This is a genomic window from Nocardia sp. NBC_00416 (assembly GCF_036032445.1).
In the GTDB taxonomy this organism is placed as follows: domain Bacteria; phylum Actinomycetota; class Actinomycetes; order Mycobacteriales; family Mycobacteriaceae; genus Nocardia.
Genome location: NZ_CP107932.1, coordinates 3,456,637 through 3,514,307, shown reverse-complemented (window position 1 = coordinate 3,514,307; position 57,671 = coordinate 3,456,637). Strand labels below are relative to the sequence as shown.

Annotated in this window: 43 protein-coding genes and 2 CRISPR repeat arrays (2 of these 45 only partly in view); of the genes, 32 read left to right on the top strand and 11 right to left on the bottom strand. The window is 68.3% G+C overall.

Features of this window, described 5'->3' with window-relative positions; translation table 11 throughout:
- From OG804_RS14770 to OG804_RS14695, 16 genes are all read left to right on the top strand, one after another.
- Positions 1–1,322, top strand: the end of a protein-coding gene (locus tag OG804_RS14770; protein WP_328397861.1) for a TraG/VirB4 family ATPase. The gene continues 1,642 nt to the left of window position 1, outside the view; only the last 1,322 of its 2,964 coding nucleotides appear in the window; the start codon falls outside the window, past its left edge; the stop codon is at positions 1,320–1,322.
- Positions 1,323–1,793: 471 nt separating this feature from the next.
- The gene (locus OG804_RS14765; RefSeq protein ID WP_328397859.1) at positions 1,794–2,033 is read left to right on the top strand and encodes a helix-turn-helix domain-containing protein; all 240 of its coding nucleotides are present in this window, start codon (positions 1,794–1,796) and stop codon (positions 2,031–2,033) included.
- A 94-nt stretch (positions 2,034–2,127) separates the two neighbouring features.
- Entirely contained in the window at positions 2,128–3,408 is a 1,281-nt protein-coding gene (locus tag OG804_RS14760) for a tyrosine-type recombinase/integrase (protein WP_328397857.1), read from the top strand.
- A 1,928-nt stretch (positions 3,409–5,336) separates the two neighbouring features.
- Positions 5,337–8,156: a CRISPR-associated helicase Cas3' gene (gene cas3, locus OG804_RS14755; RefSeq protein WP_328397855.1), complete on the top strand. Its 2,820-nt coding sequence runs from the start codon at positions 5,337–5,339 to the stop codon at positions 8,154–8,156.
- Positions 8,157–8,353: 197 nt separating this feature from the next.
- Complete coding sequence (gene casA, locus OG804_RS14750; protein WP_328397853.1) at positions 8,354–9,991, top strand: type I-E CRISPR-associated protein Cse1/CasA; 1,638 nt, start codon at positions 8,354–8,356, stop codon at positions 9,989–9,991.
- 4 nt (positions 9,992–9,995) lie between these two features.
- On the top strand, positions 9,996–10,559 hold the full coding sequence (gene casB, locus OG804_RS14745; RefSeq protein WP_328397850.1) for a type I-E CRISPR-associated protein Cse2/CasB: 564 nt from the start codon (positions 9,996–9,998) through the stop codon (positions 10,557–10,559).
- A gap of 49 nt (positions 10,560–10,608) precedes the next feature.
- Positions 10,609–11,742 (top strand): type I-E CRISPR-associated protein Cas7/Cse4/CasC, encoded by a 1,134-nt coding sequence (gene cas7e, locus OG804_RS14740; RefSeq protein WP_328397848.1) that lies wholly within the window; start codon positions 10,609–10,611, stop codon positions 11,740–11,742.
- Positions 11,739–12,545 (top strand): type I-E CRISPR-associated protein Cas5/CasD, encoded by an 807-nt coding sequence (gene cas5e / locus OG804_RS14735; RefSeq protein WP_328397846.1) that lies wholly within the window; start codon positions 11,739–11,741, stop codon positions 12,543–12,545. The genes cas7e and cas5e overlap by 4 nt, the downstream gene beginning before the upstream one ends.
- 10 nt (positions 12,546–12,555) lie before the next feature.
- Positions 12,556–13,338, top strand: a complete 783-nt coding sequence (cas6e, locus tag OG804_RS14730) for a type I-E CRISPR-associated protein Cas6/Cse3/CasE (protein WP_328397844.1) — start codon at positions 12,556–12,558, stop codon at positions 13,336–13,338.
- Between the two features lies 1 nt (position 13,339).
- Entirely contained in the window at positions 13,340–14,344 is a 1,005-nt protein-coding gene (gene cas1e / locus OG804_RS14725; RefSeq protein WP_328397842.1) for a type I-E CRISPR-associated endonuclease Cas1e, read from the top strand.
- A gap of 4 nt (positions 14,345–14,348) precedes the next feature.
- Positions 14,349–14,756, top strand: coding sequence for a type I-E CRISPR-associated endoribonuclease Cas2e (gene cas2e, locus OG804_RS14720; protein ID WP_328397840.1), 408 nt, complete (start codon positions 14,349–14,351; stop codon positions 14,754–14,756).
- A 6-nt stretch (positions 14,757–14,762) separates the two neighbouring features.
- A CRISPR array of direct repeats spans positions 14,763–18,029; the repeat unit is 28 nt; unit sequence GTCGGCCCCGCACGCGCGGGGATGGTCC.
- A gap of 154 nt (positions 18,030–18,183) precedes the next feature.
- Positions 18,184–18,653: a CRISPR direct-repeat array (repeat unit 28 nt; unit sequence GTCGGCCCCGCACGCGCGGGGATGGTCC).
- A gap of 565 nt (positions 18,654–19,218) precedes the next feature.
- Positions 19,219–20,445, top strand: a complete 1,227-nt coding sequence (locus OG804_RS14715) for a cysteine desulfurase family protein (RefSeq protein WP_328397838.1) — start codon at positions 19,219–19,221, stop codon at positions 20,443–20,445.
- Between the two features lie 3 nt (positions 20,446–20,448).
- Positions 20,449–21,549 (top strand): tRNA 2-thiouridine(34) synthase MnmA, encoded by a 1,101-nt coding sequence (gene mnmA / locus OG804_RS14710; protein WP_328397836.1) that lies wholly within the window; start codon positions 20,449–20,451, stop codon positions 21,547–21,549.
- A complete protein-coding gene (locus OG804_RS14705; RefSeq protein WP_328397834.1) occupies positions 21,546–22,580 on the top strand; it encodes a methionine synthase in 1,035 nt (344 codons plus the stop codon). The genes mnmA and OG804_RS14705 overlap by 4 nt, the downstream gene beginning before the upstream one ends.
- 241 nt (positions 22,581–22,821) lie before the next feature.
- The gene (ligA, locus tag OG804_RS14700; RefSeq protein ID WP_442941878.1) at positions 22,822–24,891 is read left to right on the top strand and encodes an NAD-dependent DNA ligase LigA; all 2,070 of its coding nucleotides are present in this window, start codon (positions 22,822–22,824) and stop codon (positions 24,889–24,891) included.
- Positions 24,892–24,997: 106 nt separating this feature from the next.
- Complete coding sequence (locus OG804_RS14695; protein WP_328397830.1) at positions 24,998–26,245, top strand: AAA family ATPase; 1,248 nt, start codon at positions 24,998–25,000, stop codon at positions 26,243–26,245.
- Positions 26,246–26,279: 34 nt separating this feature from the next.
- On the opposite strand, the gene OG804_RS14690 is transcribed toward OG804_RS14695, so the two are convergent.
- Positions 26,280–26,483: a hypothetical protein gene (locus tag OG804_RS14690; protein ID WP_328397828.1), complete on the bottom strand. Its 204-nt coding sequence runs from the start codon at positions 26,481–26,483 to the stop codon at positions 26,280–26,282.
- A gap of 321 nt (positions 26,484–26,804) precedes the next feature.
- Between OG804_RS14690 and OG804_RS14685 the strand changes: the two genes are divergently transcribed.
- Positions 26,805–27,143: a hypothetical protein gene (locus OG804_RS14685; protein WP_328397826.1), complete on the top strand. Its 339-nt coding sequence runs from the start codon at positions 26,805–26,807 to the stop codon at positions 27,141–27,143.
- A 40-nt stretch (positions 27,144–27,183) separates the two neighbouring features.
- Here the strand turns inward: OG804_RS14685 and OG804_RS14680 are convergent, their stop codons facing one another.
- On the bottom strand, positions 27,184–27,834 hold the full coding sequence (locus OG804_RS14680) for an amino acid-binding protein (RefSeq protein WP_328397824.1): 651 nt from the start codon (positions 27,832–27,834) through the stop codon (positions 27,184–27,186).
- Between the two features lie 347 nt (positions 27,835–28,181).
- On the opposite strand from OG804_RS14680, the gene gatC reads away from it, so the two are divergent.
- Positions 28,182–28,481, top strand: coding sequence for an Asp-tRNA(Asn)/Glu-tRNA(Gln) amidotransferase subunit GatC (gene gatC, locus OG804_RS14675; protein ID WP_328397822.1), 300 nt, complete (start codon positions 28,182–28,184; stop codon positions 28,479–28,481).
- Positions 28,478–29,956 carry an Asp-tRNA(Asn)/Glu-tRNA(Gln) amidotransferase subunit GatA gene (gatA, locus tag OG804_RS14670; protein ID WP_328397820.1) on the top strand — a complete coding sequence of 493 codons (1,479 nt, stop codon included), beginning with the start codon at positions 28,478–28,480 and terminating at the stop codon, positions 29,954–29,956. The genes gatC and gatA overlap by 4 nt, the downstream gene beginning before the upstream one ends.
- 75 nt (positions 29,957–30,031) lie before the next feature.
- Here the strand turns inward: gatA and OG804_RS14665 are convergent, their stop codons facing one another.
- From OG804_RS14665 to OG804_RS14650, 4 genes are all read right to left on the bottom strand, one after another.
- The gene (locus OG804_RS14665) at positions 30,032–30,475 is read right to left on the bottom strand and encodes an SRPBCC domain-containing protein (RefSeq protein ID WP_328397818.1); all 444 of its coding nucleotides are present in this window, start codon (positions 30,473–30,475) and stop codon (positions 30,032–30,034) included.
- A gap of 31 nt (positions 30,476–30,506) precedes the next feature.
- Entirely contained in the window at positions 30,507–31,436 is a 930-nt protein-coding gene (locus OG804_RS14660; RefSeq protein ID WP_328397816.1) for a hypothetical protein, read from the bottom strand.
- A gap of 126 nt (positions 31,437–31,562) precedes the next feature.
- A complete protein-coding gene (locus tag OG804_RS14655; RefSeq protein WP_328397814.1) occupies positions 31,563–32,996 on the bottom strand; it encodes an alpha/beta-hydrolase family protein in 1,434 nt (477 codons plus the stop codon).
- Positions 32,989–33,735 carry a hypothetical protein gene (locus tag OG804_RS14650; protein ID WP_328397812.1) on the bottom strand — a complete coding sequence of 249 codons (747 nt, stop codon included), beginning with the start codon at positions 33,733–33,735 and terminating at the stop codon, positions 32,989–32,991. The genes OG804_RS14655 and OG804_RS14650 overlap by 8 nt, the downstream gene beginning before the upstream one ends.
- Positions 33,736–33,901: 166 nt before the next feature.
- Between OG804_RS14650 and OG804_RS14645 the strand changes: the two genes are divergently transcribed.
- From OG804_RS14645 to OG804_RS14635, 3 genes are all read left to right on the top strand, one after another.
- Complete coding sequence (locus tag OG804_RS14645; RefSeq protein WP_328397810.1) at positions 33,902–35,140, top strand: sensor histidine kinase; 1,239 nt, start codon at positions 33,902–33,904, stop codon at positions 35,138–35,140.
- A gap of 130 nt (positions 35,141–35,270) precedes the next feature.
- Positions 35,271–35,933: a response regulator transcription factor gene (locus OG804_RS14640; RefSeq protein ID WP_328397808.1), complete on the top strand. Its 663-nt coding sequence runs from the start codon at positions 35,271–35,273 to the stop codon at positions 35,931–35,933.
- 109 nt (positions 35,934–36,042) lie between these two features.
- A complete protein-coding gene (locus OG804_RS14635) occupies positions 36,043–38,112 on the top strand; it encodes a serine/threonine-protein kinase (RefSeq protein WP_328397806.1) in 2,070 nt (689 codons plus the stop codon).
- 15 nt (positions 38,113–38,127) lie between these two features.
- Here OG804_RS14635 and OG804_RS14630 read toward each other — a convergent pair whose 3' ends face one another.
- Entirely contained in the window at positions 38,128–38,841 is a 714-nt protein-coding gene (locus tag OG804_RS14630; RefSeq protein ID WP_328397804.1) for an ABC transporter ATP-binding protein, read from the bottom strand.
- A gap of 43 nt (positions 38,842–38,884) precedes the next feature.
- Positions 38,885–39,190: a hypothetical protein gene (locus OG804_RS14625; protein WP_328397802.1), complete on the bottom strand. Its 306-nt coding sequence runs from the start codon at positions 39,188–39,190 to the stop codon at positions 38,885–38,887.
- A gap of 194 nt (positions 39,191–39,384) precedes the next feature.
- On the opposite strand from OG804_RS14625, the gene OG804_RS14620 reads away from it, so the two are divergent.
- The 8 genes from OG804_RS14620 to OG804_RS14585 all read left to right on the top strand — a co-directional run bounded on the left by OG804_RS14620 (position 39,385) and on the right by OG804_RS14585 (position 50,892).
- Entirely contained in the window at positions 39,385–40,881 is a 1,497-nt protein-coding gene (locus OG804_RS14620; RefSeq protein ID WP_328397800.1) for a sensor histidine kinase, read from the top strand.
- Positions 40,882–41,007: 126 nt separating this feature from the next.
- On the top strand, positions 41,008–41,697 hold the full coding sequence (locus OG804_RS14615) for a response regulator transcription factor (RefSeq protein ID WP_328397798.1): 690 nt from the start codon (positions 41,008–41,010) through the stop codon (positions 41,695–41,697).
- Positions 41,698–41,762: 65 nt separating this feature from the next.
- On the top strand, positions 41,763–43,880 hold the full coding sequence (locus tag OG804_RS32345) for a protein kinase domain-containing protein (protein ID WP_442941834.1): 2,118 nt from the start codon (positions 41,763–41,765) through the stop codon (positions 43,878–43,880).
- A gap of 145 nt (positions 43,881–44,025) precedes the next feature.
- Positions 44,026–44,925, top strand: coding sequence for a hypothetical protein (locus OG804_RS14605; RefSeq protein ID WP_328397796.1), 900 nt, complete (start codon positions 44,026–44,028; stop codon positions 44,923–44,925).
- 90 nt (positions 44,926–45,015) lie between these two features.
- Complete coding sequence (locus OG804_RS14600; RefSeq protein WP_328397794.1) at positions 45,016–46,050, top strand: ATP-dependent 6-phosphofructokinase; 1,035 nt, start codon at positions 45,016–45,018, stop codon at positions 46,048–46,050.
- 821 nt (positions 46,051–46,871) lie between these two features.
- The gene (locus OG804_RS14595; RefSeq protein WP_328397792.1) at positions 46,872–48,257 is read left to right on the top strand and encodes an alpha/beta hydrolase family protein; all 1,386 of its coding nucleotides are present in this window, start codon (positions 46,872–46,874) and stop codon (positions 48,255–48,257) included.
- A 43-nt stretch (positions 48,258–48,300) separates the two neighbouring features.
- Positions 48,301–49,806, top strand: coding sequence for an Asp-tRNA(Asn)/Glu-tRNA(Gln) amidotransferase subunit GatB (gene gatB, locus OG804_RS14590; RefSeq protein WP_328397790.1), 1,506 nt, complete (start codon positions 48,301–48,303; stop codon positions 49,804–49,806).
- Positions 49,807–50,265: 459 nt separating this feature from the next.
- Positions 50,266–50,892: a GyrI-like domain-containing protein gene (locus tag OG804_RS14585; RefSeq protein WP_328397788.1), complete on the top strand. Its 627-nt coding sequence runs from the start codon at positions 50,266–50,268 to the stop codon at positions 50,890–50,892.
- Positions 50,893–50,978: 86 nt separating this feature from the next.
- Here OG804_RS14585 and OG804_RS14580 read toward each other — a convergent pair whose 3' ends face one another.
- On the bottom strand, positions 50,979–52,085 hold the full coding sequence (locus OG804_RS14580) for a PQQ-dependent sugar dehydrogenase (RefSeq protein WP_328397786.1): 1,107 nt from the start codon (positions 52,083–52,085) through the stop codon (positions 50,979–50,981).
- 172 nt (positions 52,086–52,257) lie between these two features.
- On the opposite strand from OG804_RS14580, the gene OG804_RS14575 reads away from it, so the two are divergent.
- Positions 52,258–53,124, top strand: a complete 867-nt coding sequence (locus OG804_RS14575; protein ID WP_328397784.1) for a DoxX family protein — start codon at positions 52,258–52,260, stop codon at positions 53,122–53,124.
- An 84-nt stretch (positions 53,125–53,208) separates the two neighbouring features.
- On the opposite strand, the gene ilvD is transcribed toward OG804_RS14575, so the two are convergent.
- Positions 53,209–55,050, bottom strand: coding sequence for a dihydroxy-acid dehydratase (gene ilvD, locus OG804_RS14570; RefSeq protein ID WP_328397782.1), 1,842 nt, complete (start codon positions 55,048–55,050; stop codon positions 53,209–53,211).
- Between the two features lie 102 nt (positions 55,051–55,152).
- Positions 55,153–55,737 carry a PH domain-containing protein gene (locus OG804_RS14565; RefSeq protein ID WP_328397780.1) on the bottom strand — a complete coding sequence of 195 codons (585 nt, stop codon included), beginning with the start codon at positions 55,735–55,737 and terminating at the stop codon, positions 55,153–55,155.
- A 400-nt stretch (positions 55,738–56,137) separates the two neighbouring features.
- On the opposite strand from OG804_RS14565, the gene OG804_RS14560 reads away from it, so the two are divergent.
- A protein-coding gene (locus tag OG804_RS14560; protein ID WP_328397778.1) for an acetolactate synthase large subunit crosses the window boundary here: on the top strand, positions 56,138–57,671 show its 5' portion. 392 nt of this gene lie beyond the right edge of the window; only the first 1,534 of its 1,926 coding nucleotides appear in the window; it begins with the start codon at positions 56,138–56,140; the stop codon falls past the right edge of the window.

The following is a 57,671-nucleotide window of genomic DNA, read 5'->3' as shown; positions in this document are numbered from 1 at the left end:
CGCAACTGCCCGCCGCCGACCCGGCACAGGCCGAGCGGCCCCAGGGTGTGTTCTACGGCCGCGACGCTGCCTCGGGACTGCTGTTCGTGGACCGCTTCGGCCCCGAGGCCCACAACCACAACCTGGTCGTCCTGGGCCGCAGCGGCGCAGGCAAGTCGTATCTGGTCAAGACCGAGATCCTGCGCTCGCTCTACCGCGGGATCGAACAAATCGTCATCGACCCCGAAGACGAATACCGCCGCCTCGCCCACGCCGTCGGCGGCACCCACCTGCGCCTCGGCGCGGAAGGGCAGCGACTCAACCCCTTCGACCTGGAAATCCACACCCGCCCCGACGGCAGCCGCAGCGCCCCCGCCGACGCTCTCACCCGCCGCAAACTCTTCCTGCACACCCTCATCACGGTCCTGCTCGGCAACCAGAACCCCGCCCAGCGAGCCGCCCTCGACACCGCCCTGACCGCCACCTACGCCGATGCCGGAATCACCGACGACCCCGCCACCTGGACCCACCCCGCCCCGACCCTGAGCGGCCTACGCGAGCACCTGGCCCGACTCGCCACACCAGCGGCCAGCGAGATCGCCGACGGACTCGCGCCTTACGTCGGCGCCGGCGCCTATGCCGGGATGCTCGACGGGCCCACCACCACTGACCCCGAAGGCGGGCTGGTGGTGTTCTCACTGCGGGAGCTGCCCGAGGAACTCAAGACCATAGGCACCCTGTTGGTCCTGGACGTGACCTGGCGACAAGTCTCCAACCCGGCCGACCGGCGGCCCCGCATGATCACCGTGGACGAAGCATGGCTGCTCATGCGCCAACCCGCCGGAGCCCAGTTCCTGTTCAAGGCGGCGAAGAGCTTCCGCAAACACTGGGCCGGGCTCACCATCGCCACCCAGGACAGCACCGATGTCCTGTCCACCGAACTCGGGCGCGCGATCGTCTCCAACGCCGCCACCCAGATCCTGCTCCGCCAAGCACCTCAAGCCATCGACGAGGTCACCGCGGCGTTCCGGCTCTCCGAAGGCGAGCAACAGTTCCTGCTCTCCGCCGCACGCGGCAGCGGACTGCTCACGGTCGGCGGCACCGACCGTGCGGTGTTCGCATCGCTGGCCTCACCCACCGAGAACGCTCTCATCACCACCGACCCCGGCGAACTCGCTGCCAGCAACGACGAAGCCGACCCCGATATCGAGATCGACGCTACGGCACCGCTGCCCGCTCCCACCGAACCCACCGGTCCCGAGATCACAGCGCCCGCTCGCGGCGCTGGCGACATCGATGCTCACGAGAAGGAAGAGGTGATCCTCGACAACCGCTCGGTCTGAACCGGATTCGTCCCTATGTGGCAACGAAACACCCACCCGCTGCGCCCCGGCACCGCCTACCCGACCACCGCACCCCACCACGGCGGGTCACCCAGCCGGGGCCGTAGTCCGCCCCGAAACGGCGGACGGGCGTGATCACGGGTGGGGCTAACCGGGGCGGCCTGTACCGGTCGATACGGCGGCGGAGGCGTTGGAGGAGAGGGAAACGCTAGCCGCTGAGTAATCGCATTGTGGCAATCCAGCTGCCGACAACAGCCCGCACAGTAGGTGGTGCCAGAGAGTGAGAGGTATCTGTGAGTGAGAAATTTCAGACGCGACGGCCCTCTTTCGATGGCAACCAGCGAAACGTTAGCACCAACTCGCCAGTAGTGCTTGACAATTCGATACATATCGAGCGTTGATTGTCTGGCAATCCAATATTCGGACTATGTCGAAATCGGTTGATGAAATCATTTCAATTCGAAATGGGGAGTGAGCGACGTGGAAGATAGGTTTTCCGGCTGGCTGACGACTGATGATGTGGCGGATCGGTTGAAGATACCGCCAAAGACACTGGCCAACTGGGCCTCCCTTGGTAAGGGGCCCCGCTTCGCTCGCATCGGCCGCCATCGGAGATATCGGTTGGACGAATTGATGGACTGGGAAGAGATGATGCTCGCGCGGGGCGGCGGCCACACCATCGACGAGACCGAGCATCGAGATGCCGCGTAACAGCGGCGGAACGGCGAGCGCCTTGCCTTGCCCGTCTTTACTCTGGACATTCTCGTCGGTTCGGGTCGACCACCACCCGGCGAGGAAATAGCCATTGGCACAGCGAAAGCGTGTCCCTGCCGTGCGGGCTAGGAAACCGTATGACACCTGGCATCGCCGCGAACGCGACACAAACGGGCACCGGTTGAAATCGTCCAGTTACGGCAAAGGAAGGCGATGGAGAGGCGCATACCAGGACGGAATTCGCCACGCTGCCCACACGTGCGGGTTCGACACCGCCAAAGCAGCCGAACAATGGGCGCAGGACCAAGTATCGGCGATCAAAGCCGGACAGCACATAACGAAAGATGCGTCACGCGTCATGATGACCGAGTGGTGCTGGGAATGGCTCGATCTCCAGGCGATAGATCCGGGAACCTTCGGTGGCTACCGGAGCAAGATCAAGCTCATCCTCCAGTATCTCGACAGACTCGCAGTCCACGAAGTGCGTGAGCCGCATGTCCTGAAACTGATGACCGGCCTGCATCGCACCGGCTATGCCTTCGACTACCGAGTCGATATCCACCGCTTGCTCACCAGGATCATGGCCGCAGCAAAACGAGCCGAGCTCACCATGGTGATGCCCTGCTCGATCGAGACCTACGCCAAACCGAACCGGGAACGCCCGAAGATCGCCGCCTACTGCCCGACGATGTCGGAGTTCTGGGCCTTCTTCCACCTGATGCCCGAAGAGACACACATCGCGGTAGCACTCGGTGTCGGTGTCGGACTGCGCCTCAGCGAGGTACTCGGCGCGAACATCGAGGACCTCAACATCGAAGCATGCACTTACCGGCCCGTGACCCAGTACAAGCCATCTCGACGAGTCTACGGAAAGAGGATCGATACCCACGACGGCCCACTGAAGACCGAAACATCGGGGACGAAGATCCCGGTCGATCCATGGGTCGTGGACTGGCTGGTAGACCTGCTGCGTGGACGCACTACCGGCAAATTCATCGAGTTCGAAGGGAGTCGTTCAGGCGGGCGCATGTCTCAAAAGGCCCTGCGGAACCGTGTCTACGCCGCGGTGTCCGAGCTCGGCGGAGAACCAGCGAAATTGGTGCCCTGGGGACCCGACGGAAAGATGCGCCAACAGATGGGATTCCACTCGCTCCGTCACCTGTACGGGTCGCTGTTGGCGGATGGGGCATACAGCCTGGCGGACGTGACCCGGCGCATGCGGCACAAGAACAACACGACCACCCTCGACATCTACACCCACCTGGTGGATGGACAGCGGGACACGGCACGGACCATCGGACAAGCACTTCGGCGTGGGCTGCGGGACTACCGGAAGGCAGCAACTGGAATGCGGGTCGTCGGCGAATCCTAGAAGCTCCTGCCGGAATGAACCATCGACTTATCTGGCGGCCGCGGTTCCGTAGTCGGGGTCGGATCGTGGTCGTCTGTGGCGGACCGGAGCCGTTGATCGCGATCGGTGCCTCCCCCGGCCCAGAAGGGGCAGCGGCAAGAGGCTTTTGCCTCACGCGCCCCAGTTCGCTGGTTCGATCTCAGCTGGGACAACCATAGAATGGCCAGGTCAAGGCGATATTTCGTCTTGACCTGGCTTTTTCGTGCAGAATGCGTGAGCGCATGGGTTTGGGTACCTCCTCACTCGATCGGGCTCATGTCCGTGTTGACGTCTTCGTCCGTGATTCGGATCTCGCCGCGGAACCGGTACGCGCGGAGTGTGTCCTCGTTGGTCATTCGCCGGATTGTGTCTTTGCTCAGCCTGTGCGCTCCGGGCGGCGCCTTATCGAAGGCACGACCGAAGTTCAGACACGGCTGCTCAGTGGATTGCGCGTGGCCGCTGGTGGCATCGAGCGCTCGCTGTAGTGCAGGGGCCGCAGCGCCTGCTCGCCGACGGGAATTCGACTGACAAGAACCGTCGAGACGTCGGCGCCCGGACTATCCCCGCAGGCGCGGGGCCGACTGGCCCGGATCGAAAATGTTGTCCGGGATGGCAGCACCATCCCCGCGGGCGCGGGGCCGATCCGATCCTCGGCGACCTGCTCACCATGAACCCCGGACCATCCCTGCGTGTGCGGGGCCGACCGGGGTAAAACCTGGGGTTCGACTCCTCAACCGGACGATCCCCGCGCGTGCGGGGCCGACGGCTACACCCTCGCCCGGGATGACGTCGACACCGGACCATCCCCGCGCGTGCGGGGCCGACTCAGCGGCCCGGGTGTAGGTCACCTTGAAGTCCGGACCATCCCCGCGCGTGCGGGGCCGACGGCCGCGGGTTCACCGAGATCGACGTGATCGTGGGACCATCCCCGCGCGTGCGGGGCCGACGAAGAAATGAACGCTGTGATCTCGTCGGCCATCGGACCATCCCCGCGCGTGCGGGGCCGGCCTCGCGCCGGACGCTGGCGAGTTCGTCCTGCAAGGACCATCCCCGCGCGTGCGGGGCCGGCTCCCAGCCCGGGCGCCTCGGGCTCATCGACCGAGGACCATCCCCGCGCGTGCGGGGCCGGCGGGCTTCGGCGGTGTCGGGGTCGTCGTGGTCGCGGACCATCCCCGCGCGTGCGGGGCCGGCACGAGCAGGCGGGTCTTCGCTTCGCCCGCGTGCGGACCATCCCCGCGCGTGCGGGGCCGGCTCGCGTATCTGTCAGGGGAAGTGGCAGACATGAGGACCATCCCCGCGCGTGCGGGGCCGGCTCGCAGAACTCAGCGGAGTCGCTGCAAAAACGAGGACCATCCCCGCGCGTGCGAGGCCGGCGCCCCAAAGGGGCGGTTCCGTTTCCACCCCCAGGGACCATCCCCGCGCGTGCGGGGCCGGCCATCCGCCAGTAGTTGGCCAGGTGATCGGTGGCGGACCATCCCCGCGCGTGCGGGGCCGGCTGGACGGGTCACCCGTTCGTGCTGCTGATCGACGGACCATCCCCGCGCGTGCGGGGCCGGCTGCCGATCAAGTCGACCCCGGCCGCGACCGGGCGGACCATCCCCGCGCGTGCGGGGCCGGCACTTCCTGAACTGGCCATTTTCGTGCTGGGTGGCTGTTTTTCATTCACTTCGCTGGGACTGTGGATAGATGGTTGCTGGAACGCTCTGCAGAGGGTGCATATGGTTCTTCATAGCACCACATGTTGATCTTGGTTCGCTAAAGGGTTCCGGAGTCCAGTGCTATTCCGTGACCGGCGGCACGGCGCGGTAGCGACGAAATCAGCTGTCGGTGACTGATGTTCGGGGCATAGGGGTGCGACCGGCGTTGTGTCAGCCGCTGTTTGTGTCGGTGGGTCTTTTTATGGTGGCGCCATGACTGTGGATGGGGACGTGAGGTCGGCTGGGTGCCCGGACTTGGCTGGCTCCGAAGAAGCATGGTTGGGCGCTATTTGGGGGAAGTCTGCTGGTCGTGCTGGTGGCACGGTGAATCTGTTGCTTTCGCATCTGCTGGATACGGCAGCTGTTGCAGAGTTGATCTGGGATAGATACTTGGCGGAGTCGGTCCGTCATCAAGTGTCACTGGTTGCCGGCGGTGTTGATGCGGGTCGGCGGTTGTTCGTATGGCTATGTGGTGTGCACGATCTGGGCAAGGCGACGCCTGCGTTTCAGTCCGTGGACCGTCACGGTGCCGCTGCGGTCCGCAGCGTTGGGCTCGGTTGGGATGAGCGCGCGGTCAAAGCAAGACGGTGGAGGCACGAGAATGCCGGGGCGAGGGTGCTGGAGGACCTGCTTCAGGAGGCCGGGTGGGGTGCTGAGCAACGAGACTGGTTGTGGCCGTTGGTAGCCGGGCACCACGGGCAGTTTCCGTCGCTGGGGGAATTGGGGCCGGGTTGGCGTCGTGAGCTTGAGTTGCGGGGTACAGGTGATTGGCCGAAGGCTCAGCGAGCGTTGCTAGCGGTGTATACCCGGGCGCTGGGGTGTGGCGAGCTTTCTGATCTGGAGCCGCGGGGTGTGCCGTCGCGAGCGCTGCAGTTGGCATTGAGCGGGTTCATCATAATGGCCGATTGGATCGCGAGTGGGGAGCACTTCCCGGGCCTTGATCGTTTGGACCAGGTCAGCGTCAAAGGGGCACGCGCGAGAGCTGAGAAGGCATGGGAAGCAATCGGCCTGGCTCGCGGATGGGGCCGGATTCCGGAGCCTTCGGCCGACGATTTCGAGTCGCGATTCGGTGCTCTACCGCGAGCGTCACAGCGTGTGGCGATCGAGTGTGCGGCGCGGATGGCGCGTCCTGGGTTGATGATCGTGGAGGCGCCTATGGGGGAAGGTAAGACGCGGACGGCGTTGCTGTGTGCGGAGGTGCTGGCGGCGCGGTTCGGGTTCGACGGGGTGTTCGTGGGGATGCCTACCCAGGCGACCAGTGACCCGATGTTCACGCAGGTGCGAGCGTGGGTGGCGAAGGTGGACGCCAATGCTGCGGGCGGGGTTGCGTTGCTGCACGGCAAGCGTCGCTTCAACGCGGAGTGGCAAGGGCTCGTCGAGTCCGCTCAGGGTGGGGATGCGGAGTTCGCGAGTGTGGGCGAGGACGAATTCGGGCTCGATGACCCCTATGGCTGTGCGGAGTTCGACCCGTGCACGTGGGAGAGGCCCGTTCGAACGGTGCCGGCCGAATGGTTCCTCGGAGCGAAACGAGGATTGCTGGCACCCTTCGTGGTCGGCACGATCGATCAATTGTTGCTGGCGGCGACGCGGACCAAGCATGTGATGCTACGGACGGCCGGGTTGGCAGGGAAGGTCGTCATTCTCGACGAGGTGCATGCGGCCGACGTGTACATGTCGGAGTTCCTCGTGGAGGGGCTGCGTTGGCTCGGCCAGGCCGGAGTTCCGGTCATCCTGTTGTCGGCTACGTTGCCGACGCAGCAACGCAAGCGGCTGCTCAGCGCCTACCTGGCTGGGGCCCGCGGCGCCGAGGAACTCGAGCCGATCGTGGTCGAGGCGGAACCGGGGTATCCGAGGGTGACCACGGCGTGGGCGGACACTTCGGGTAGCCCGGTGGTCGAGCAGGCCGCCGCACCGGCCTGGCGGGCCGCATCCCTGCGGGTCAACGTCCAGGTGCTTGAGGAAGGAAGGTCGATCACCGAGCTGCTGAGCGATCGCCTGTCCGAGGGTGGTTGCGTGCTGATCATCCGCAACACGGTCGACCGGGCCCAGCAGGTCTACGAGGAGCTGACGTCTGTGTTCGGGTCTGCAGTGCGGCTGCTGCACGCGCGGATGCACATCCGCGAGCGCGCCACGGTGACCGAGGAATGTCTCTCTGTCCTGGGCCCGAAAAAAGATGGGGTGCAACGACCTCTGTCCATCGTGGTCGCCACACAGATCGCGGAACAATCGTTCGACGTGGACGCTGACCTGCTGATCACCGATCTGGCGCCGATGGACTTATTGCTGCAACGGATCGGACGCATGCACCGCCATGACGGAGTCATCCGTCCCCCGGGGCTGTGTGAGCCGACCGTGATAGTCACCGGCTTCACTCCCCGCGGAGACGGTCCGCCGCAGTTCGACGGTGGCAGCGAAGCGATCTATGGGCGATACCCACTACTGTGCAGCGCGGCAGCAGTTCTGCAGGCCGCAGGAGAAGGATGGAAGGTTCCTGCCCAGGTCCCCGAGCTGGTAGCCGCCGCCTACGACGGGCAGGTGACGACCCCTCAAGCCTGGGTATCCGAAGTCGCGGACGCGTCGCAGTCATGGATCGCCGATCAACAGAAGCGGGCCGACACGGCGGCACAGTTCGTGCTGACCCGGCTCGGCGAGCACGAGTACCCGACGTTGGAGGGCCTGCACCGCGGGGAGTACGTCAAGGACGATGACGTCCGCGTCCGTGACGGCGAGGAATCGATCGAAGTGATCCTGGTACGGCAGGACGACCACGGTTACCGCGCCGAGAACGGGCGCCGGCTCGGGCCGAACGGTGAGGTCGGTGCCGAGGTTCTCGACGACGTTCTCGGCGGGACACTTCGGCTGCCGACGCGACTTACCCGATCCGGAATGGAGTCGCTGAGAACGCTGGACGGCTGGCGGGATCACCCATGGCTGCGCTACAGCCGTGCACTGGTCCTCGACCGCGACAGCCGGGCGACGGTCGGCGAGGCCAGGGTTCGTTACAAAGAAAAACTCGGCCTACGTGTCGAGTGACGCGGTGAGTACGGAAAGTACGTCACCGCGCCATTCCCCGCCGCTGCGGGGCCGACTGGGAGCCCAAACACTGTTCTGGACCATACCTGCCGGAACAAACCGGCAGGTATGGCTCGAGTTTTCCATACCGCCGGACAGACGAGTGAAGTACTCTCCGAAAGACCCTAAACATTGTTCATTATCGAATGGATGAGAGCGTGAACGAAGGCGACTTGATTCGGGTAGTTCCGCTGTTGCCCTGCAGGTTCGACGACGGTTCTGTCGAGGCGCTTCCGGTGTGGCGCGCGTTGGTGAACAGCCATCGGATCGTCAGCATCGATGTGGAGGTGCCGACAATGCTGCCGGCGATCTTGCGTCAACTGCTGCTGCCGATCGTGCTGCATGCGCTCGGGTCGCCGCGCTCTCGACAAGAGTGGGGGCAGCGATTCGACCGCGGATGCTTCGACGCCGCGGAGGTCGAGGCGCTCGACGCATATCTGGTCGAGTATGACGAACGGTTCGACGTACTGCATCCGGTGCATCCGTTCGGCCAGGTCGCTGGTCTTCGGACGAAGAAAGGTGAAACCAAGGGGGCCGCGTTGCTGGTGGCCACAGCGCCCTCAGGTAACAACGTCCCGTTGTTCGCGACACGGACCGAGGCCGACGCCCTGCCGTTGTCGCTCGATGCCGCCGTGCGCTGGATGCTCCATACGCAATGCTGGGACACCGCGGCCATCAAAACCGGTGTAATCGGTGACCCGAATGCTGATAAAACGGGCAAAACGTCGGGCAACCCCACGGGCCCGCTGGGGCAGCTGGGTGTGGTGATGCCGGTCGGGCGAACCCTCTACGACACTTTACTTCTGAACACCCCGATCGGTATTCAGAAGCGACTGGGCACCCCGCACTGGGCGAAAGATCCTCTCGGTCCGCAGTGGAAGATTCGCGCCCCGGAGAGCGTGCTGGACCTGTGGACGTGGCAGTCACGGCGGATCCGGCTGATGGCCGAGTCCACCCAGGACGGTCTCGTTGTCTCACGAGTGGTGGTGTCCGCGGGGGACCGGTTCAGTGTTGGTGTGCCGGTATGGGAAACCCATACCGCGTGGCGGAAGGACAAGCCCGATAAACGGACCGGTGCCGCTCCGCTACGTCCGTTGCGGCACACGGCGGGCAAGGCGGCCTGGCGTGGACTGGACGCGCTGCTGGCCCTGGAGAAGGAGAACGGCGCGGCGCAGACCAGTGAGCTGATCGATCAGATCGCAGGTTTGGACGCCGAGGGCATCATCGATGTCGACTATCCGCTGCAGGTAGAGACTTTCGGCATCGTGTACGGCAACCAGTCCGCGGTGATCGAGGAACTGATCCATGACGTCGTGTCTGTGCCTGTGGCATCCCTGCGAGGTAAGGGGCTCGCCTACGAGGTGGTCATAGACGCCGCGATGCAGGCCGAACAGCTGGTCAACGCGATCAACCACCTCTCTGCCGATCTGCGCCGATCCGTGGGCGCCGACCCGATCCCGTGGAACAAGGGGATGCGGCCGGGAGAGCAGCTACTCACTGCCCTCGATCCACTGGTCCGGCGACTCCTGGCAGGCGTAACGGCGGACTCCCGTGATGAGGACAAACTCACCCGCGGACGCGAGGCATGGGAGCTGATGGCCTTCGACGCGGTTCATCGTTGCGCTGCACCGCTGTTCGCCCTCCCCGCAGCCGCGTTCAACGGCCGCAGCGAGAAATCGGGCAGCAAGGAACACCACTACAAACTCGGACTGGCGGCGAACCGGTTTCACACCTCGGTCAACGACACCCTCGGCCGAGCATCCGCTCTGCGCAAACGGCCGCACGAGGAGGAATAGACATATGGCTCAGAAATATTGGAACAGGTTCAACCGCGAAGGCACCGCAAGGCAGGAGCTGCCGCCGGGCGAACATCTTGCCGCGTTGCGGTCAGGCCTCGGCCGTGAAACGCTGACAGTTCCCAAGATGTGGCCGTTCTACACCATCGCGCCCGACGACAACGAAAAGCAGGAACGCTTTGGCGGCGTGACTGCCGACCAGCACGCCGAACATGCCGCACTGGCGTTGTTCGGGTTGCATCAACAGTCCCAGAAGACCCTGATGCACGTTCCTGGCGTCGGACTCGGCTTCGCCCTGCGGGTCTTGCGTGGTCACGAGAAGTACAGCTCCGACGCAGTGGACCGCCGTGTATCCGCAATGGTGAGTTCGACTTCGGTGTCGACGCTGACCTACCAGTTACGCGGGCTGGTCACGCAACTCCGCGATATCAAACAAGGGCTGGACTACGACCGACTGCTCCGCGACCTCGACGATTGGCACTGGCCTGACGGGCGGCAGCGCGTCCGAAAAGCCTGGGCACGGGGCTATCAACGATGGGAAAAGCCCGCCGAGTCCACCACCGGCTGACCGAGACACCTCTGCCGCACATCAACTCAGACCAAAGGACGCACCTGACATGGCTCAGCACGTACGCATCGATATACACATTCTGCAGACTGTTCCGCCGGCCAACCTCAATCGCGACGACCAGGGAAACCCGAAGGAAGCCGTCTACGGCGGCGTCCGTCGTTCCCGCGTGTCCTCGCAAGCCTGGAAGCGGGCAGCACGGATGCGATTCGAAGACCGTGTCCCCAAGCAAGACCTCGGGACCCGCACTCGCAAGGTCGCAGCCGAACTGGCCAAACGGCTCAAGGAACGTGCCTCTCTCGACGCGGAGACCGCAGCACGCCTCGGCACTGCCGTTCTTGCCCCGGTCGGCATCGCCGCGGGGAAGAAAGCAGGCAACACCGCCTACCTGCTGTTCGTCGGCAACCGCCAACTCGATGCAGTGGTCGACCTGGTCGCCGGTCGAGCAGACGAACTCGCGGCGCTCGACGACCAAGCGCTCGAGAAGGCCATGAAGGACCTGCCGGTCGCCGACCAGTTCACTCAGAACCACCCCATAGACGTCGCTCTGTTTGGACGCATGGTCGCCGATATTCCCGCCCTCAACGTCGACGCTGCAGCCCAGGTGGCACATGCCATCTCCACACACGCGGTTGAAGCCGAGTTCGACTACTACACCGCCGTCGACGATGCGAACGAGAACGATGCCGACCCTGCCGCGGGGATGATCGGCTCGATCGGCTTCAACTCCGCCACCCTCTACCGGTACGCCAGCATCGGACTCGACCAGCTACACCACAACCTCGGCGAACCAGACGCGGTGCTCGAAGCGATCGACATCTTCGTCGACAGCTTCGCCCGCTCCATGCCCACCGGCTACGGCAACTCCTTCGCCCACCGCACCCTGCCCTCCCTGGTCGCGGTCGTGGTCCGGGAGGACCAACCCGTCAACCTCGTCTCGGCATTCGAGAATCCGATCTCCGCACCTCGAGGCGGCATCGCCGAACGCTCCGCCCGCGCGCTGGCCGAAGAACAGCGACGCAGCATCGAAATGTGGGGCGACAAACCCGCTCACGCCGCGTTCGCGCACGCCTTCGGCCCCGAAACCGAGAAAGACCTGGAAACCGCCTTCGGTGCCGCGGTAACAATCACCGAACTCCGCCAAGGACTGCTCGAACAGTTGCGCGGATACCTGAGCCGATGACCGCATCCACCGACACCTCGATCCTGCTGCTCCGCTTGGCCGCACCTCTCCAGTCCTGGGGCGAGAACAGTAAATTCAACCGCCGCGAAACCCGGACCGAACCGACAAAATCCGGAGTCGTCGGCCTCCTCGCCGCAGCACTCGGCCTCGAGCGCGGCGCCGATCTCAGCACCCTGACCGGACTCGCCATGGGAGTACGCACCGACCAGCCCGGCACCTTGCTCCGCGACTTCCACACCGTCTCCGACTACCGCGGACAGCCGCTGAAACAAAGCGGAGTCAACGCGAAAGGGAACCAACGGCCCACCACACCAGCGAAATACACCCACGTCACGCACCGCTACTATCTACAAGACGCTGCGTTCCTGGTCGGGCTCGCCGGTCCACCCGATACCGTCCGCGAACTGGCTGCGGCGGTCAAGCGGCCGGCCTTCCCACTGGCACTCGGACGGCGTAGCTGCCCGCCCACCCAACCGATCCTGGCAGGCACACCCACCTCGGAACTGCTCACCGCACTGTCCTCGCACCCATGGCAGGCCAGCACAGCAGCCCGCGCCGGCCACCTGCGCGGCACCAAACCAGCTTTCGTGCATCTGCCGGTCACCATCGACGATCCCGCTGGCGGCGAAACCCGCCAGGATGTGCCCGTTTCCTTCGGCCTTCGCGATCGCAGGTATATGCAGCGCCGTGTGCGACACACCACCGTGCAGATCCCGACCGGATTCCCCGAGCCCGACGCCGCCGAGACCGGTAGCAGCGTGCCACCGGTCGGCCACGATCCGTTCTCCCTCCTGGACTGGTGAAAGGCGCCCCATGACCTACCTCTCACGCATCCGCATCAACCCACTGCGGGCGCAGAGCCGGAAACTGCTCGCCAACCCCCGCGCTATGCACAGCGCCGTCCTGCACGGAGTCCCCGGCGACGCCACCGGTGAGCGCATCCTGTGGCGACTGGACACCGACAATCCACACCGACCGTTGCTGTACGCGCTGACTCAGACAAAGCCCGACTGGTCCCACCTGATCGAAAATGCGGGCTGGCCCGGAGCCGACGGTGAACACGCCGACATCGCCGATTACCGTCCCCTTCTGGACAAGCTCGACCGCGGACACCACTACGCCTTCCGGGTCACCGCAAGCCCAGTACAGAACACCAAAACCCCGCTGAAAAGCACAGCAGCCCAGGTTGCCCGGGTCGAAGCCGGAACGCAAAAGCCTGAAGCGCAGCGACCCCGGCCGAGGTCGCTGCGGCTCGGCCACCGGACAGCGGCGGCGCAACTGTCCTGGTTTCTGGATCGGACACAGAAGTGGGGGTTCCGGATCCCCTCCACCGAGTTCGAACCGCAGCTGCCTGGAATCGAGCTGGACGAGTCCGCGCCCGAAATCCTGATCAGCGCGCGTCAACGACTGAATTTCGGGCACCCCGATCGAGACAACATGGGAAGGTCTCGGGTCACAATCCACACCGCTACCTTCGAGGGCCACCTGGAGATCACCGACCGCGAGCGGTTCACCGCCACCCTCCTCGCCGGTATCGGACCTTCCAAAGCATATGGATGTGGGCTGCTCACTCTCGCACCGATTCCATCGGCCTGATATGCCCGACATCTGGTGGAAAGCCCACCCCCACGATCTGCACCGACTCCAAGACCGCATATCCACGGTCTACGTCGAACGATCCCATATCGACCGCGACGAGAACGCCGTGGTGGTGATCAACAAGAAGGAAACCGTTCGTGTCCCCGCAGCGCTGGTCGCGGCCATGCTGCTGGGACCCGGCACCCGCATCACCCATGCCGCCGCGGCACTCCTCGCCGATTCGGGCACCACAATCTGCTGGATCGGGCAACAAGGAGTACGCATGTACGCCGCAGGGATCGGCCCGTCCCGCGGCGCCGGACTCCTGATGCAGCAGGCACACCTGGTAACCCGGCCCAAAGAACGGCTGAAAGTCGCCCGCGCCATGTATTCGATGCGGTTCCCCGGCGAAACCGTCAGCGACCTGACCATGCAGCAGCTCCGCGGCCGCGAAGGAACTCGCATCCGACGCATCTATCGCGAGCACGCCTCGCGAACCGGCATCACCTGGCAAGGCCGCAAATACATCGCCGGCGACGCCCACGCCACCGGCGACGACCTCAACCGTGTTCTCTCCGCCGCGAACGCCGCCCTCTACGGAATCTGCCACGCCGTCATCGTCGGTCTCGGAGCCAGCCCCGGTCTCGGATTCGTCCACACCGGATCGGCGATGTCGTTCGTCCTCGACATCGCCGACCTGTACAAGGCCGAATACACCATCCCCCTCGCATTCGACCTCATCGCTGACGAACTCACCGAAGAACGCGACGCCCGACTGGGACTCCGCGACCTCATTGCCGAGCGACAACTGCTTCCACGGGTCGTCAACGACGTCCGAACACTGCTCGACGCCACCGGGGCCGAGGATGATCCCTCCGGACCGCAATTGTGGGATGAGAAAGTCGGCGCCGTCGAGGGCGGCACCAACTGGGCAGACAAAGAAGCCGACCTCATGCAACCCAGTTTTGGCGACCAGCAGATCACCATCATCGGACCCGAACTCGAAACCCCGGTCGAATGGTGAACCTGTGACAGTCATCGTCCTCATCGCGGTCGCGCCAGGCCTTCGTGGCCATCTCACCCGATGGATGGTCGAAGTAAATGCCGGTGTCTTCGTCGGCAAACCCAGCCGACGTGTACGAGAACGCCTCTGGGAACTACTCGCCGACCGGGTCCGCGTCGGCCAGGCCGTCATGATCGAACCCTCCAACAACGAACAAGGCTGGGCCGTCCGCACTGCCGGCCGCGACCGCTGGCGCCCTACCGACTTCGACGGACTACTCCTCTCTGCCCGCCCGAGAACACCCACCGCGCCCCGGAAAGACTCCCTCCAAGACCCAACAGAACCAGGATCCAGGCCAGGCCACGCAGCTGACAGCAGCGCGCTGACCGAAGTGAATGAAAAAGGCGCGACTGGCGAACAAACACGCAGGTAAAGAAGTGTCGGCCCCGCACGCGCGGGGATGGTCCTCCGCCGGCGCTTTCATGGATCGCTGCGATTTCGTCGGCCCCGCACGCGCGGGGATGGTCCCCGATCCATCGGCTTGAGCACGAACCCGTCCATGTCGGCCCCGCACGCGCGGGGATGGTCCGGCCGAGCGATGAGGCTTCCACTAGATCATCCTGTCGGCCCCGCACGCGCGGGGATGGTCCGACCGGCGGCTCACGGTGAAGACCGACGAGTCGGTCGGCCCCGCACGCGCGGGGATGGTCCCTGCTCGGTGAGGTCAAGCGCTGGCAGTGGTGGCGTCGGCCCCGCACGCGCGGGGATGGTCCACCGTGTCGGCCCGTTCGTCATTGCCCCTCCGGGTCGGCCCCGCACGCGCGGGGATGGTCCCCGTCGAAACCACCCGCGCCGGTCGTGAACCCGGTCGGCCCCGCACGCGCGGGGATGGTCCCCGCGTAATCGACCCACTGTTCCTTAACCGCGGGTCGGCCCCGCACGCGCGGGGATGGTCCGAGGTCTTTCATCACCTCGCCCGCGCTGTCGCTGTCGGCCCCGCACGCGCGGGGATGGTCCCGCGGAGTGAAATAGCAGACAGCCTGGCCATTGGTCGGCCCCGCACGCGCGGGGATGGTCCTTCCGCACCGTTCACACCTGCCGCGATTGCGGCGTCGGCCCCGCACGCGCGGGGATGGTCCTGCGGCGCACCGCCGCGATCCTAACGGGCACAGGTCGGCCCCGCACGCGCGGGGATGGTCCTGAGTACCTGTTGGCCCCGATCCAGGGCCTGGGGGTCGGCCCCGCACGCGCGGGGATGGTCCACGGCATGGGTTCTGCACAACACCCTCTCGACGGTCGGCCCCGCACGCGCGGGGATGGTCCGACCAGGCCACCGACGAAGAGATCGCGGCCGAAGTCGGCCCCGCACGCGCGGGGATGGTCCCTGTGTCGCATGTGGCACGGAGCTCCCTACGACGTCGGCCCCGCACGCGCGGGGATGGTCCGAGGCCCGCGGCCGCAACCGCGCACGCAGCGCGGTCGGCCCCGCACGCGCGGGGATGGTCCCTGGCTGCGGATCTCGCGGCGCAGGCGGGGCGGGTCGGCCCCGCACGCGCGGGGATGGTCCGAGGCCCGCGGCCGCAACCGCGCACGCAGCGCGGTCGGCCCCGCACGCGCGGGGATGGTCCCTGGCTGCGGATCTCGCGGCGCAGGCGGGGCGGGTCGGCCCCGCACGCGCGGGGATGGTCCGCGAAGATGGTCGGTTCGGCGCTGGTCGGGTTCGTCGGCCCCGCACGCGCGGGGATGGTCCTACGCGGCGCTTCTGCTGCTGCGCCTGCTGTCTGTCGGCCCCGCACGCGCGGGGATGGTCCCTTCTGACCCTGCCCGGTCTCCGACAGGGTGACGTCGGCCCCGCACGCGCGGGGATGGTCCGGGCTGCGGATGGGAACCGATCGCCAACGGGATGTCGGCCCCGCACGCGCGGGGATGGTCCGCTCATCGATCTCGACATCGATCCCTACGGCATGTCGGCCCCGCACGCGCGGGGATGGTCCGCTCGCAGCGTTCGTGTTCGCGATCACCGTAGCGTCGGCCCCGCACGCGCGGGGATGGTCCGCGGGGTGCTCGGGGCAGCGGGGCCGCTCAGGCGTCGGCCCCGCACGCGCGGGGATGGTCCTTGAACTCCGGCTGCCCGGGCGGTGGCCACTAGGTCGGCCCCGCACGCGCGGGGATGGTCCGAAGCTCCCGCACCTGCGGAACAACTGGGGCATGTCGGCCCCGCACGCGCGGGGATGGTCCGCTGATCATGCCCAGGTTGTGGCCGTTACCGATGTCGGCCCCGCACGCGCGGGGATGGTCCTGACCGACGATGCGATAGCTACGCGGGTGTCTCGTCGGCCCCGCACGCGCGGGGATGGTCCACCCGGGTGATCGCACTGAACTCCGCCCATGTGGTCGGCCCCGCACGCGCGGGGATGGTCCCCGGTCTTGACCGACCCGCAGGCCCCGCCGCTGGTCGGCCCCGCACGCGCGGGGATGGTCCCACCGCCGGCGGCTGGTCCTACATCGAGGACCCGTCGGCCCCGCACGCGCGGGGATGGTCCTGGTCATGTGCCCCGACCAGGCCAGGCCAGGCCAGCGCGTCGGCCCCGCACGCGCGGGGATGGTCCGCTCGCCGGCGGCCACCACGACGAACCGGAGGAGTCGGCCCCGCACGCGCGGGGATGGTCCTGTGGCGGCGTTCCACAGCACCATTGCCGCGCCGTCGGCCCCGCACGCGCGGGGATGGTCCGCCGCGACCCGGACGGGGTCTCACCCTTGGCCGGTCGGCCCCGCACGCGCGGGGATGGTCCCTGTGGCTGGAGTACCCGACCGATCCCCCGTTCGTCGGCCCCGCACGCGCGGGGATGGTCCTCCTGATCGGGTGCCGGACCGTCCGATTGCCCGGTCGGCCCCGCACGCGCGGGGATGGTCCCACGATGGGGCTTCGGTCCATAGATGAAGTACTGGCGGCCCCGCACGCGCGGGGATGGTCCCGTGCCCTTGCGATCGCCCAGCAGTTTCAGCAGGTCGGCCCCGCACGCGCGGGGATGGTCCTCGGCGCAGGACACGACCACACAGACGCAGAGGGTCGGCCCCGCACGCGCGGGGATGGTCCTTGACCGTTCAACAGGTCTTTGGCGCCCCTCCGGTCGGCCCCGCACGCGCGGGGATGGTCCGCGACAGCGACGGTATCGCCACGATGACCCGCTGTCGGCCCCGCACGCGCGGGGATGGTCCCGCTGCTGCTCTGCACACTCGCTCTAGGCCGGCGTCAGCCCCGCACGCGCGGGGATGGTCGGTCCGGATCGGCGGTCAGGTTGCCGGTCACGGTGTCGGCCCCGCACGCGCGGGGATGGTCCTTTCAACCGCTCCGATGGAGCGTTGGGCGCGAAGTCGGCCCCGCACGCGCGGGGATGGTCCAATGAGCCTGAGGGAGTTTCCGGACACGCTCGTGTCGGCCCCGCACGCGCGGGATGGTCCCACAGGTGAGAGCGCCAGCTCTCGGACGAGTGCGTCGGCCCCGCACGCGCGGGGATGGTCCGGTCGGTGAACTGCTCTACCGGCGGCGCGAGCTGTCGGCCCCGCACGCGCGGGGATGGTCCTGACTTGGAGTGTTCTTCTTCGTCGAGTCCGATGTCGGCCCCGCACGCGCAGGGATGGTCCAGCCTCCCAGGTGACGCCAGGGTTCCCGAGGTGGTCGGCCCCGCACGCGCGGGGATGGTCCTCCGTTCGTGCTCACCGGCGGCGGCGGCCGCACGTCGGCCCCGCACGCACCGGGGATGGTCCACGCTGGACACGTGCCCACACGATTCGCAACTGGTCGGCCCCGCACGCGCGGGATGGTCCAACCACCGGCAAGGACAACCACGACCAGGCCGTGTCGGCCCCGCACGCGCGGGGATGGTCCGGACGGCGAGAAGCGGTCCGTGGTGGAGCTGGAGTCGGCCCCGCACGCGCGGGGATGGTCCGGCCGAGGATCGGGTGCCGGACGAGGAGACGGCGTCGGCCCCGTACGCGCGGGGATGGTCCACCCGAGTAGACCAGCATCGCGCCGAGCAGGATGTCGGCCCGGCACGCGCGGGGATGGTCCTCGGTCGGCGCCGGGCATCTTGTCGTCGTGCACGTCGGCCCCGCACGGGCGGGGATGGTCCTACCGATCCGAACAAGATGGAAGTACGGCCTGGTGTCGGCCCCGCACGGGCGGGGATGGTCCGCGGCACCGGTGCGACGGCTGCGGCCTGAGCTCGTCGGCCCCGCACGCGCGGGGATGGTCCCAGCATTGGATCGTCTTCTACCGGCGGACCAGGTTCGCGGAAGGTAGTCGGCCCCGCACGCGCGGGGAGGGTCCGACATCGGTGACACGTGACTATTCGGCGAACCTACCGCAACGAGACGACTCCGTGTATGGACCTCGAACGACCATGAGGACTACCAGCGGCGGAGGCCCGCCCGGGTCTCTGGCGCCTGTGCCAAGCTCATTCACTCCTTGGTCTGTTCGGCCCGGTCCAAACCCACGGCGGCATCCGTCCAGGGTGGAATCAGAACAGGGCCAGGACGCCCCGTGGGCACCGGTCATATAAACCCCGGCAGTGCCCCCCGGGTATTCCGCGTGGCGTGGTGTGCGGAGTGACAGACGCCATTTCCCTTCCACCAGCGGGATGGGAAACCCCACTTGGTCAGTCGGCTCCAACTTCGCTGCTCCCGGGGTGGGCCCATCTGGCCCGACGGCACAGTCTGTGGCGTTCAAGGCCACGGTTATGCCGGCGCCATCTCTGTCATCCGGGCAAGTAAATCCAGGAATGTCGGTGGTGCCTGCACTGTTATGAATCGTGTGGAATTTGTAGAAAAATTGTAGAAAGAGGGGGGAGACCCCAAAGATGCCCAGGTCAACGGTGGGATAGGCTTTGTCGGTCATGAAGTCGTCTTTCCCGGGTGCTGTCAGCGGTGTGCCCACTACGGTCTACCTCGATCATGCGGCGACCACACCGATGCTGCCCGCCGCGATCGAGGCGATGAACGCTGTCTTCGCGCAGGTCGGAAACGCGTCCTCACTGCACGGATCGGGCCGGGCGGCCCGGCGCGGGCTGGAGGAGGCGCGGGAATCGATCGCCGCGGATCTGGGCGCTCGACCGTCGGAAGTAATCCTGACCTCCGGTGGAACGGAAAGCGACAACCTCGCGGTCAAGGGCATCTATTGGGCGCGCCGCGACGCCGACACCCGCTGTACCCGGATCCTGGCGGGCGCCACCGAGCACCACGCGGTGCTCGACGCCGTGGAATGGCTGGAACGGCACGAAGGGGCCCGGGTCACCTGGCTGCCGGTGGACGCCGACGGAATCGTTGCTCCCGAGACACTGCGCGCCGAACTGGCCGAGGGCGCCGATGAGGTCGCGCTGGTCACCGTGATGTGGGCGAACAACGAGGTCGGCGCGATCCAGCCGATCCGGGAACTGGCCGCGATCGCGCAGGCGGCCGGGGTGCCGATGCACAGCGACGCGGTGCAGGCGGCCGGGCAGCTACCCATCGATTTCGATGCCTGCGGGCTGGCCGCGGCGAGTTTCACCGGCCACAAACTGGGCGGGCCGCACGGGGTCGGGGTGTTGCTGCTCGGACGGCAGGTGCCCTGCGTACCGCTGCTGCACGGCGGGGGGCATGAACGCGATCTGCGGTCGGGGACCTCGGATGTGGCGGCTGTGGCCGGGCTGGCCGCCGCGCTCCGGGAGACCGTGGTGGAGATGCCCGCCCGGTCCGGGGCGATGACCGCGCTGCGCGACGAGCTGATCTCGGGTGTGCGCCGGGCGATCCCGGAGGCGATCCTCAACGGCCCGTACGACGAACGGCGGCTGCCGGGCAACGTCCATTTCACCTTCCCGGGGTGTGAAGGCGATTCCCTGCTGATGCTGCTGGACGCCGCGGGAATCGAATGTTCGACCGGTTCGGCGTGCACCGCTGGGGTGGCCTCGCCGAGTCATGTGCTCATCGCCATGGGGGTCGGGTCCCGGGAAGCACGCGGTTCGCTGCGGTTTTCCCTTGGACATACCTCCCGGCATTCCGATATCAATGCTCTGCTGGATGTATTGCCGCAAGTGGTGGAACGAGCCAGGGCCGCGGGTCTGGCCGGTGCGAGAGGAGGTGCGTAGCGTATGCGAGTACTCGCCGCGATGAGTGGTGGAGTGGACTCGGCAGTGGCGGCGGCACGAGCTGTCGACGCCGGGCACGAAGTGGTGGGGGTTCATCTGGCGCTGTCGACCGCGCCGGGAACTCTGCGCACCGGTTCGCGCGGTTGCTGCTCGAAAGAGGACGCCGGTGACGCCCGCCGGGCCGCCGACGTGCTCGGGATCCCGTTCTATGTCTGGGATTTCGCCGACCGCTTCAAAGAAGACGTGATCGACGATTTCGTCGAGGCCTACGCGGCGGGCGAGACGCCGAACCCGTGTCTGCGCTGCAACGAGAAGATCAAGTTCTCGGCGCTCGCCGATCGTGCCGTGGCGCTCGGTTTCGACGCGGTGGTCACCGGGCACTATGCCCGGCTTTCCGACGGTGAGCTGCGCCGGGCCGTGGACGCGGACAAGGACCAGTCCTATGTGCTCGCGGTGCTGACCGCCGAGCAGCTGTCGCGGGCCATGTTCCCGGTCGGCGACACCCCGAAACCGCAGATCCGGGCCGAGGCCGCCGAGCGTGGTCTGGCGGTGGCGAACAAACCGGACAGCCACGACATCTGCTTCATCCCCTCCGGCGACACCCGGGCGTTCCTGGGCGCGAAGATCGGCATCCGGCCCGGTGCGATCGTCGATTCCGGCGGCGCGGAACTGGGCCGCCACGACGGTGTGCACGGGTTCACCATCGGGCAGCGCAAGGGGCTGGGCCTGCCCGGACCGGGTCCCGACGGCAAACCCCGCTATGTCACCGATATCGACCCCGATTCCGGCACGGTGCACGTGGGTTCGGCAGACGACCTGCAGGTGTGGTCGATCGAGGCCGGGAAGGCGATCTGGACCAGCGGCACGGCGCCCGGCGAACCGGTCGACTGCGTGGTGCAGGTCCGGGCGCACGGCGGCACCGCGCCCGCCACCGCGGAAGCGGTCGGCGACGGACTCGCGGTACGCCTGCGCGAACCGCTGAGCGGTGTCGCGCGTGGTCAGGCCATCGTGCTGTACCGGCCGGACGCCGCGGGCGACGCGGTGATCGGCAGCGGCACCATCACCGCCACCTCACGTACTGCTCCGGCGGGCGCATCACAATGACTCCGGCCGGTTTTCCGGCCGGAGTGGCGACAGGGGTCGGGTCCTGGCCGGGCACCGATCCCCGGGAGGCCGCGGCGGTGATCGTGGGCGAGCTCGCGGGGCTACCGCATCTGGTCGAACTGCCGGCCCGCGGGGTGGGCGCGGACACGGTCGGGCGGGTGTCGGCGTTGCTGGTGGATATGCGTTTCGACACCACCGTGCGCGGTTATCGGCTGGCCGCCCGGCCGGGCTCGGCCTCGCGGCGTGCCAAAGATCTGCTGCGAACCGATCTGGACGCCCTTCAGGAGGCGTGGGAGAACGCCGGACTGCGCGGGTCGGGGCGGACGGTCAAGGTCCAGGCCGCCGGACCGCTGACCCTGGCGGCGCAGGTGGAACTGCCCGGCGGGCACCGGGTGCTGACCGACCGCGGCGCGGTGCGCGATCTCGCCGAATCGCTGGCCGAGGGCCTGATCGCGCATATCGCCGAAATCGGGACCCGCCTCGAGACCGAGGTGGTTCTCCAGGTGGACGAACCTTCGCTGGGAGCCGTGCTGGACGGCTCGCTACGCGGGGCGAGCGTGCTGAACACGGTCGCGGCGGTGCCGGAGCCGGAAGCGTTGGCCATCCTCGAGACGGTGCTGGGGGCGCAGCGGGTTCCGACGATGGTGCACAGTTGCGCGAGCCCGCCGCCGCTGGCTTTCCTCGGCCGGTCCTCGGCGGTCGCACTGGGGTTCGACCTCGCCACCGTATCGGGCACGGCCGGTCTCGATGCCCTCGGCGAGGCTTTGGACCGGGGCAAACATCTGATTCTCGGGCTGGTACCCACCGCCCGCCCCACCGCCGCGGTGACCTGGCGGGAGATCGCCGAACCCGGGGCACGTCTGGTCGACCGCCTCGGTTTTCCCCGCAGCGAACTGGCTCGGCGGGTGACGGTGAGTCCTGCATGCGGTCTGGCCGGCGCGCCCATGAGCTGGGCCCGGGATGCCCTGGGTCTGGCCTCCGATGCGGCGAAGGCCTTCGTCGAGGACCCGGAGTCGCTCGTCGCCGGCTGAGTCCGCCCTACCGCGACCGGCGCACCGGATGCCCGCACTGCGAGGCTTCCGAGCGCTCGCACACCGCCCGGACGGTGTGGCCCGGGTCCGGTGAGTATGCCGGGCGACGTGCGGTTACGGTGCTCCTGGAGTGTCGGTCGGCTGGACTACTGTGCCAGATGTGAGTGAGACCGCAAGCCCCACCGAACGGGATACCTCCCACGGAGAAACGGCTCCCGCGCCGGCTGCCGGCGCGGAGCGTGTGCGCTGGCAGGAACTCGCCGATACCGTGCGCGAGCATCAATTCCGGTACTACGTACGGGATGCGCCGATCATCTCCGACGGGGAATTCGACAAGCTGTTCCAGCAGCTGCTGGCGCTGGAGGAGCAATACCCCGACCTGCGCACTCCCGATTCGCCGACGCAGCTGGTGGGCGGCGGTTTCGCCACCGATTTCACCGCGGTGGACCATCTCGAGCGGATGCTCTCGCTGGACAACGCGTTCTCCGCGGCGGATATGCGGGCCTGGGTGGCCCGGGTCGAGGAGGAGACCGGGCCCGATCTGCACTATCTGTGCGAGGTGAAGATCGACGGGGTGGCGTTGAACCTGGTGTACCGCAACGGGAAACTGGAACGCGGCGCGACCCGGGGCGACGGGCGAACGGGCGAGGACGTCACGCTCAACGCCCGGACCATCGACGACATCCCGGGGGAGCTGAACGCGGATACGGAATTCCCGGTACCGGAACTGCTGGAAGTGCGCGGGGAGGTGTACTTCCGGCTGGAGGATTTCGAAACGCTGAACGCCGCGATAGTCGCCGAGGGCAAACCGCCGTACGCGAATCCGCGCAATACCGCGGCCGGGTCGCTGCGGCAGAAGGACCCGGCGGTCACCGCGCGGCGGCGGCTGCGCATGATCTGCCACGGGCTCGGGCGGACCGAGGGCTATACGCCGCGGTCCCAGCACGAGGCATACCGGGCGCTGGCCGCCTGGGGATTACCGGTCTCCGCGCACACCACGCTGGTGAGCGGGGTCGACGCCGTGCTCGAACGGATCACCTACTGGGCCGAGCACCGGCACGATATCGAGCACGAGATCGACGGTCTGGTGGTCAAGGTCGACGAACTGTCGTTGCAACGGCGGCTCGGCTCGACCTCACGGGCGCCGCGCTGGGCGATCGCCTACAAATACCCGCCCGAGGAAGCCACCACCGAGCTCCGCGATATCGCGGTGAATGTCGGTCGTACCGGGCGGGTCACGCCGTTCGCGGTGATGCGGCCGGTGGTGATCGCCGGATCCACGGTCGCCATGGCGACTCTGCACAACGCGGCCGAAGTGGTGCGCAAAGGGGTGCTGATCGGGGATACGGTCACCATCCGAAAAGCCGGTGACGTGATCCCGGAGGTGCTGGGTCCGGTGGTGGACGCCCGCACCGGTGACGAACGCGCCTTCGTGATGCCGACCCACTGCCCCGAATGCGGTACCGAACTCGCCTACGAAAAAGAGGGCGACGCCGATATCCGCTGCCCCAACCAGCGCCGTTGCCCCGCACAGCTGCGCGAGCGGGTGTTCCATGTGGCGGGCCGGGGCGCCTTCGATATCGAGGCACTGGGGTACGAGGCGGCGGTCGCGCTGCTGAACTCCGGCGCGATCACCGACGAGGGCGATCTCTTCGATCTCGACGCCGACCGGTTGCAGCACACCTCGCTGTTCGTGAACAAGAACGGCAGTCTCTCGGCCAACGGCACCCGCCTGCTGAACAATCTCGCCGCCGCCAAGGACCGTCCGCTGTGGCGGGTGCTGGTCGGACTGTCCATCCGGCATGTCGGCCCGACCGCCGCACGGGCGCTGGCAACCGAATTCGGCAGCCTCGAACGGATCGAACAGGCGTCGCTGGAGGAATTGGCGGCCGCCGAGGGAGTCGGGCCGACGATCGCCACCGCTGTCGCGGAATGGTTCGCGGTGGACTGGCATCGCGCGATCGTCGACAAATGGCGCGCCTCGGGAGTGCGGATGGCCGACGAACGCGACGAGTTGATTCCGCGCACACTGGAAGGTCTGTCGATCGTGGTGACCGGATCGCTGGAGGGGTTCTCCCGCGACGGCGCCAAGGAGGCGATTCTGCAGCGGGGCGGGAAGGCGGCCGGGTCGGTATCGAAGAAGACGGCGTTCGTGGTGATCGGTGAGTCCCCGGGTACCAAGGCCGACAAGGCCGAAGAGCTCGGCGTCCCGATCCTGGACGAGGACGGTTTCCGGGCGCTGCTCGAATCCGGTCCGGAGGCGGTGCGCGCGGCGGCGGAGCAATCCGTGGAGCCGGACCCGGGCAAGTAGCCGGCCCGCTTACGGACGGGCGGCTCTGTCCGCCCGAGCAGCGGGTCCGCGACACCGCCGGGTCCCGGTACTGCGGCATCGTGGCCGGACACGGCAGGATGGCGGGATGCTGCGCAGTTTTCGGGTGTCCAACCACAAATCGCTGGCCGATCCACAGGAATTGCGGTTGACCCGGGGTGCCGCCACGCCGGTGGCGGTGCCGGTGACCGCGGTGCACGGCGGCCCGGCCGCCGGTAAATCGAATCTGGTCGACGCCGTGGGACATATGCGGGACGCGGTACTGCATTCGGTCACCGGCTGGGACCCCTACGCCGGCCCGGTGCGGACGCCGCATCTGGGCCACCCGGAACGGCCGACCGAATTCGAGGCGGTCTTCGTCGCCGAGGGCATCCCGTACACCTACGGGTTCCGGTTGGGCGCCGCCGATGTCGCGGCCGAATGGCTCTACAGTCATCCCCGGTCCCGGAAGCGGATCGTGTTCGAGCGTGAAGAGGAGACGGTCCGGGTCGGGCCGATGTTCGAGCCGTCTCGGTTCGGTATCACCGCGCTGGCGCCACTGGTGCGGCCGAACGCGTTGCTGTTGAGCCTGGCCGGGCAGATGTACGCCGAGGCGCTGGTGCCGGCGTATCGATGGTTCGAGACCATGCTCGAGGTATTGCGCGGCACCGGTGATCTGGAGTCGATCGAATCGCGGGTGGGTTCGCATCTGTCCCGATCGACCGAGAACGCCGCCCGCCTGCTGACCCTGCTGCAGTCCGCCGATCTCGGGATCATCGATCTGCTCATCGCCCAGAACGATCCCGGATACGCCGACTATCTGCGCGATCTCGACGCCGATATCGCGGCGCTGGGCGACCAGACCGACCGTGCGGCCGCGTCGGCGGCCTATGCGGCCCAGCTGGAACAGGACAGCGGACTGACCGAAATCCAGCTGGCGCGTGAGCTCACGAATATGCGCAATGCCCGCGACGCGCTCTACACCCGGATGGTCACGCGGCGCGGAGTCGGTCTGCGGTTGGTGCACACCGGTGTGGAGCCCGTGTTCACCCTGGCCGAGGAATCGTCGGCCACCCTGGCGCTGCTGCGGCTGCTGCCGGTACTGCTCGACGCGCTCGACGCGGGAAAAGTGCTCGTGGTCGACGATATCGGCACGCAGCTGACGGTGGAGGAGGCCGACCGTCTCGTGCAGCTGTTCCAGAACCCGGAAACCAATACGCGCGGTGCGCAACTCGTGTACACCACCGGCAATCGTGCACTCGTGGACCGGGGTAACGGTCGTTCGCCGCGCACCCGCACCAGTGTCTGGACGGTGCGGCGCTCGGACAGCGGCGCCGGCGCCCTGGCGCCTGCCTGATCCCGGCCGCCGTTGCGGCGGCCGGGATTCCGGTCTATTTGCTGGGTTCGGGCAGCGTGCATCCCATCCGCGGGTTGAGGCCCATGTAATTGAGGGGGCCGGAGACCACGGTGACCGCCAGCGTCGCGAAGTGGGAGCATTCTTCCGGTGGGTCGTTGAAATAGCCCCGTTGCCAGGCGGCGATGATCCCCGCCACGAACCAGACCAGTATTACGAGGCTCACTACTCGGCTGCCCATTGCACCTGCTCGAATCGAAGATTCCGGCATGTCGATCGCTTCCTTCCATGTCCGGTGGAAGTGAAATACCCCGTCCCGCCCGACTCATGCGCCGGGGGGCGCGACACGCAGAAGTGACTGTCCGCGGTGGCGTCGGCCGATGTTTCGACGTCGCAGGATCATTCGCGCGAACAATCCACCGGTGCGGCGCGGTTCGGCTGTGGCGTCGCACGCTCGGTCGGCGGGCGGGGTGGATCGAGCGCTGGAACCAGCCGCCGGTTCGTGACCGTGGCGTCGAGAGCGTCGGGCGCCGTGGTGTGTCCGGGGGCCTAGCATGGTGGGGTGTTCGAACTGGCGATGCTGGTGATCATGGTGGCCGCACTGGCGGGAATGCTCGTGCTCGTGTTCCGCGGGCGACGGGGCGGCGGTGCGCTGCCCGCGGACGCCGAGATCGGTTCGCTCTATCTCACGGGAGTGAGCCCGCGCCCCGAGGCGATGGGCGAACAGTTCGTCACGGTCACCGGGAACCTGTCCGGTCCGTCCGAGCCGGGCAAGGTGGTGTACGGGCGCATGGTCTGGGACGCCGCCTACTGGCCGGCGGTCGGCGATACCCTCACGGTCGCCTACCCGCCGGGCAAACCCGATAAATGGCGGATCGTCGAGCCGGGTGCCGGCAAGTAGCCGTCACCGGGTCGAATCGGCTGCGGGCGCCGCGGATGGTTCAGCCCAGAACGGTGGCGACGATACCGGCCAGGTAGCCCAGGCGCGCGATCTCCGACGGCCGGAAATCGGGTCCGCCGGGACGTCCCAGCAGCAGTGCCTGGCTGGAAGGTCCCAGCGGCGCCGCGGCCAGTTTCGTATCCATATCGCGCCAGATCTCGGGCACCCAATCCGCGTTCCCGTCGAGCGCGATCGGCTTCTGTAGCGGCATCCAGGGCACCGACCCCGCCTGGGTCTGTGGCGCGCTCTGGCTGCCGACCACCCGGTAGGCGCCGTGCGGTCCCATATCGAGCACGGTGCTCCAGCCCACCCGGAGCACGCGGGGCACCCCGTCGACCAGCACCTGCAACCGGTCGTCGCGGGCATTGGCCACGTTATCGATGAGTTCGAGCTCCCGGTGGGTGTCGAGTACCCCGGAATAGGGCCGGATGGAATCGACTCGCACATCGCTGAGTGATTCCGCGGCGGTGATGAGGGTGTCGGGAAGCGCGTTCGGGGCGATCTCGACCACCAGGTCGTCGACCGCGAATCCGGCGCCGCGCTCCACCACATCCAGCGAGAGGATGTCGGCGCCGACGGTTCCCAGCGCCACGGCTAGTGACCCGAGGCTTCCCGGACGATCCGGAAGTTGCACGCGGAGCAGATAAGACACGTGCGTTTCCCTTTCCTTCAGCGGCCGAGGCTCTGAACGAATACCCGGTCTGCCCATCCTTACACCCATTAGGCACGGTTATCGACTCGAATTATGCGTGCCGCCCAGGGTACACAGGTCGCGGGCAGTGTGAAATGTATGGGTTTCGAATCTGTCGAGCCTGCAGAGCGGCCTTCCCGGCGGCCCGATGACACCTCGCCGAGGCCGGGGCCGCACGCGCGCGGCCGGTGCGCGCGCCGCGGCCCGAGAGACGTGCGCGGGCTGCCGACCGACCCGGTCCGACCACACCACTAGGCTGTTCGTTGCTTGTGATCCGCAGTCCAAACTATCGCCGAAAGGGGTTCGCGGTGACCGCCATCTCCCGCGACGAGGTCGCACACCTCGCCCGGTTGTCCAGGCTCGCACTGTCCGAAGCCGAACTCGATCAGTTCGCCGGGCAGCTGGATTCGATCCTCAGCCATGTGCGGACCATCTCCGAGGTCGCCGCCGCCGATGTGCCGGCCACGTCGTCGCCGGATCCGGTGACGAACGTGACCCGTCCCGACGAGGTGCGTCCCGGGCTGACTCCGGGCCAGGCGCTGTCCGGTGCGCCCGCCGCCGAGGACCAGCGGTTCCTGGTTCCACAGATCCTGGGGGAGTCGGAATGAGCGCCGGTGAACTGACGAGTCTCGGCGCGGCCGAACTCGCGGGCAAGATCCACGGTCGTGAGGTGACCTCGGTCGAGGTCACTCGCGCGCACCTGGACCGGATCGCCGAGGTCGACGGCGAGTATCACGCCTTCCTGCACGTTGCGGGTGAGCAGGCGCTGGCCGCCGCCGCCGAGGTCGACGCGGCGCTCGCCGGCGGGAACGCGCCGGCGTCGCCGCTGGCGGGGGTGCCGCTGGCGCTCAAGGACGTGTTCACCACCACGGATATGCCCACCACCTGCGCGTCCAAGATCCTCGAGAACTGGGTGGCCCCCTACGACGCCACGCTGACCACGCGGCTGCGTGCCGCCGGTATCCCGATTCTCGGCAAAACCAATATGGACGAGTTCGCGATGGGTTCCTCCACGGAGAACTCGGCCTACGGTCCGACCCGCAACCCGTGGGACACCAGCCGCATCCCCGGTGGTTCCGGCGGCGGCTCGGCGGCGGCACTCGCCTCGTATCAGGCGCCGCTGGCCATCGGCACCGACACCGGTGGCTCGATCCGGCAGCCGGCGGCGGTCACGGCCACCGTCGGCACGAAGCCCACCTACGGGACCGTGTCCCGCTACGGTCTGGTCGCCTGCGCGTCCTCGCTGGACCAGGGCGGCCCGTGCGGACGGACGGTCCTGGACACCGCGCTGCTGCACGAGGTGATCGCCGGGCACGATCCGCGCGATTCCACCTCCCGTGACGTCGCGGTGCCGCCGGTGGTCGCCGCCGCCCGGCAGGGCGCGACCGGTGATCTGCGCGGAGTGAAGATCGGTGTGGTGAAAGAACTGCACTCCGACAGCTACCAGCAGGGCGTGCTCGCCTCGTTCGACGCCGCGGTAGGAGTGCTGAAGGATCTGGGCGCCGAAGTGGTCGAGGTGTCGTGCCCGCATTTCGAGTACGCCCTGGCGTCCTACTACCTGATCCTGCCCAGCGAGGTCTCGTCCAACCTGGCCCGCTTCGATGCCATGCGGTACGGCCTGCGGGTCGCCGACGACGGCAACCACAGCGCCGAACAGGTCATGGCCGCCACCCGGGCCGCCGGTTTCGGCCCGGAGGTCAAACGGCGCATCATGATCGGCACCTACGCGCTCTCGGCCGGGTACTACGACGCCTACTACGGGCAGGCGCTGAAGGTGCGCACCCTGATCGCGCGCGATTTCGACAAGGCCTACGAGCAGGTCGACGTGCTGGTCTCGCCGACCAGTCCGTTCACTCCGTGGAAGCTGGGCGAGAAGGTCGACGATCCACTGGCGATGTACCTGTCCGACCTGTGCACGCTGCCGACCAACCTGGCCGGGCATCCGGCCATGTCGGTGCCGTCCGGTCTGAGCAGCGACGACGGGATGCCGGTCGGCCTGCAGATCATGGCCCCGGCGCTGGCCGACGACCGGTTGTACCGGGTCGGCGCGGCCTATGAGGCGGCGCGCGGCGCTATCGTCTGAGTTTCGACCGATATCGATGGCGGCGATCCGGTAACGGGTCGCCGCCATCGATATCGGTGGGGCACGGTCGGCGGTTCAGCGGGAGTGGAGGCGTTCGGCTTCGCGTGCTACCGCGGTGGTCATCCCGGGGAAGCCGCGGCGGAAGCCGCGGCCGAAGAGCAATCCGACCAGGGGAGCGAGCCAGCCGTCGAGTTCGAAATGCGATTCGTACAGACTGCGGTCGCCGGCCAGCGGGGTCGCGGTATGCGAGCGTTTACTGCGGAGCGCGCCGAGCGGGAGCGGTTTCATGGCGTAGCTGAACTCCTGGCCGGGGGTTACGCTGCGGATCCATTCGCGCATGGGGATCGGCCGCGGCAGCAGTTGCTGGACTCGCATATCGATCGGTGCGCCCACGGTCAGTTCCGCGCGGCAGCGGCTGATGAACGGATTCCAGTCGCCGTACCGAGCGAAATCGGTGAGGACCGACCACACCACTGTGGTGGGGGCGTCCACCTCGACAACATCGTCCACAACAAGCACGCCCTAAAACTAGAACGTGTTTCAAGTAAGGTCAACCGCGGTTCGGCACCGTCGCCGAAGGTGAGGTGATGACCGGTGCCGGTCGCGGACTCGGCGGCGGGGGCGGGTCCGCCGGAAAGGGCAGCGTCATGAGACCGGGCAGGGATCCCGCGCGGGGCAGCAGCAGGCGTGTCATCGTCAGTCGCGGCAGCGCGGTGCGGCCCGCGCGTACGGGACCGAACCGTGCGGCGACGTCGCCGGAGTTCCGCCGAACCCGCCGATGCAGCCGCCGCATCCCCAGTACCAGCGCCGCGACCGCCGCCAGGCCGAGCGCGACCGCGCGCAGCAACCAGGGCCGGGTCGGATGCTCGGTCGCGGCATGGGTCGCCACCTGTGTGAATGTCTCCACCACTGGAACCCCGTACTGCTGACGTCGCGAATTCAGCTCCACCGCGGTCGCCGCGATCCCGGCGAGGGTCTCGCAGCGCGTGCGCACCACTGGTTCGCTGTGCGCGTCGCAGGACTGGTGCAGCCGCACGCTCAGCGTCCGGTCCAGGGCTTGCCGTGCCCAGGGGCCGAGCGGTGCGCCGGTGCGGCCGGCATAGCGGAGCAGATCGTAACCGAGGTCGTGGGCCATGCACGCGGTATCGAATTCGGGGGGCAACTCGACCGGGGACGAACAGCTGCCGTCCGGGGCCACCAGCACGCCCTGCCGGACGACGGGTTCGTAACCGGTGTAGGTCGCGAAATCACGGGGTATGGCCGAGGCCGCGTCGGTCACCGAGTCATCCGAGGTCAGATCAGCCACCGCCAATCCGGCGGGCGCCGTCACCGACGCGTCGATACCGACGGCCTCGGAGGTCGGCGCCGGCACCGCGGTGATCACCGAACCGAACAGCGCGGCGCCGATGAACGCCGGTAGCGAAATCCGCCGGAACACGCGCCGCGACCGGCGCGGGTGATCTTTACTCGGTGAAGCCATGATGGGACACCTTAAGCGCTGTGCCGTACCGGGTTCGCACGGCAGGTCCCGGCTCCGGTGGCCGCCGTCACCGCCGCCGGCGCCCGCATCCGACCGGCAAACCGGGCGATCCGAACCGGCCGAAAGTCACCGCGCTGGGGTGCAGTCGGGCAGTGCCGTGCCCTGATCGATGTCGTAGCGGTGACCGTGCCCGGGTGGAGCGCCGAGCGCGCCGAGGAGGTCGGCGGTGGTCTGTACGAAGCTCGCCACGGGCAGCCAGGGCGGGGTGGGCGCGTCACGGCGGGCGGCCGTCAGGTCGGGCCGGCGCCACAGCAGGTCGAGTGACCAGTGCACCACGGGATCGGAACTGTTGGCCAGCATCACGGTCCGCGACCCGGGCGCGGGACTGCCGCCGCCGGGCATCCCCGCCCACAGCGCCGAACACACCCGGTGGTTCTGGTCGGCCGCCCCGGCGAACACCGCGCTACCTCCTAGTGCGCCCAGGCTCTGCCCATAGAGGTACAGCCGTGGCGGCCGGTCCATCGTGGCGAGGCGTTGTTCGACGGCCGCGACCAATGCCTGCGCGGACGCCGCGGCGGCGTGGCGGCCGAAGACGAAGGTGGCCCAGCTCGGCGCGTAGGAGTACTGCAACGCGACCACCGCGACGTCCCCGCCGAACCTGTCACCGAATCCACGCAGCGCGCGTGCGTCGACCCACCCCGAGCCGGTGGGGACGGCCACCACCAGATGCGACCGGTCGAAACCACCCGCGCGTTCCAGCTCCCGGACGGCGAGGTCCGCCCGCGCGGCGAGGTCCGGCGCCGATCGGAGTCCGACGTACACATGTACCGCGCCGGGTGGGCCGGCGGTGACGAACCGCTGCCCCTCGCGGCCCAGGGAGGACCAGCTCACCATCGATTCGGTGCTGCCGGAGCGGGTCATCGTGACCGGCTGTACCAGGTTCGGATCCACCGCGGCGTTCGCCGCCGCGTAGGCCTGGTCGCCCCAGCCCACTACCGCGGGCATGCCGAACAGAGCCAGCGGCAGCCCCGCGACCACGGTCATCACCAGCAAGCGGGACCAGCCGATCCGCCGGAGCGCCCGGCCGACCCCGATGGCGACCAGCGCGAGCACGACCGAGAGCAGTATCGAGCCGATGAGCCAGGACGCCCAGTACCCGGGTCCTGCCGGTGCGCGGCCCATGGCCGATCGCAGCGTGTTCTGCCAGACACCGGCGTATACGGCCGCGCCCAGCACACCGGCCGCGGTCGCAGTGCAGACCAGCCGCCGCGTGCGGGCGCTGCTCGGGTAGGCGTCCCCGGCGGCGACGCGGACGGCGGCGACCCGGACGAGTCGCGCGACGCCGAGACCCAGGAGGACGAGCAGCACAGTGAGCAGGGACTGGGCGGCGGCCGTTCGCGGCAGCAGGCCCGGCGCCAGCGATATCGCGGTGCCCACGCCGACCGCGAGAGTCGTCCGGACAGGCGGCCACTCCCAGGTCAGCCGGGCAGCGACGGCACGGTGGACCCGGGCGAGCAGCGGGGCGCGTGGCGTGGCCGGTGTAGTGACGGTGTCAGACATGAGAACTCCCGGTGGTGACGGCATAGGAGAGGTCCGGGCGGCGGCGCGGAAGGTATGGGAGCAGCGGCGCGGCCACCGATCGGCGCCGGAGCAGCAGCGCCGCGAACGCGAGCAACAGCACGGCGGATATTCGCGGCAGCCAGGCCGCGACCGTGTCCGCGACGGGGAAGTCCTCGACGACCGGGACGCCGTAGTCCTGCCGCATCGAGTTGAGGTCGACCGCGACGGCGGCCACCTCCGCCATCGCGTCACAGCGGGTACGCGGCAGTAGCGCGGCGCGCCGCGTACAGGCCGCGTGCATCCGCTCGGCCAGCGCCCGGTCCAGCTCCTGGCGCGCCCACGGGCCGAGCGGCGAACCCTGCTCACCCGCGTAACGCAGCAGGTCGTAGCCCAGGTCGTGCGCTTGACAAGCGGTCTCGAATTCCACCGGCAGCGGCACCGGCGAGGAGCACGAACCGTGCGGCGCCACCAGCAATCCGTCGACCAGCGCCGGGCGATACCCCGCGACGGCGCGGAAATCGACCGGAATATCGATGTCGGTCCCCGGCACGGGCGAAGTGAGCGCCCGCACCGCCGCGGCGGCGGGAGTCGCCGCCGGGGCGGGGCCGGCGGCATCGGCCGCGGGCGCCGACAGCAGCGATACCGCGCCGGCGAGCCCGGCCGCGGCGATCGCCGCGCGTCGCACGGCCCGGATGGTCGGCCGGGCCCGGTGGCGCGCGGCATTGTTGGAGACAGCCATGGTCGAGGACGTTATGAATCGGTAACGGTCCGGGCCGTCCCGCTCGAGAGGGGTTCGATGCCCGGCCCCCGAGTCGACAGCGGGCCGCCGCTACACCCGGTGTACGGGCCGTAATTCACCCCACGGTATGAGGTGCGCCGAGACGTGAGTTCCTAGTGTCGTGGGAATGAACGACACGAGCGTCGCGAAGCCGGGTACCCGGAACCGCAGTATCTGGGGCCTGATGACCCGATTGGGGTCGCGCTGGTGGCTCGACGCCGGTTCGGCCTTCACCGCGCTGGTGCTGTTCTCCGTGGCGTGGCCGACCCTGCACCTCACCCACCAGATGCCCTGGCCGATCCAGCCGCTCGTCGCGGCGTTGGCCGCGCTGCCGGTCCTGCTGATGCGGTCCAACGCGCTGTTGGGCTGGGCGGTGTCGGCCGGATCGGCGCTGTTCATCGCTTTGGCGGTGCCGAACGTGCCGGGGGAGGCGATTCCGTTCCAGGTGGTGCATATCGTCGCCCTGTATTTCCTGGTGTTCGCGGTGGCACTGCGTTCGCCGTTGCAGCTGGTCGCGGTGGTGTGGGCGGCGACCTCGCTGCTGCTGGGCGCGGCGCTGTCGGCCGAGGGGGTCGGCGCCGACCCGTGGGCCTGGCCGGTCTCGCTGGGCGGATCGATCTTCGTCGCGCTGCTGCTGCGCTCGCTGATCCGGTCCCGTTCCGAACTGAACCGGCAGACCGAGGTCAGCGATCTGGAACGCGCCCGGCGCACGATCCTCGAGGAGAAGGCGCGGATCGCGCGTGACCTGCACGATGTGGTCGCACACCATATGTCGCTGGTGGTGGTGCAGGCGCAGACCGCGCCGTACCGGGTGGACGGTGTGAACGACGCGGCGCGGGCGGAGTTCGAATCGATCGGCGCCACCGCGCGTGAGGCGCTCAACGAGATCCGCGGCCTGCTCGGGGTGCTGCGCAGCGATGGTCAGCTCGCCGAGCACACACCGCAGCCGACCGCCGCCGATCTGGAAGCGCTGTTCGTCGGCGCGGCCCGCGCCGGGGTCGATCTCACCTGGACAGTGGAGGGAACCCTCGCGGTGGTTCCGGATACTGTCGGCTCGGCGCTGTACCGGATCGTGCAGGAATCGCTGGCCAATGCCGGGCGGCATGCGCCGGGCGCTCCGGTCCGCGTGACGGTCGATTGCGCGACCGCGGTGGAGCTCATCGTGGTCAACGCGGCGGGTACGAGTACGGCGCACGCCGGACCGGGCGGGCACGGTATTCCGGGTATGCAGGCGCGGGCGCTCGCTGTCGGCGGGCACCTCGACGCCACGCCGACCCCGGACGGCGGTTTCCGGGTACGCGCGCTCCTACCGCTCGGACCTGCCACGATGCCGCTGCCGGTCGGCGCGAACTCGGCCGTGATCTGAGCGGACCGTCCCGGTTCCGTCGCCGCCGCCGGGATTTCGGTACCGGCCCCGGCGCTACCGATCCCGGCGGGAACCTTCGCCGCCGGACGCTCGGCACACGTGCGATTCGATCGGGAATTAAGCTGGGGCCGTGGCAATAACCGTGTTGATCGCCGACGACCAGGCCATGGTGCGGCAAGGATTCGGGGCATTGCTCGCCGCCCAACCCGATATCAGTGTGGTCGGCGACGCGCCGAACGGGAAAGTGGCGGTCGCCGAATCGGCGCGGTTGCGGCCCGATGTGGTGCTGATGGATGTGCGGATGCCGGAGATGAACGGACTGGACGCGGCCCGCGCGATTCTCGCCGCCGGATTCGACCCCCCGACCCGGGTGCTCATGCTCACCACCTTCGATATCGACGACTACGTGTACGAGGCGCTCGGGCTCGGCGCCAGCGGGTTCCTGCTCAAGGACGCCCCGGCCGAGGAACTGGTGCGCGCGGTGCGGGTGGTCGCCGCGGGGGAGGCGTTGCTCGCCCCGACGGTGACCCGCCGGCTCATCGCGGAAGTGACCATGCGCCGCGCCGCGCGGCGCACCCCTTCACCGGCGCTGTCGTCGCTGACCCCGCGCGAGCGCGAGATACTGGAACTCGTCGCTCGCGGTATGTCGAATACCGAAATCGCGACGGCGTTGTTCATCGCCGAACAGACGGTGAAAACACATGTCTCGAAGGTCTTCACCAAATTGGATCTACGCGATCGCGCGCAGGCCGTGGTGCTGGCCTATGAATCCGGTTTGGTCACCCCCGGCTGAACGGACTGCCAAGTTTCCATGAAGTGCCCTGATTCGAGTTGTCACGGCGGAACCGGCGCCCTCTGCCCGGTAGGCTCACCAATCTGTCGGTCACCTGAAGGGGGTCGTGTTGCTCAACAACGGTGACGTGTTCGCCGGGTTCACCATCGAGCGATTGCTCGGCGAAGGTGGAATGGGCGCCGTATATCTGGCCCGCCATCCCCGGCTCGGGAAACAGACAGCATTGAAGCTGCTCAAACCGGAACTCTTCGCCGACGCCGCCATCCGTACCCGGTTCGAACGGGAAGCCGATCTCGCGGCCGCGCTCGATCATCCCGGCATCGTCACGGTGTACGACCGCGGCGCCGAAGGCGATCACCTGTGGATGTGTATGCAGTACATCGACGGTGCCGACGCCGGTACGGTCAACGCGCTCGCGCTGCCGCCGGAAAAGGCGGTGCAGATCATCGACGGTGTCGCCGACGCGCTCGATTACGCGCACGGTATGGGTGTTCTGCACCGTGATGTGAAGCCGTCGAATATTCTGCTCGCCCGCGCTAATCCCGGCCAGGGGGAACGCGTTTTCCTCACCGATTTCGGATTGGCGCGATTACGGGCGGAAACGGTCCGGCTGACCCAGACCGGAATGTTCACCGCGACCCTCGCCTTCGCCTCTCCGGAGCAGATGACCGGCGGCGACATGGACGGGCGTTCGGACCAGTATTCGCTGGCGTGCGCGCTGTACTGGCTGCTCACCGGTATGGCGCCTTTCGATTCGCCGAATCCCGCCGACATCATCCACGGCAACCTGCAACTCGCGCCGCCGCCGCTCGCCGTGAAACGACCCGGCTTGCCGCCGGGGCTGGATCCGGTGCTGGCCAAGGCGATGGCCAAACATCCGGGGCACCGGTACCGCACCTGCCTCGAATTCGCGGCAGCCGCCGCCCAGGCGCTCACCGCGCCGCCGCCGAACTATCCGGCGACCGAGTCGAGCGGCCCGGGTTCGGCGTATCCCGGTGCGGCGGCGGGATATCCGGCGGCGCCTGCCGGTTCCGGCGCGCCGCAGGGTGCGGGAGCGGGGACGGCTCCCTTATTCCCCGACAGCGGATACTCCGGGTCCGTGGCGCCCCACGCCGGGTCGGCGACTCCGCCCGGGAGCCCGGCGCCCGGGGTCGCCATGGACAAGACCGGCAGTTCATCCGTCGCCCCGGTCGGCGCCGAGGGCCGGCCCGGGGAGGTCGAGCACACCGGTGCGCGCCGGGCCGTGGTGCACGCGCCGCCGGCCGCGGTGGGCCGTCCCGGCGTGGAACAGACCGGCGGTTCCGGTGTGGCGCCGGGCGTCGAGCACACCGGAGGTCTGCCCGTTCAGGCCGCACCACAGCAGGAGGCCGACCGCGGTGCCGCGGTCCGGGGCGGTTACGGACCCCCGCCGGGCGGGTTCGCCGGACCCGGTTATCACGGCTACCATCCCGAGTCCGGTGCGCCGGTACGGCGGCGCAGCCGCGCGCCGTTGATCGCCGTGGCGATTCTGGTGCCGTTGATCGTCCTCGCCGTGATCCTGGCGGGTGTGCTCGTGATCTTGGGGACCGACGGGTCCGCGTCCGACAACGCCCCGGCCGCACCCGGGACCTCGACCTTGGAGCGCACCTCGACCGGGACCACCGATCCGGGCGAATCCGGTCCCGACCGGTCGCCCAGCGGTGAACCCGGCGACCGGACCCGGCGGTTGTTCCCCACTCTGCTGCCTCAGGGATCGGAGCTGGACGGGTTCGGATATCAGGACGCGATGTGCAGCCTGTACGAAGCCGGTGATCAGATCCCGGTGCTCGATGTGGTGCCCGTGTTCGACGATATGTTGGAAGCTCGTCCCTGGGAATCGATCTGGGATTGCCGGCAACGGCCGCTGGACACCACCCGGCTCGACTACACGATCATCACCTATCCGGACGCGCAGGACGCCCGCGAGGTGTTCGAGAGTCTGCCGCCGCACGATTCGGTCGCCGGAGCGAAGAGCGGTGAGCCCTATACCGCGCACTTCTGGGAAGAACCCGGAGACCGCGGCCGGTCCACCGCGAACATGGTGGTCAGTTTCGGGTCGGGGGTGGATTCACCGCGCAGCAATTCGCTGTTGTTCGTGCGTCACTGGGGCGCCGCGCCGCGCGGCGATATCCAACAGTGGTGGTCCAGCGCCCCGCTGTGAATTCGGACCGCCCGCTCACGCGTCGACGGTTCGCCCGGCCGCGGTGCGTTCGTCGGACCCGATGCGTCCGTCGCCGAGTGTGACCACTCGATCGCAGTAGTCCACCGCGCCCCGATCATGGGTCACCATCACCACCGAGTTCCCGGATTCCGCCACTTCGGCGAGGAGTTCGAGGATCGAGGACCCGGTTTTCGAATCCAGATTGCCGGTCGGCTCGTCGGCCAGGATGAGCGGCGGGTTCATGATCAACGAGCGGGCCACCGCGACCCGCTGCATCTGGCCGCCGGACAGTTCGGCCGGGCGGTGGTCGGCGCGTGCCGCCAGGCCGACCCGTTCGAGCAGCTCCAGCGCCCGCGGCTTGGCCTTCCGTAACCCGGTGCCGTCCAGCAGTTTCGGCACCGCCACGTTCTCCCAGGCCGATAGCGTGGGCAGCAGGTTGAAGAACTGGAAGACGAATCCGACCCGGTGGCGCCGGAACTCCGACTGGCGTTCCTCGTCCAGATCGCCGATCTCGGCGCCCTGGAAACGGATCGAGCCGGAATCGGGGCGGTCCAGGGCGCCCAGCATGTGCAGCAGGGTGCTCTTGCCGGACCCGGACGGGCCGATCACCGAGGTGAACTCCCCGGTACCCAGCCGCAGATCGATGCCGTCGAGTGCGCGCACCGGTTGGTCGCCGACTCGGTATTCCTTCACTACGTCGGTGAGTTCCAGCATGGCCGGCTGCGTCATCGCCACCCCCGTCTTCCACGGATATTCGTTCGGTCCGCGCGGTTCACGACACCGGCACGGGCGACGCCGTCCGGGCGTCGAGCACCGCGCACAGCACGGGCTGTTCGGCCGCCAGTTCGAGATAGGCGTCCGCGGCGGTCCAGCAGCGGCCCGGGTCGAGCTCCAGCTTGGCGTCCAGATGAATGTTCCACCGATAACGCAGCGCCGCAAGTACTCCGTCGGGGCCGCCGAACAATCGGTCGAGGTGCGGGATGTCGTCGAAGAGGTCGGGTCGAGCGGGGTCGTGGGCGGCGCGGTCGAGAACGGTGTGCAGTATCTCGGTGCGCAGGTGCTGATCGTTCCAAGACATGATCCGAGCCCTTTCCGGTAGGGGGCCTGGTGTTCGTCGGCCGAGGCGGTGCGGCGAGTTCGTGTTCAACGCTACGAACGCGCGGCCGGTAGAACGTCGTGCCGCGGGCGTGAATATCTGTCCTACCGTGGTCGGAGCAGGGAACCGGCCGCGGCAGGATGCCGGGCGGCGCCCGGGGTGCTTACCCTGGACAGGTGACTGAGCGCCACCTCACACTCGGCGGCGCCGCGGAGGACCGTACGCGGCGGGTGGAAAGTGGCGCGTGGTCCGATTCGCGGGTAGCACCGCCCGGGGCCCGGGCCCCGGAGAAAACGCCCCGGTCCGGGCCGGGCCGGGCGTCGCACGGGGACGGGTCGGTGCCGGGATGGTGGGCGCGCACCCGGCGACGGACGCGGGACTGGTCCGCGCGCAAGCTGCCCGGGGCTCCGCATCCACTGCGTGAACTGCCGTTCGACTACCCGCCGAAGGTGGTGGTGTTCACCGACCTGGCCTTCCTGGTCATCGGCGTGGTCGCCTGCCTGCAGCGACACGAGTACTTCCCCACCGCGCTACCGCTGATCGCGCTGGTGCTGCTGTTCGTCTCCGTGCCGACCTACGTGCTGTTCGGAATCGTGCCCCGACCGCTGCCGCTGTTCGCCGCCACGATGGTCGCCGCGGCCCTGTTCTTCGTGCAGCCGGTGGACTCCGATTTCGCCCCCTTCGCGCTGATGGTGGTGATCGCCGAGATCGCGGCGATCGCACCCAAACGGGTGAGCATCCCGCTGGCCCTGCTGGCCGTGACCCAGCTGCTGGTTTTCGCGTTCCTCGGGCAGAGCCTGTGGGGCGACCACTCCCTGCGCACCGGTGTCCCGATGTACGCGCTGGGAATCCTGCTCGGCTGGCTGGTGGGGGTGATGCTGCAGTATCAGCGGCTGTTCCTCTACCAGGAGCGCGAGAATCAGAACGCCCGGGCCGCGCAGGCCGCGGCCGCGGAACGGAACCGGATCGCCCGCGAAGTCCACGATGTCATCGCGCATTCGCTCACCGTGACGCTGCTGCACGTGACGGCCGCCCGGCACGCTCTCACCAGCGACCGGGACGTGGACGAGGCGGCGGACGCGCTGGTCGACGCCGAACGGCTGGGCCGCCAGGCCATGGCCGATATCCGGCGGACGGTCGGACTGCTGGATTCGGCGCCTGCCGCGGCCGGGGTGGAACCGGGCGCCGGTGATATCCCCGCGCTGGTCGACGACTTCGTCAACGCCGGCCTCCTGGTGACCCGGCGTTTCACCGGCGACCTGAGTATCGTCTCGGCGGCGGTCGGGCTCGCGCTCTATCGCATCGGCCAGGAATCCCTGGCCAATATCGCCAAACACGCCCCGGGCGCGGATGTCGAACTGAGTGTGGACGTGGCCGCCGGCGCCGCGGTCGTACGGGTGCGCAATTCGATTCCCCGCGGCCTGCCCCCGCAGCTCGGGCCGGGGACCGGGGTCGCGGGTATGCGGCAGCGCGCCGACGGCCTCGGCGGCCGTATCCGGATCGGGCCGGACGCGGACGGCTGGATCGTGCGGGCCGAGTTCCCGCTGCACGACCGTCCGGCCGGCGTCGACTCCGACGCCGCGGCGGCCGGTTTCCACTGTCCGCTGTCGGACCTGATGGGCATGCACGACGCCCGGTCCGGGCGCGGGGACGAACCGCGGCCGGCCACATGAGGGGTACTTCCGCGCGAATCGGCCGGGTGCCTCGCCGCCGGGACCACGCAGGGAAGGGGTCGTGATGACCGGACAGCAGGTCGCGAGATATCGGGCGGACGCGCCCGCGAGCGCACAGGAGCAACGATGACCAGGGCCACCGAAACCGACCCCGACGCGCTGGAGGTGCTGATCGTCGACGATCAGGAACTCGTCCGCGGCGGGCTGCGGCGCATCCTGCGCCGCCGGGACGGTTTCCGGATCAGCGAATGCGCCGACGGCGACGAAGTGCTCGCCGCGGTCGCCGCGCAGGCCCCCGATATCGTCCTGATGGATCTGCGGATGAAACGGGTCGGCGGAATCGAGGCCACCCGACTGCTGCGGGCCCGCGCGCCGGAGCCGCCCGTCCTCGTCCTCACCACCTTCGACGACGACCAACTGCTGTCCGGTGCGCTGCGCGCCGGGGCGGCCGGATTCCTGCTCAAGGATTCCCCGGCCGAGGATCTGATCCGCGCCGTTCGCACCGTCGCCGCCGGCGGCGCATGGCTCGATCCCTCCGTGACCGGCCGGGTGCTGTCCACCTATCGCAGTACGGCGGCCGCCCCCGCCGCACCGGCGGTGGTCCTCGATCTGACCTCCCGGGAACACGAGGTCCTGGCGCTCATCGGCCGCGGTTCGGCCAACAGTGAGATAGCCCACGCCCTCGGAATCTCCGAGGTGACGGTGAAATCCCATGTGGGTCATATCTTCACCAAGCTGGGCGTGCGCGACCGCGCCGCGGCCATCGTCTACGCGTTTGACCACGGTGTGGTCTCCCCTGGACAATCCAAGGTTTGACGGGCAGCCCGGGTGCGATCCGCGCCCAGGTGAGACGGCGCCCGTGACGTGGAGAGGATGGACGGGTGCAGGCGCCTGGCTCCGGAGTCGGTAGATGGTTCGGTCCCTATGAGCTGCTTTCGCTGCTGGGTCAAGGCGGAATGGGGGAGGTCTACGAGGCCTACGACACGGTCAAGGAGCGGATGGTCGCGCTCAAACTGTTGTCCGACGCGCTCGCCGACGACCCCGAGTACCAGATCCGGTTCCGCCGGGAATCGCAGGTCGCGGCCCGGCTGGCCGAACCCCATATCATCCCCATCCACGACTGGGGTGTCATCGATGGTCGGCTGTTCATCGATATGCGCCTGGTGCAGGGCCGCGATCTGCGAGCGATTCTGCAGGCCGAGGGTGCGCTGGGCCCGCAGCGCGCGGTCGAGGTGATCGAGCAGATCGCCGCCGCGCTGGACGCCGCGCACGACGGCGGTCTCGTGCACCGCGATGTGAAACCGGCGAACATCCTCGTCACCTCCGCTGATTTCGCCTATCTCGCCGATTTCGGCATCGCCCGGCACGAGAGCGATACCGAGATGACCCAGGCCGGTGTGGCGATCGGTTCGTACACGTACATGGCGCCGGAGCGCTTCGACAGCGGCCCGGTCACCCCGCGCGCCGATATCTACTCGCTCGCCTGTGTGCTGCACGAATGCCTCACCGGCGCGACGCCGTTCCCGGCGAGCAGCATGGGTGTGCTGATCCGGTCCCATCTGGCCGAGCCGCCACCGCGAGCAAGCGTGCAGCGAACCGGATTACCGGCCGCCCTCGACGATGTGATCGCATGTGGCATGGCCAAGGATCCGCATGATCGTTTCGCTACCGCGGGCGACCTAGCTGTCGCCGCCCGCGCCGCGCTGAACTCCCCGGCGCGTCCACCACACCCCGGCAGCGCACCTGGCGAACCTGCCGCTACCTCCGGGGTGCCGAGTCCTTCCGCGCCCCCGACCGGCGGTATACCCACGCTGGTCGTCCGGCTGCCGCGCGACGAGGACGCAGCGGACCCCACCACCATGCTGCCCGCGATCATCCCCGGCGACCCCACCTCGGTCCGCGCCCACGAGTTCGAGTTCACGCCGTTCACGCCGGACGAACCGGAGGCGCCCGAGGTTCCCTCCTCCGGTATCCGGCCGTTCCCGGACGCGCATCTCTACCAGAACCAGCAGTTGCACCCGGACGCCGATCCGGCGCAACTGCCCGACTCGGGGCCGGCGACCGGCGGAATGCCCGTCGCGGATTTCTACCCGCACGACCAGGCAACCCGGATCTACGGTGAGGCCGGGTACCCGCTACCGGGGGACGACGAGACCACCCGGGTCTTCCAGCCGGTGGACGAGACGCCCCCGGCGGCCGCCTACTCCGCGGAGGAGCCGACCCGCGCCTATCGGCCGGCCGAGCAATATCCGCCGAATCCCGAGGACCACGCCGAGCCCGCCGGGCGCTACCACGACCCGAGCCCGACCCCACCCGGCGTCGGCGGCCGCTACGAATACGGTTACCACCCCGAAGACCCGGCCCCCGCCGCGGCGCCACCCCCGCCGGAAGACCCGTATGCCGCCGCCTACGAGGCCGGATACCGCGACAGTTACGCCGCGAACAGGCGCGAGCGCGACAACACACCCCGAGGCGAACGCTCCAGGGTCGTGCCGATTCTGACCGGCGTCGGGGTCTTCGCCGTGGTCGTGATCGCCGCCGTACTCGGTATCGGGTTCCTCGGTTCCGGCGATCCGGCGCCCAGCAGCGCCGCCGGCACCACTCGCCCGGCCGCCGCTCAGGCCGCCACACAGACCGGATCGCCGACGGCCACGTCCTCCCGGTCCGCGACCTCCACGACGTCCACCACCACCACCTCCGCCACGACCACCGCCGGCCGCCCCGACCTGCCCGCCGACGCGCAACCCTGCTCCGCGTCCACCCAGGGCGCCGCCCAATACGGTTCGGCGGCAACCGGTACCGGGGTGACGAGTTGCGAATTCGCCGAAGCCGTCCGGCAGGCCTACCTCGACCCCGCGGCCGGATCAGCGGACGGAGAGCCGGTCTCCGTCGAGGCCGTCAGCCCCGTCACCGGGCAGGCCTACACCCTCGAATGCGTCGCCGCCGGCGAGGTGGTCACCTGCCGGGGCGGCAACAATGCTGTCGTCTATATCTACTGACCTGCTGACCAGCGGGTAACCGGCACTCCGGCCGCATATTTCGCGGTCGGATCCGGGCCGGGCTAGTGTCGCCGTGGAGTACGGTTTTCCGACCGGGTACGAATCAGCGGGACTGTGGGAGATCACAAAAACCATGCGGAGAGAAGTGTCGACCGATAAGAAACGGGAACTCTCACTGCTCCGTCGCTTGTTCGCGGTCACCGGCTGCCTACTCGTGGCGGCGCTGGTCGCGGGTTGCGGATCCGACACCGGAAAACGTCCGCTGTCCACCTCGATCACCCAGGCGGCGGCCGAAGCGCCCGACGGCCAGGTGTCGATCACCATACCCGGCACCCTCGCCGCCGATTTCGCCGTCCTGGAGCAGTCCGAGAAGTCCGAACTCGGTCTGGCGATCATGCCGGTCGGCGGTGACCAACTCGTCGGCCTGGGAGACTGGACCACCGGCCCCGCCTGGTCGACCATGAAGGTTCCGCTGGTCATGGCCGCCGAACGGAAGAACCCGGGCGGGCAGACCTACGCCACGTCGGCGGCCATCACCGCCTCCGACAACTCCGCCGCGGACAGCCTGTGGTCCTCGCTCGGCACCCCGCGCGAAGCCGCCCTGTCGGTACAGGCCGTGCTGCGCGAAGGCGGCGACAACGCGACCGTGGTCCAGGAGAAACCCAGCCGGTCCGAATATTCGTCGTTCGGCCAATCCGAATGGTCGCTCGCCGACCAGGTGCGGTTCGCCTCCAAACTGCCTTGCATCCCGGGATCGGACAAGGTCGTCGATCTGATGGGCTCGGTGAGCGCGAATCAGCAGTGGGGTCTGGGGTCGGTATTCGAGGCCGCCGAGTTCAAGGGCGGCTGGGGTCCCAACGCCGACGGCGCCTATCTGGTCCGCCAATTCGGGCTCGTCCCGGCCAACGGCGGCGCCGTCGCGATCGCGCTTGCCGCGCAACCGGATTCGGGCACCTTCTCCGACGGAATGAACCTCCTCGACGAGATGGCCGGTCTGATCGAACGGCACCTGGGCGAGTTCACCGGCGGTTCCTGCCCGGCCTGACACGGGAGCGGCGGCGCGCCCGCGCGGCGTTACCGGACATTCACGGGCCCGAAGCGGCGCAGCCGCCCCGAAGCGGGCAAGATGGGCGCCATGCGCATCGGAATCCTGACCGGAGGTGGGGACTGCCCGGGACTGAACGCGGTGATCCGTGCCGTCGTTCGCACTGCGAACGGCCGCTACGGTGACGCGATCGTCGGCTTCGAAGACGGTTGGCGCGGATTACTCGAAGACCGCAAGGTCCGGATCCAGAACGACGACCGCACCGATCGCCTGCTGGCCAAGGGCGGCACAATGCTCGGCACGGCGCGCACCAACCCGGATGTATTGCGCGCGGGACTCGGGCGCATCCGGCAGACCCTGGACGACAACGGCATCGAGGCGCTCATCCCGATCGGCGGCGAGGGCACGCTGACGGCCGCCAGCTGGCTGTCCGAGGAAGGCGTTCCGGTCGTCGGCGTCCCGAAGACGATCGACAACGATATCGATTGCACCGATGTCACCTTCGGACACGACACCGCGCTGTCCATCGCCACCGAGGCCATCGACCGGCTGCACACCACCGCGGAATCCCACCAGCGAGTGATGCTCATCGAAGTCATGGGCCGGCACGCCGGGTGGATCGCCGTCCACGCCGGGATGGCGGCGGGCGCGCATCTGACCCTGGTACCGGAACAGCCCTTCGACGTCACAGAGGTCTGCGCGCTGATCAAGAGCCGCTTCCAACGCGGCGACAAACATTTCATCTGCGTAGTCGCCGAAGGGTCGCATCCCGCCCCTGAATCCGGGTTCACCCTGCGTGAAGGCGGGGTCGACGAATTCGGGCACGAACGGTTCACCGGTGTCGCGCAGCAGCTCGGCATGGAGATCGAGCGCCGGATCGGCAAAGAGGTCCGCACCACCGTGCTCGGACACGTCCAGCGCGGCGGCAGCCCCTCCCCGTACGACCGGGTCCTGGCGACACGATTCGGCCTGCACGCCGCCGAAGCGGTGCACGCCGGGCACTTCGGCCAGATGGTGGCGTTACGCGGCACCGAGATCGGACTGGTACCCCTACACGAGGCGACCAAACAGCTCAAACGGGTCCCGGCCGATCGCTACGACGAAGCCCGCGCCTTCTTCGGCTGAGCAGTATCTATTGCCCCGCCTTCGGCGGGGCGGGTCGAGGCCCTCGTCAACCCCGGTTCTTCACTCCGCCGCTCAGTCGCTGCGCTCCTTCGCTCTGTCGCTCCAGAACCGGGGCGGGCCCCGACCATGGAATGGTGACCGTCCGGAGTGGTGGTTGTGGGTTGTCGCTTCTGGTGGTGGGTGGCTGGGCTGCTTCGCTTCGTCGCTCTGGAACCGGGGGTGCTTCGACTGTGTTGGCATCGCTTGCGGCGCTGCGTTCGGGGCGCTCGTGACCCCGGTTCCTCACTCCGTCGCTCGGTCGCTGCAGAACCGGGCGGGCCCCGACCAGGGGTGTCGGGCATCGCTGGGGTGGGGCGTGTGATGTGAAGGTGAGGAAGCCTGCCGGGCTGTGAAGGTGAAGGTGTGGGGTTGCTCGGGAAGGTCTGTGTTTATTTGCGCCGCCTGCGGCGTCGCGGGTCGGGGCCCTTGTCAACCCCGGTTCTTCACTCCTACGCTCAGTCGCTGCGCTCCTTCGCTTCGTCGCTCCAGAACCGGGGCGGGCCCCGACGACGGGATGGTGACCGTCCGGAGAGGTGGTTGTGGGTCGTCGTTTCTGGTGGTGGGTGGCTGGGCTCCTTCGCTCTGTTGCTCCGGAACCGGGGCGGGTCCCGACTGTGTTGGGATTGCGTCGGGTGCGGCGGGGCGGGTGGGGACTTGTGTCTGCGGCGCATGCGGTTCGGGTGCGCAACGGTGGGGCCGCGACCTTTGGAGATCTTGCAAAACTCGGCGCCGGAACGGTGCTGCGGCCGGGCGGGATCGGGGTCCGGGGATACAGTCTGACCATGCACCATGGCAGGGGAGTGTTGCTGGTTGCGGTTCTTTCGACGGTCGTTGCGTCGGTCATCGGCTGCGCGGACGGCGCGGTCGACGATACGGTGCGCGGGCAGTGGCACGGCGCCATCGAGGTGCCCGGAGCGCCGGTGGTGGTCGCGGTGGATTTCACCGGACACCGCAGCGGGGTCATCGATATCCCCGCCGAGCGGGTGGACAGACGCGCGCTGGCCGATGTCGTGGCCGAACCCCGGCGGGTGGAGTTCGGGGTCCCGGATGTACCGGGCGAGGCCAGGTTCGCGGGCCGGCTCGACGAATCCGCGGGCGCCATCGTGGGTGATTTCCGCCAGTCCGGGCACACTTTCGGACTGACCCTGAACCGGGAGCCTGTTGCGCCGCCGGCTCGGCCGCAGCAACCCGTGCCTCCGTATCCCTATGTGTCCGAGGATGTTTCGTATCCGAGCGGCAATATCACCGTCGCCGGCACCCTGACGCTTCCGGCGGATGCCACCGGCCCGGTGCCGACAGTCGTGCTCGTCAGCGGGAGCGGTCCGCAGGACCGGAACGAGGAGATCGCCGGACACCAGCCTTTCTTGCTACTCGCCGATACGCTGACCCGCGCCGGGTACGCGGTGCTGCGTACCGACGATCGCGGGGTCGGCGGCACCGGCGGCAACCTGAATCAGGCCGACTACACCGACCTGGCCGGTGACATCGAGGCCGGGCTGCGGTATCTACGTGATCGGCCGGAGCTCGACCCGGACCGGATCGGCCTGCTCGGACACTCCGAAGGCGGTTACCTGGCGCCGCTGGTCGCGGCGCGGCCCGAGAACGGTATCGCGTTCACGATCATGATGGCCGGACCCGCCGTGTCCGGTACCGGCATCATCCTGGAGCAGGGCCGCCGGAGCTTCACCGAAGCCGGTGCCACACCCGGACAGCTGGACGCCCATCGCGTCTTCCTCACCAACTGGACCGCGGCGTTGCGGGCCGGGCAGCTCACCAAGGGTGCGCGACTGTCGGAGACCTACAACCGGACCCTGCCGCCGGATCTCCGCGGCCCGTCGGAGGCCCTCACCGGCCAGAACACCCCGTACATGGCCGCGCTGGTGTCCTACGACCCCGCCCCGGCGCTGGCGGCGTTGCGGGGGCCGGTGTTCGCGTTCTACGGGTCGAAGGACGTCCAGGTCCCGGCCGCGCAGAACGCGCAGCCGATGCGCGACCTGCTGGCCGCCGACATGGATGCCACCGTCACCGTGTTCGACGGGCTGAACCACCTGATGCAGCCCGCCGGGACCGGCCTGACCACCGAGTACGAGTCGATCGAAACCACTATCGACGCGGTGGTCCTCGACGCCGTCACCGGCTGGCTCGGTGCGCGGATTCCACTGTCCTGACCGCCCACCGAGGGGCCGCACCTGCACGCTTAGACTATGGGCCATGAGCGCACCCACCGTCGAACTCATGGATTACGCCGAGGTCGTGAGCCGGTACGAGCCGGTGCTGGGCATGGAGGTCCATGTCGAGCTGAACACCGCGACCAAGATGTTCTGCGGTTGCCCGACGACGTTCGGCGCCGACCCCAACACCCAGGTCTGCCCGGTCTGCCTGGGGCTGCCCGGCTCGCTGCCGGTGGTCAACCAGCAGGCCGTGGAGTCGGCGGTGCGGATCGGTCTGGCGCTCAACTGTTCCATCACCCCGTGGGGCCGGTTCGCGCGCAAGAACTACTTCTACCCGGACCAGCCGAAGAACTACCAGATCAGCCAGTACGACGAGCCCATCGCCACCGAGGGCTATCTCGAGGTCCCGCTCGACGACGGCACCATCTTCCGGGTCGAGATCGAACGCGCTCATATGGAGGAGGACACCGGGAAGTCGCTGCACGTCGGCGGCGCCATCGGGCGTATCCACGGCGCGAGCCACTCACTGCTCGACTACAACCGGGCCGGGGTGCCGCTCATCGAGATCGTCACCAAACCCGTCACCGGCGCCGGTGACCGGGCGCCCGAGGTGGCGCGCGCATATGTCACGGCCCTGCGCGATCTGCTGAAATCGTTGCAGGTGTCCGATGTGCGAATGGAGCACGGCTCGCTGCGCTGCGACGCCAACGTCTCGCTGATGCCGGTCGGCGCGCAGGTTTTCGGCACCCGCACCGAAACCAAGAACGTGAACTCGCTCAAGAGCGTCGAAGTCGCGGTCCGGTACGAGATGCGTCGTCAGGGCGCGGTTCTGGCCTCCGGCGGCGAGGTGATCCAGGAGACCCGGCACTTCCAGGAAGCCGACAGCTCCACCTCCCCGGGCCGCCGCAAGGAAACCGCCGAGGACTACCGGTACTTCCCCGAACCCGACCTGGAACCCATCGCGCCCGATACCGCGTGGGTGGAGCAGCTGCGCGGCAGCATCCCCGAATACCCGTGGTTGCGCCGGGGCCGCATCCAGTCCGATTGGGGTGTCTCCGACGAGGTCATGCGCGATCTGGTCAACGCGGGCGCCCTCGATCTGATCATCGCCACGGTCGACGCCGGCGCACCCGCGAAGGAAGCGCGTTCGTGGTGGGTCGCCTACCTCACCGAGAAGGCCAACGAACGCGGCGTCGGCCTCGAGGAACTGCCGATCACTCCCGGCCAGGTGGCCGAGGTGATCGGACTGGTCGAAGCCAAAACGGTGAACAACAAGGTCGCCAAACAGGTCGTCGATCTGGTGCTCGACGGCGAAGGCGATCCGGGCCGGATCGTCGAATCCAAGGGTCTCGGCATGGTCAGCGACGACAGCGCCCTGCAGACCGAGGTCGACAAAGCGCTCGCCGCCAACCCCGATATCGCGGACAAGATCCGGTCGGGCAAGGTACAGGCCGCGGGCAAGATCGTCGGCGACGTCATGAAAGCCACCCGTGGCCAAGCCGACGCAGCCCGGGTACGCGAACTGGTGCTCGCCGCCTGCAGCTGACCGGCACCGGGTCGGGGCACCGCCCACCACGGGTGGCGTAGCGCACCGCACTCCCCGCGACTGGGTAGGCCGCACGGAAACCCCTGATGCAGCCTCCCCTCCGCGAACCGCGGCACCCTCCCCGCGCCGAGTCCAGCGAGGCCCTCGAAGGTTGCGGCCCGGCCCGCTGTTCAGCGCCCGAAGCGCATGCGCCGCAGGCGCGAGTCTCGGGCGCTGAACAGCGGGCCCTCTGGGGCCGCAACCCGCGACGCCGCAGGCGGCGCAAATAAACACAGACCTTCGCGAGTGAGTCCACCTCTCACCTTCGTGCGAAGCCCACTCTCGCTTTCGCGAGCAAACCCACCTTCCGCCGTTTCGCGGTGCCCGAAACTGGCCGCAATGCCTCCTAGCGTTATCAGCACGCGAGGTCTTCTCGTGGTCGCCGAGCCTCTGGGGAGGTAGAAGGGTTGTGGGTTGCCGATGACGGACAAACTCGACTTCAAGAAAGAGATCGACGCCTATCGTGCGCGCAAGGGCCGGTTCGAGCTGGTAGACGTGCCCGACCTGCAGTACCTGATGATCGACGGGCACGGCGATCCCAACACCAGCCCCGCTTTCGCCGACGCGACCGCGGCGCTCTACCCGCTGGCCTACCGGTTGAAGTTCGCCAGTAAACGAAACCTCGGGCGCGACCACGTCGTCATGCCGCTGGAGGGTTTGTGGTGGGCCGGCGATATGGACGCCTTCACGGCGGCCCGCGACAAGTCCCGCTGGGACTGGACGTTGATGATCATGGTTCCGGACTGGATCGACCAGGAGATGCTGGCGGCCGCGGTGGAAGGGATCGCGGCCGCGCAGAGCCCGCGCCGCCTGCGCGAGGTCCGGCTGGACACGTTGTCGGAGGGTCGATGTGTGCAGACACTGCACATCGGCTCCTACGACGACGAGGCCGACGCGCTCTCCCGGATGCATCACGAGTTCATTCCGGGCAACGGGCTACAGATGGCCGGTAAGCATCACGAGATCTACCTCGGCGATTTCCGCAAGGTGGCGCCCGAGAAGCTGCGCACTATCCTCCGGCAGCCGGTCGGTGCGGCGGTGGGCTGACATCGGACCCGGCCGGAGGCGGGGTCCGATACGGGGCCGGCGGTGATCGCGATGACCACGATCACCCCCCGCGTCGCGTACCGAGGTCAGTCGGGTCCGCCGCCACCGGCGGACGGCGGCGGGATCCGCACCACCCGGTCGTCGTTGGGAGTGGGTTGTCCGCCCTCGGATTTGTTCGCCGTGGTCACCCAGATCGTCCCGTCCATGGAGGGGGCGGCGCCGAGCAGGCGACCGTATTTGTTCGCGATGAAGACGCTCGGCGGTGCGGTGACCGCGAAGGTCTTCGGATCGGGCGTGGCCATCGCGAGCGCTTTGGCGTCGGTCAGCGAGATCGCCACGCCTTCCGGGGTCACCGCGCAACCGGCGACCCCCGGCCGGTCGGGCCACGTCCACGCGGTGGTGACCACGCCGTCGGGACCGATGCGTTGCAGGCGGTCCAGAGCGGGGGTGCGGTCGGTGATCCAGATCTGATCGCCGCCCAGGCAGATATCGCCGGCCGAGCCGATACCCGAGACCGCGACCTCGGTCGGGGCGTTGCCGTTGGCCGTCGGGTTGTTCACCCGCAGCAGTTTGCCCGCCATGCTCGCGGGGTTGCTCGCCCCGGCGGGATCGCCGGCATCGCCGGTGAGCACCAGCATCTGGTTCGGTGTGGACCAGTCGATCGCGCCGCGGTTTCCGGTGGCGCCCTTCGGGATTCCCGTCAATACCGGTTTCGGCGGGCCGCCTTCGGCGACGCGGACCACCCGGTTGTCGCTCGCGGTGGTGACGTAGGCGTAGATCAGCCCGTCTTCGGGGTAGGTGGGGGAGACCGCGATATCGCTCAATCCTCCGTCGCCCGCGGGATCCACCTCGACGCGGGCCACCTCGACCGGCGGCTGTTCCGGCGCGACCTGCAGAATCCGTCCCGTGCGGCGTTCGGCGACCAGTGCGTACCCGCCCATTTCCACCAGCCCGCCGGTGGTGTCGAGGCAACTGACCACCACCGCCGGGTCGGGATCGATGCACGGGCCGCTCGGCCGGGTGGTGGAGTTCTCTTCCGGCTTGGGTTTCTTCGGTTCGAGTTTCGCGCCGTCCAGTGTCGGTTCCGGGGTGAACGGACTGGATGCGGAATCGTCGAATCGGGCACATCCACCCAGCACCAACGCCCCGAGTATCAGACCCACCGTCACGCGCCGCGCGCCAACCGACCTCATAATGTCCCAACGTAGTGGAAATGCCTCCGGGCGCGCCTCTATGCCCCGGCTATCGGTGCGGGCGGTCCTCTGGTCCGGACCCGTCCCTCGCGTGACACGCTCCCACAGGGTGGCGCGGACACGCCGCGATTTCAGCGGGGTGTACAGAGGGTCGGCGGCTTACTGTTGAGGAGTGAGTGCCAAGGCGAGAAACGGATCCGCGTCCTCCGAGGCCGCGGGGCCCGGGAATCTGTCTACCGCAGAACAGCGCGCGGTATCGACCACCGCGGGCGGGGTCGGGAGTCCCTATGACTCCCCGACCGGCCAGTTTCCGAAAGTGGCCATGACCAAGGAGTTGCCGGTGAACGCCTCGACTACTACCGGTGGCACGCCGGGCGATGTTCCGGGACCGGGCGGGCCGGGCGATTCCGGCAGCCATGACGGTACGTACTCCTATGCGAGCATCCCGCCGGCCGGTACCCCGCCGAGCGGCGGGCGACTGCGCCGCCGAAATCTCGACGGCCGGCGCGGCACCCTCGATTTCGGCCTGTTCATCCTCCGGCTGGTCGTCGGCGCCACGTTCCTCTACCACGGGCTGCAGAAGCTGACGGGCTGGTTCCACGGCCCCGGTCTGGACGGCACCAAGAGCATGATGGAGAACAGCGGCTGGGATCATCCCTCCGCCGCGGCCGCGATGGTGACCGCCGGTGAGGTGGGCGGCGGCATCCTGTTGATCCTGGGGCTGGCTACGCCTTTGGCGGCGGGCGCGGTATTGGCGGTGATCCTGGACGCCTGGTTCTGGAAGCAGGGCATGTACCCGGGATTCCAGTACAAGGCCGGTCCGGGCGCGGTCGAGATGGAGACCATCCTGGTCGGCGCCGCGGTCGCGATCATCTTCACCGGCCCGGGGCGCTGGTCCTTCGACCGGAACAGGGGCTGGGCCATCCGCCCCGCGGCGGGGTCCTTCGTGGTGCTGCTGCTGGCGATCGCGGCCGCGGTGCTCACCTACTGGTACCTGCAGGACGGGAACCCGCTGACCGGTATCGGCCCGTTCGACTGATATCGCGGACCCGGCATACGACAAGGCGCCCCCTCGAATCTTGGATTCGAGGGGGCGCCTTCGTCTCTTCGGGTATCTGTCCGATCAGGGCACGTGCCGGACCGCGCCCTTGTCGGCCGAGGTGGCCAGCGCCGCGTACGCGCGTAGGGCGGTGGTCACCGGGCGTTCACGGTTCTGCGGCTGCCACGGGCGTTCCCGGGCTTCCATCTTGGCCCGCCGCTCCGCCAGGACCGCGTCGTCGACCACGACCTCGAGCGTGCGGGTCGCGACGTCGATGCGGATCAGGTCGCCGTTCTCCACCAGTCCGATCACACCGCCGCTGGCCGCCTCGGGCGAGATGTGCCCGATGGACAGACCCGAGGTGCCGCCGGAGAACCGGCCGTCGGTGATCAGCGCGCACTGTTTGCCCAGACCCGCGCCCTTCAGGAACGCGGTCGGGTGCAACATCTCCTGCATGCCGGGGCCGCCCGCCGGACCCTCGTAACGCACCACGAGCACATCGCCCGGCTGGATCTTCTTGCTCAGGATCACCGAAACGGCTTCCTCCTGGGATTCCACCACGAGGGCCGGCCCCTGGAAGGAGAACAGTTCCTCGTCGATACCGGCGGTTTTCAGCACCGCGCCGTCCACCGCGATATTGCCGCGCAGCACTACCAGCCCGCCTTCGGCGGTGTAGGCGTGCTCGATATCGCGGATGCAGCCGCCCGCGGCATCGGTGTCCAGCGAAGACCAGCGGTTCTCGGTGGAGAACGGTTCGGTGGTGCGCACCCCGCCGGGCGCCGCGTGGAACAGTTCGAGCGCCTCGTCGGAGGCCTTACCCGAGCGGATGTCCCAGGTGTCGAGCCATTCGTCGACGGTCGCGGAGTGCACCGTGCTCACATCGGTTTCCAGCAGGCCGGCCCGGCGCAGTTCGCCCAGGATGGCCGGGATGCCGCCGGCCCGGTGGACGTCCTCCATGTGATAGTCGGAGTTCGGCGCCACCTTGGACAGGGTCGGCACCTTCCGGCTGATGGTCTCGATGGTGTGCAGATCGAAATCGATCTCACCCTCCTGCGCGGCGGCCAGGGTGTGCAGCACGGTGTTGGTCGAACCGCCCATCGCCACGTCCAGGGCCATGGCGTTGCGGAAGGCCTTCTCGTCGGCCACGTTGCGCGGCAGCACCGACGCGTCGTCGTCGCGGTACCAGCGGGTCGCGATATCGACGACGACCCGGCCGGCCCGCTCGAACAGCGCATGCCGCGCGGCATGGGTGGCCAGCGTCGAGCCGTTGCCCGGCAGGGCCAGACCCAGGGCTTCGGTGAGGCAGTTCATCGAGTTCGCGGTGAACATGCCCGAACAGGAACCGCAGGTCGGGCAGGCGCTGCGCTCGACCTCGTCGAGCCCCTCGTCGGTGACCGCGCTGTTGGCGCTGGCGGAGATGGCGGTGATCAGATCCGTCGGGGCCTGCGCGACCCCGCCCACGACCACGGCCTTTCCGGCCTCCATCGGCCCGCCCGAGACGAAGACGGCGGGGATGTTCAGCCGCATGGCCGCGTTGAGCATGCCCGGCGTGATCTTGTCGCAGTTCGAGATGCACACGAGCGCGTCGGCGGTGTGCGCGTTCGCCATGTACTCCACGGAGTCGGCGATGATCTCGCGGCTGGGCAGTGAATAGAGCATGCCGCCGTGCCCCATGGCGATACCGTCGTCCACGGCGATGGTGTGGAATTCGCGCGGTACCCCGCCCGCTTCGCGCACCGCGTCGGCCACGATCTCGCCCACGTTCTTCAGGTGCACATGCCCTGGTACGAACTGGGTGTAGGAGTTGGCGATCGCGACGATCGGCTTACCGAAATCGGAGTCGGTCATACCGGTGGCCCGCCACAGGGCGCGGGCGCCGGCGGCATTGCGGCCGATGGTGGTTGTTCGGGAACGAAGCGGTGGCATGGGTGTCCTCGGTCGGGTCGCGGGGCTGAAAGATGCGACAGCGCCGTATCGCCCGGCGGCGGCGCAGGACCGCGGATCCGGTGCGATCGGCGTTCGTCCAGGCTACTCCGGGCCGGAAGTGGTCCCGGGATCGGTCTCGGTGCCGGCGGGACCGGTTGCCGCGGAGTCGGAGTCGCGCTTCCCGGTCGTGTTCTCGGCGCCGGCTTCTCGCTCGGCGCCGGCGTCACTCTGATCGGCGGTGTCGTCCGATGCCTTGTCGGCGGTCTCGTCGGGCGCTTTGTCGGCGGTGTCATCGGGTGTCCGGTCGGCGGTATCGGCCGGTGTGTCCGGGTCCGGGAGTGCGAAGGGGTCGGGGATCCGCCCGCCCGAGGCGTCCACCAGATCGCGCAGCCTGTCGTAGCTCACCGCCGGAAGCGCGACCTCGCTGTCGTCGTCCAGATGTACCCGCACATATCCGCGCTTGGGGATGGCCACACCCCGCACGCCTTCCCACCCGATGTGGCGGGACGAGAACACCGTGCGCAGATCCAAGCCCGCCGGTGAGACCTTGGTCTGGGTCCGCAATACCCACACGAAGGCGGCGATCGGAATGATCGCCAGCCAGAACAGTCCGGCGGGCCAGCCGACGATCGGGAAGAACACGCACATCACCAGGATGAACACCCCGAGGTAGGCCAGTCCTGTCATGCGGATCACACGGGTCGGTCCGGGCGGCGCCGAAGCCCCACCCGTTACCTCCGCGGCCGCGGGGATATGGGACGATTCAGGAGGTGGCACGGACTGATGCGGTGATGACACACCACCATCCTCGCATCATGGTGAACGGGCGTGAGCACCCGCTACCTTCCCACATAATGGGAAGTAGGCGGTGAGGCGTTTGACTCTGCACCACACGCACACATACCGTCATGCGCGTGAATCGAAACGAGATGCTCGTAATCGGCCGGCGCGTCCAGCGCTGAGCCCGACGATCCGGAGTCGAATACGTCAGCTCGCACTGCGACGCGCCACCCTCGAACAGCCGCCGGCTGTCGAGGGATTTTTTATGTCGGGACCAGTGAACGACAAGCAGTAAGGAACCAAGACGGTGAGCGCACCAACTACCCGGCCCGGGCCCGCGGCCCGCAGGCCCGCGCCTTCGAACCCGTCGGCCTCGGCCGGCGCTCCGACCACCTCGGCGAACCGCCGCCAGGTCCCGCCCGAGCGGGTCATCGGCGCGCAGTCGGTCGTCCGGGCCCTCGAGGAGCTCGGCGTCGACACCGTATTCGGTATTCCGGGTGGCGCTGTGCTTCCGCTCTACGATCCGCTCTTCGATTCCACCAAGGTGCGCCATGTGCTCGTGCGGCACGAGCAGGGCGCGGGTCACGCGGCCACCGGATACGCCCAGGCCACCGGCAAGGTCGGTGTCTGTATGGCCACCTCCGGCCCCGGCGCGACCAACCTGGTGACCCCGATCGCGGACGCCCAGATGGACTCGGTGCCGATGGTCGCGATCACCGGTCAGGTCGGTCGCAGCCTGATCGGCACCGACGCGTTCCAGGAAGCCGATATCTCCGGCATCACCATGCCGATCACCAAACACAACTTCCTGATCAAAGAGGGCATCGATATCCCGCGTATCCTCGCCGAGGCCTTCTACTTGGCCTCCAGCGGACGCCCGGGGGTGGTGCTGGTGGACATCCCGAAGGATGTGCTGCAGGAGCAGACGACGTTCAGCTGGCCGCCGGAAATGCGGCTGCCCGGCTACCGTCCGGTCACCAAACCGCACGGTAAGCAGGTGCGTGAGGCCGCGCGGCTGATCGCCGAGTCCACTCAGCCCGTGCTCTACGTCGGCGGCGGCGTGATCAAGTCCGAGGCCTCGGCCGAACTGCTCGAGCTCGCCGAGCTCACCGGTATCCCGGTGGTCACCACCCTGATGGCACGCGGGGCGTTCCCCGACAGCCACGAACTGAATATGGGTATGCCGGGTATGCACGGCACCGTGGCCGCGGTGGCCGCCCTGCAGAAATCGGATCTGCTGATCACCCTCGGCGCCCGGTTCGACGACCGCGTCACCGGGAAGCTGGACTCCTTCGCGCCCGCCGCCAAGGTCATCCACGCCGATATCGACCCGGCCGAGATCGGTAAGAACCGGCACGCGGATGTGCCGATCGTCGGCGACTGCCGCGAGGTGATCACCGAACTCATCGAGACCCTGCGCGCCGACCCGGCCGGTTTCGAACTCGACCTGACCGCCTGGCGGGCCTACCTCGACGGCGTCCGCGAGTCCTTCCCGCTCGGCTGGAGCAAGCCGTCGGACGGATCGGTGTCGCCGGAATTCGTCATCGAGACCCTGGGCCGCCTGGCCGGACCCGACGCCATCTACTGCGCGGGCGTCGGCCAGCACCAGATGTGGGCCGCCCAGTTCATCAAGTACGAGAAGCCGCGCACCTGGCTGAACTCCGGCGGCGCCGGAACCATGGGTTACGCGGTCCCGGCCGCGATGGGCGCCAAGATGGGTCAGCCCGACCGCGAGGTGTGGGCGGTCGACGGCGACGGCTGCTTCCAGATGACCAATCAGGAACTCGCCACCTGCGCGGTGGAGGGTGTGCCGATCAAGGTCGCGCTGATCAACAACGGCA

Bases quoted from the DNA above. Each gene is read 5' to 3' on its own strand.
- cas7e (WP_328397848.1), top strand. From the start codon at position 10,609: ATGGCTCAGCACGTACGCATCGATATACACATTCTGCAGACTGTTCCG.
- OG804_RS14630 (WP_328397804.1), bottom strand. From the start codon at position 38,841: ATGACGCAGCCGGCCATGCTGGAACTCACCGACGTAGTGAAGGAATAC.
- OG804_RS14705 (WP_328397834.1), top strand. From the start codon at position 21,546: ATGACTCCGGCCGGTTTTCCGGCCGGAGTGGCGACAGGGGTCGGGTCC.
- OG804_RS14580 (WP_328397786.1), bottom strand. From the start codon at position 52,085: ATGAGGTCGGTTGGCGCGCGGCGCGTGACGGTGGGTCTGATACTCGGG.
- OG804_RS14625 (WP_328397802.1), bottom strand. From the start codon at position 39,190: ATGTCTTGGAACGATCAGCACCTGCGCACCGAGATACTGCACACCGTT.
- OG804_RS14695 (WP_328397830.1), top strand. From the start codon at position 24,998: ATGCTGCGCAGTTTTCGGGTGTCCAACCACAAATCGCTGGCCGATCCA.
- OG804_RS14615 (WP_328397798.1), top strand. From the start codon at position 41,008: ATGACCAGGGCCACCGAAACCGACCCCGACGCGCTGGAGGTGCTGATC.
- mnmA (WP_328397836.1), top strand. From the start codon at position 20,449: ATGCGAGTACTCGCCGCGATGAGTGGTGGAGTGGACTCGGCAGTGGCG.
- cas3 (WP_328397855.1), top strand. From the start codon at position 5,337: ATGACTGTGGATGGGGACGTGAGGTCGGCTGGGTGCCCGGACTTGGCT.
- gatB (WP_328397790.1), top strand. From the start codon at position 48,301: ATGAGCGCACCCACCGTCGAACTCATGGATTACGCCGAGGTCGTGAGC.
- OG804_RS14600 (WP_328397794.1), top strand. From the start codon at position 45,016: ATGCGCATCGGAATCCTGACCGGAGGTGGGGACTGCCCGGGACTGAAC.
- OG804_RS14655 (WP_328397814.1), bottom strand. From the start codon at position 32,996: ATGTCTGACACCGTCACTACACCGGCCACGCCACGCGCCCCGCTGCTC.
- cas6e (WP_328397844.1), top strand. From the start codon at position 12,556: ATGACCTACCTCTCACGCATCCGCATCAACCCACTGCGGGCGCAGAGC.
- casB (WP_328397850.1), top strand. From the start codon at position 9,996: ATGGCTCAGAAATATTGGAACAGGTTCAACCGCGAAGGCACCGCAAGG.
- OG804_RS14585 (WP_328397788.1), top strand. From the start codon at position 50,266: ATGACGGACAAACTCGACTTCAAGAAAGAGATCGACGCCTATCGTGCG.
- OG804_RS14690 (WP_328397828.1), bottom strand. From the start codon at position 26,483: ATGGGCAGCCGAGTAGTGAGCCTCGTAATACTGGTCTGGTTCGTGGCG.
- OG804_RS14595 (WP_328397792.1), top strand. From the start codon at position 46,872: ATGCACCATGGCAGGGGAGTGTTGCTGGTTGCGGTTCTTTCGACGGTC.
- OG804_RS14660 (WP_328397816.1), bottom strand. From the start codon at position 31,436: ATGGCTTCACCGAGTAAAGATCACCCGCGCCGGTCGCGGCGCGTGTTC.
- OG804_RS14715 (WP_328397838.1), top strand. From the start codon at position 19,219: ATGAAGTCGTCTTTCCCGGGTGCTGTCAGCGGTGTGCCCACTACGGTC.
- cas1e (WP_328397842.1), top strand. From the start codon at position 13,340: ATGCCCGACATCTGGTGGAAAGCCCACCCCCACGATCTGCACCGACTC.
- OG804_RS14565 (WP_328397780.1), bottom strand. From the start codon at position 55,737: ATGACAGGACTGGCCTACCTCGGGGTGTTCATCCTGGTGATGTGCGTG.
- cas5e (WP_328397846.1), top strand. From the start codon at position 11,739: ATGACCGCATCCACCGACACCTCGATCCTGCTGCTCCGCTTGGCCGCA.
- OG804_RS14650 (WP_328397812.1), bottom strand. From the start codon at position 33,735: ATGGCTGTCTCCAACAATGCCGCGCGCCACCGGGCCCGGCCGACCATC.
- ilvD (WP_328397782.1), bottom strand. From the start codon at position 55,050: ATGCCACCGCTTCGTTCCCGAACAACCACCATCGGCCGCAATGCCGCC.
- gatA (WP_328397820.1), top strand. From the start codon at position 28,478: ATGAGCGCCGGTGAACTGACGAGTCTCGGCGCGGCCGAACTCGCGGGC.
- OG804_RS14645 (WP_328397810.1), top strand. From the start codon at position 33,902: ATGAACGACACGAGCGTCGCGAAGCCGGGTACCCGGAACCGCAGTATC.